This window comes from Archangium sp., assembly GCF_057119385.1.
The window spans coordinates 1-56419 of record NZ_DBNGVP010000151.1 but is presented as its reverse complement, the minus strand read 5'-3'; the positions used below and the strand labels follow the sequence as shown (position 1 = coordinate 56419).

51 protein-coding genes and 1 pseudogene (1 of these 52 cut by a window edge) are annotated in these 56419 nt (G+C 68.9%); 25 read left to right on the top strand and 27 right to left on the bottom strand.

Annotated features, from left to right (window positions below; translation table 11 throughout):
- The 7 genes from AC16DP_RS35595 to AC16DP_RS35565 all read right to left on the bottom strand — a co-directional run.
- Positions 1-185: the 5' portion of an AMP-binding protein gene (locus tag AC16DP_RS35595; protein WP_329734858.1), read on the bottom strand. The gene continues 4219 nt to the left of window position 1, outside the view; 185 of the gene's 4404 nt are visible here — the first part of the coding sequence; the start codon lies at positions 183-185; its stop codon lies off the left edge, out of view.
- 18 nt (positions 186-203) lie between these two features.
- Positions 204-1817 carry an NPN-dependent hydroxyacid isomerase, LarAH14/15/16 family gene (larAH, locus tag AC16DP_RS35590; protein ID WP_329734857.1) on the bottom strand — a complete coding sequence of 538 codons (1614 nt, stop codon included), beginning with the start codon at positions 1815-1817 and terminating at the stop codon, positions 204-206.
- Positions 1818-1835: 18 nt separating this feature from the next.
- On the bottom strand, positions 1836-2501 hold the full coding sequence (locus AC16DP_RS35585; RefSeq protein WP_043394327.1) for an HAD family hydrolase: 666 nt from the start codon (positions 2499-2501) through the stop codon (positions 1836-1838).
- Between the two features lie 419 nt (positions 2502-2920).
- Positions 2921-3391 carry an NUDIX hydrolase gene (locus AC16DP_RS35580; RefSeq protein WP_329734856.1) on the bottom strand — a complete coding sequence of 157 codons (471 nt, stop codon included), beginning with the start codon at positions 3389-3391 and terminating at the stop codon, positions 2921-2923.
- A gap of 2 nt (positions 3392-3393) precedes the next feature.
- Positions 3394-4857 (bottom strand): DUF2380 domain-containing protein, encoded by a 1464-nt coding sequence (locus AC16DP_RS35575; protein WP_329734855.1) that lies wholly within the window; start codon positions 4855-4857, stop codon positions 3394-3396.
- A gap of 122 nt (positions 4858-4979) precedes the next feature.
- Positions 4980-5861, bottom strand: a complete 882-nt coding sequence (locus AC16DP_RS35570) for a PIG-L family deacetylase (protein WP_329734854.1) — start codon at positions 5859-5861, stop codon at positions 4980-4982.
- A gap of 38 nt (positions 5862-5899) precedes the next feature.
- A complete protein-coding gene (locus AC16DP_RS35565) occupies positions 5900-6877 on the bottom strand; it encodes an NAD-dependent epimerase/dehydratase family protein (RefSeq protein ID WP_329734882.1) in 978 nt (325 codons plus the stop codon).
- Between the two features lie 199 nt (positions 6878-7076).
- Between AC16DP_RS35565 and AC16DP_RS35560 the strand changes: the two genes are divergently transcribed.
- The 6 genes from AC16DP_RS35560 to hemH all read left to right on the top strand — a co-directional run bounded on the left by AC16DP_RS35560 (position 7077) and on the right by hemH (position 15399).
- The gene (locus AC16DP_RS35560; protein WP_047856007.1) at positions 7077-7406 is read left to right on the top strand and encodes an SWIB/MDM2 domain-containing protein; all 330 of its coding nucleotides are present in this window, start codon (positions 7077-7079) and stop codon (positions 7404-7406) included.
- Positions 7407-7580: 174 nt separating this feature from the next.
- Positions 7581-10664, top strand: coding sequence for a malto-oligosyltrehalose synthase (gene treY, locus AC16DP_RS35555; RefSeq protein WP_329734853.1), 3084 nt, complete (start codon positions 7581-7583; stop codon positions 10662-10664).
- Complete coding sequence (gene glgX, locus AC16DP_RS35550) at positions 10661-12817, top strand: glycogen debranching protein GlgX (RefSeq protein WP_329734852.1); 2157 nt, start codon at positions 10661-10663, stop codon at positions 12815-12817. The genes treY and glgX overlap by 4 nt, the downstream gene beginning before the upstream one ends.
- Before the next feature lie 59 nt (positions 12818-12876).
- On the top strand, positions 12877-13866 hold the full coding sequence (locus AC16DP_RS35545; protein WP_329734851.1) for a TerC family protein: 990 nt from the start codon (positions 12877-12879) through the stop codon (positions 13864-13866).
- A gap of 61 nt (positions 13867-13927) precedes the next feature.
- A complete protein-coding gene (gene apaG / locus AC16DP_RS35540; RefSeq protein WP_329734850.1) occupies positions 13928-14311 on the top strand; it encodes a Co2+/Mg2+ efflux protein ApaG in 384 nt (127 codons plus the stop codon).
- Between the two features lie 5 nt (positions 14312-14316).
- Positions 14317-15399, top strand: coding sequence for a ferrochelatase (gene hemH, locus AC16DP_RS35535; protein WP_329734849.1), 1083 nt, complete (start codon positions 14317-14319; stop codon positions 15397-15399).
- On the opposite strand, the gene AC16DP_RS35530 is transcribed toward hemH, so the two are convergent.
- Positions 15344-16336 (bottom strand): hypothetical protein, encoded by a 993-nt coding sequence (locus tag AC16DP_RS35530; RefSeq protein WP_329734848.1) that lies wholly within the window; start codon positions 16334-16336, stop codon positions 15344-15346. The two genes, hemH and AC16DP_RS35530, sit on opposite strands and share 56 nt — an antisense overlap.
- A gap of 202 nt (positions 16337-16538) precedes the next feature.
- Here AC16DP_RS35530 and AC16DP_RS35525 point away from each other — a divergent pair.
- The 3 genes and pseudogenes from AC16DP_RS35525 to AC16DP_RS35515 all read left to right on the top strand — a co-directional run.
- Positions 16539-16601, top strand: a pseudogene (locus tag AC16DP_RS35525) (SEC-C metal-binding domain-containing protein); the annotation flags it as partial.
- A gap of 66 nt (positions 16602-16667) precedes the next feature.
- Complete coding sequence (locus AC16DP_RS35520; protein ID WP_329734883.1) at positions 16668-17825, top strand: hypothetical protein; 1158 nt, start codon at positions 16668-16670, stop codon at positions 17823-17825.
- Positions 17826-17929: 104 nt separating this feature from the next.
- Positions 17930-18655, top strand: a complete 726-nt coding sequence (locus AC16DP_RS35515; RefSeq protein WP_329734847.1) for an immunity 52 family protein — start codon at positions 17930-17932, stop codon at positions 18653-18655.
- A gap of 164 nt (positions 18656-18819) precedes the next feature.
- Here AC16DP_RS35515 and AC16DP_RS35510 read toward each other — a convergent pair whose 3' ends face one another.
- A complete protein-coding gene (locus tag AC16DP_RS35510) occupies positions 18820-19791 on the bottom strand; it encodes an L-threonylcarbamoyladenylate synthase (protein WP_329734846.1) in 972 nt (323 codons plus the stop codon).
- A gap of 35 nt (positions 19792-19826) precedes the next feature.
- On the opposite strand from AC16DP_RS35510, the gene AC16DP_RS35505 reads away from it, so the two are divergent.
- From AC16DP_RS35505 to AC16DP_RS35480, 6 genes are read left to right on the top strand one after another with little or no spacing between them, the layout of a single operon-like run.
- Positions 19827-21236 (top strand): TIGR01777 family oxidoreductase, encoded by a 1410-nt coding sequence (locus AC16DP_RS35505; protein WP_329734845.1) that lies wholly within the window; start codon positions 19827-19829, stop codon positions 21234-21236.
- 14 nt (positions 21237-21250) lie between these two features.
- Positions 21251-22186, top strand: coding sequence for an ABC transporter ATP-binding protein (locus AC16DP_RS35500; RefSeq protein ID WP_329734844.1), 936 nt, complete (start codon positions 21251-21253; stop codon positions 22184-22186).
- The gene (locus AC16DP_RS35495) at positions 22183-22908 is read left to right on the top strand and encodes an ABC transporter permease (RefSeq protein WP_329734843.1); all 726 of its coding nucleotides are present in this window, start codon (positions 22183-22185) and stop codon (positions 22906-22908) included. Before AC16DP_RS35500 ends, AC16DP_RS35495 begins: the two co-directional genes overlap by 4 nt.
- The gene (locus AC16DP_RS35490; RefSeq protein WP_329734842.1) at positions 22905-24707 is read left to right on the top strand and encodes a Gldg family protein; all 1803 of its coding nucleotides are present in this window, start codon (positions 22905-22907) and stop codon (positions 24705-24707) included. The genes AC16DP_RS35495 and AC16DP_RS35490 overlap by 4 nt, the downstream gene beginning before the upstream one ends.
- Positions 24704-25642 (top strand): hypothetical protein, encoded by a 939-nt coding sequence (locus tag AC16DP_RS35485; protein WP_329734841.1) that lies wholly within the window; start codon positions 24704-24706, stop codon positions 25640-25642. Before AC16DP_RS35490 ends, AC16DP_RS35485 begins: the two co-directional genes overlap by 4 nt.
- A gap of 53 nt (positions 25643-25695) precedes the next feature.
- Positions 25696-26076: a hypothetical protein gene (locus AC16DP_RS35480; protein ID WP_329734840.1), complete on the top strand. Its 381-nt coding sequence runs from the start codon at positions 25696-25698 to the stop codon at positions 26074-26076.
- A 10-nt stretch (positions 26077-26086) separates the two neighbouring features.
- On the opposite strand, the gene AC16DP_RS35475 is transcribed toward AC16DP_RS35480, so the two are convergent.
- Entirely contained in the window at positions 26087-26491 is a 405-nt protein-coding gene (locus AC16DP_RS35475; protein WP_329734839.1) for a response regulator, read from the bottom strand.
- The gene (locus AC16DP_RS35470) at positions 26488-27807 is read right to left on the bottom strand and encodes a sensor histidine kinase (RefSeq protein WP_329734838.1); all 1320 of its coding nucleotides are present in this window, start codon (positions 27805-27807) and stop codon (positions 26488-26490) included. The genes AC16DP_RS35475 and AC16DP_RS35470 overlap by 4 nt, the downstream gene beginning before the upstream one ends.
- 225 nt (positions 27808-28032) lie before the next feature.
- On the opposite strand from AC16DP_RS35470, the gene AC16DP_RS35465 reads away from it, so the two are divergent.
- The 6 genes from AC16DP_RS35465 (at position 28033) to AC16DP_RS35440 (ending at position 35896) form a co-directional block, all read left to right on the top strand.
- Entirely contained in the window at positions 28033-29541 is a 1509-nt protein-coding gene (locus AC16DP_RS35465) for an FAD-dependent oxidoreductase (RefSeq protein WP_329734837.1), read from the top strand.
- Positions 29542-29571: 30 nt separating this feature from the next.
- Positions 29572-30288, top strand: a complete 717-nt coding sequence (gene sitA6 / locus AC16DP_RS35460; RefSeq protein WP_329734836.1) for a SitA6 family polymorphic toxin lipoprotein — start codon at positions 29572-29574, stop codon at positions 30286-30288.
- A 16-nt stretch (positions 30289-30304) separates the two neighbouring features.
- Positions 30305-31015: a SitI6 family double-CXXCG motif immunity protein gene (gene sitI6 / locus AC16DP_RS35455; protein ID WP_483956940.1), complete on the top strand. Its 711-nt coding sequence runs from the start codon at positions 30305-30307 to the stop codon at positions 31013-31015.
- A gap of 39 nt (positions 31016-31054) precedes the next feature.
- Positions 31055-31771, top strand: a complete 717-nt coding sequence (locus tag AC16DP_RS35450; protein WP_329734834.1) for a DNA-3-methyladenine glycosylase family protein — start codon at positions 31055-31057, stop codon at positions 31769-31771.
- A gap of 288 nt (positions 31772-32059) precedes the next feature.
- Complete coding sequence (locus AC16DP_RS35445) at positions 32060-34477, top strand: DEAD/DEAH box helicase (RefSeq protein WP_329734833.1); 2418 nt, start codon at positions 32060-32062, stop codon at positions 34475-34477.
- A gap of 12 nt (positions 34478-34489) precedes the next feature.
- A complete protein-coding gene (locus AC16DP_RS35440; protein WP_483956938.1) occupies positions 34490-35896 on the top strand; it encodes a ribonuclease H-like domain-containing protein in 1407 nt (468 codons plus the stop codon).
- 12 nt (positions 35897-35908) lie between these two features.
- Here the strand turns inward: AC16DP_RS35440 and AC16DP_RS35435 are convergent, their stop codons facing one another.
- The 6 genes from AC16DP_RS35435 to AC16DP_RS35410 form a co-directional block, all read right to left on the bottom strand.
- A complete protein-coding gene (locus AC16DP_RS35435; RefSeq protein ID WP_329734831.1) occupies positions 35909-38041 on the bottom strand; it encodes an FUSC family protein in 2133 nt (710 codons plus the stop codon).
- A 92-nt stretch (positions 38042-38133) separates the two neighbouring features.
- Positions 38134-39384 (bottom strand): glutamyl-tRNA reductase, encoded by a 1251-nt coding sequence (gene hemA / locus AC16DP_RS35430; protein WP_329734881.1) that lies wholly within the window; start codon positions 39382-39384, stop codon positions 38134-38136.
- Positions 39385-39497: 113 nt separating this feature from the next.
- Complete coding sequence (locus AC16DP_RS35425) at positions 39498-41003, bottom strand: peroxidase family protein (protein ID WP_329734830.1); 1506 nt, start codon at positions 41001-41003, stop codon at positions 39498-39500.
- Between the two features lie 250 nt (positions 41004-41253).
- A complete protein-coding gene (arsS, locus tag AC16DP_RS35420) occupies positions 41254-42303 on the bottom strand; it encodes an arsenosugar biosynthesis radical SAM (seleno)protein ArsS (RefSeq protein ID WP_329734829.1) in 1050 nt (349 codons plus the stop codon).
- A 10-nt stretch (positions 42304-42313) separates the two neighbouring features.
- Entirely contained in the window at positions 42314-42652 is a 339-nt protein-coding gene (locus AC16DP_RS35415) for an arsenosugar biosynthesis-associated peroxidase-like protein (RefSeq protein ID WP_329734828.1), read from the bottom strand.
- A gap of 23 nt (positions 42653-42675) precedes the next feature.
- On the bottom strand, positions 42676-43941 hold the full coding sequence (locus tag AC16DP_RS35410; protein ID WP_329734827.1) for a pyridoxal phosphate-dependent aminotransferase: 1266 nt from the start codon (positions 43939-43941) through the stop codon (positions 42676-42678).
- Between the two features lie 75 nt (positions 43942-44016).
- Here AC16DP_RS35410 and AC16DP_RS35405 point away from each other — a divergent pair, with 75 nt between their 5' ends.
- Together AC16DP_RS35405 and AC16DP_RS35400 are read left to right on the top strand one after the other, a co-directional pair.
- On the top strand, positions 44017-44736 hold the full coding sequence (locus tag AC16DP_RS35405; RefSeq protein ID WP_329734826.1) for a hypothetical protein: 720 nt from the start codon (positions 44017-44019) through the stop codon (positions 44734-44736).
- On the top strand, positions 44733-45161 hold the full coding sequence (locus AC16DP_RS35400; RefSeq protein ID WP_329734825.1) for a hypothetical protein: 429 nt from the start codon (positions 44733-44735) through the stop codon (positions 45159-45161). The genes AC16DP_RS35405 and AC16DP_RS35400 overlap by 4 nt, the downstream gene beginning before the upstream one ends.
- 35 nt (positions 45162-45196) lie before the next feature.
- Here AC16DP_RS35400 and AC16DP_RS35395 read toward each other — a convergent pair whose 3' ends face one another.
- The 4 genes from AC16DP_RS35395 to AC16DP_RS35380 are packed head-to-tail and all read right to left on the bottom strand — an operon-like array spanning position 45197 to position 48582.
- The gene (locus tag AC16DP_RS35395; protein ID WP_329734824.1) at positions 45197-46096 is read right to left on the bottom strand and encodes an alpha/beta fold hydrolase; all 900 of its coding nucleotides are present in this window, start codon (positions 46094-46096) and stop codon (positions 45197-45199) included.
- On the bottom strand, positions 46093-47232 hold the full coding sequence (locus AC16DP_RS35390) for an alpha/beta fold hydrolase (protein WP_329734823.1): 1140 nt from the start codon (positions 47230-47232) through the stop codon (positions 46093-46095). Before AC16DP_RS35390 ends, AC16DP_RS35395 begins: the two co-directional genes overlap by 4 nt.
- A gap of 46 nt (positions 47233-47278) precedes the next feature.
- On the bottom strand, positions 47279-47749 hold the full coding sequence (locus tag AC16DP_RS35385; RefSeq protein ID WP_329734822.1) for a hypothetical protein: 471 nt from the start codon (positions 47747-47749) through the stop codon (positions 47279-47281).
- Positions 47750-47775: 26 nt separating this feature from the next.
- Entirely contained in the window at positions 47776-48582 is an 807-nt protein-coding gene (locus AC16DP_RS35380; protein WP_329734821.1) for a hypothetical protein, read from the bottom strand.
- A gap of 82 nt (positions 48583-48664) precedes the next feature.
- On the opposite strand from AC16DP_RS35380, the gene AC16DP_RS35375 reads away from it, so the two are divergent.
- Complete coding sequence (locus AC16DP_RS35375; RefSeq protein ID WP_329734820.1) at positions 48665-49477, top strand: glutathione S-transferase family protein; 813 nt, start codon at positions 48665-48667, stop codon at positions 49475-49477.
- Positions 49478-49564: 87 nt separating this feature from the next.
- Positions 49565-50866, top strand: a complete 1302-nt coding sequence (locus AC16DP_RS35370; protein WP_329734819.1) for a hypothetical protein — start codon at positions 49565-49567, stop codon at positions 50864-50866.
- A gap of 336 nt (positions 50867-51202) precedes the next feature.
- Here the strand turns inward: AC16DP_RS35370 and AC16DP_RS35365 are convergent, their stop codons facing one another.
- The 6 genes from AC16DP_RS35365 to AC16DP_RS35340 all read right to left on the bottom strand — a co-directional run bounded on the left by AC16DP_RS35365 (position 51203) and on the right by AC16DP_RS35340 (position 56309).
- Positions 51203-52024, bottom strand: coding sequence for a hypothetical protein (locus tag AC16DP_RS35365; RefSeq protein WP_329734818.1), 822 nt, complete (start codon positions 52022-52024; stop codon positions 51203-51205).
- Positions 52025-52050: 26 nt separating this feature from the next.
- Entirely contained in the window at positions 52051-52926 is an 876-nt protein-coding gene (locus tag AC16DP_RS35360; RefSeq protein ID WP_329734817.1) for a hypothetical protein, read from the bottom strand.
- Positions 52927-53095: 169 nt separating this feature from the next.
- The gene (locus tag AC16DP_RS35355) at positions 53096-53971 is read right to left on the bottom strand and encodes a hypothetical protein (RefSeq protein WP_329734816.1); all 876 of its coding nucleotides are present in this window, start codon (positions 53969-53971) and stop codon (positions 53096-53098) included.
- A 147-nt stretch (positions 53972-54118) separates the two neighbouring features.
- Positions 54119-54679, bottom strand: a complete 561-nt coding sequence (locus tag AC16DP_RS35350; RefSeq protein WP_329734815.1) for a class I SAM-dependent methyltransferase — start codon at positions 54677-54679, stop codon at positions 54119-54121.
- A 26-nt stretch (positions 54680-54705) separates the two neighbouring features.
- Entirely contained in the window at positions 54706-55914 is a 1209-nt protein-coding gene (locus AC16DP_RS35345; protein WP_329734814.1) for a DUF3322 domain-containing protein, read from the bottom strand.
- Positions 55911-56309: an SbcC/MukB-like Walker B domain-containing protein gene (locus AC16DP_RS35340; protein ID WP_329734880.1), complete on the bottom strand. Its 399-nt coding sequence runs from the start codon at positions 56307-56309 to the stop codon at positions 55911-55913. Before AC16DP_RS35340 ends, AC16DP_RS35345 begins: the two co-directional genes overlap by 4 nt.
- Between the last annotated feature and the right edge of the window lie 110 nt (positions 56310-56419).

The following is a 56419-nucleotide window of genomic DNA, read 5'->3' as shown; positions in this document are numbered from 1 at the left end:
TAGAAGCGCCGCTCGGCGGAGGGGGCACTGCCCTTGCGCACCAGCACATAGAGCTTGTCCAGCGTCTCGCCGTAGCGCGACAGGAGCATGGACAGGGTGACCTTGCCCACGAAGCCGGTAGAGCCCGCGAACAGCAGGCGCTTGCCGGTGAAGACCTCGGTGACGTTCAGCTCGGAAACACTCATCGTGGGGAGCCCAGGGGGTTACTTCACGTCGACCATGACGGTGGGGGCGATGCGCAGCAGGCTGATGCTGGCCGAGCGGCCCATGAAGCCGCGCGCCTCCTCGATGGCCTCGGTGAGGGTGTCGGTACGGTCCCAGCCGAGCAGGGCCGGGACGTGGTTGTTCTCCCCGCCCGCGAGGATGACCTTGCCCACGTGCTGGCGGCCGTTCTCGCCCCAGTACCACATGTAGAGCGGGTGCACGCCGTGGTAGGCGTTGCCCTTGCGGTACAGGTGCACGTAGCTGGGGTTCTCCGCGAACTCGCGCTCGTACTTCTGCTCGATCTGCACGGCGTCGCGCGTTTCAGGCAGCACGCGGTTGAAGAACTCGATGTAGCTGGGGTGCTGGACGGGGTCGAACTCGTCGAAGGCCGGGTGGGTGAGGATGAGCACGCCGCCCTTCTTCACCAGCGGCACGCCGCGGTTGAGGTTGAAGAAGTAGCCCAGCCCCATCACCTGCACCAGCAGCGGGTTGAGCATGGAGTTGACGCTGTAGGGCGAGACGAACGGGATGGGGAAGATGACGATGTCGCTCTGCCCCTGCACCGGCACCACGTACTGCTGCCAGCTCTTCTCCAGCGTCTTGGCGTGGGTGGGCTCGGTGGCTCCGGCGAACACGCCCGTCACGTCATAGGGCGCGGGGATGGAGTTGAGCACCTTGCGCGCCGCCGCCCGCGGCATCTTGGACAGCGCGTAGCGCATGGCCTGGAACTTCAGCCGGTCCCCCTCGGTGTAGTCCTCCTCCTTCTTGTGGAGGAAGTCCACGCCGGGGCCGAACATGCGGTTGTTCAGCGACGTCTCGATGTGGAACACCTTGAGGTGCTTGTCGATGGCCCGGCCGATCCGCTCGTTGCGCCGGTACAGCTCGCTGTGTCCCGGCTCCATGTAGCTCTTGGACTCGCGGATCGTCTTCGGGTTGTGGTGCGCCCGGAGGCTGGCGTAGTTGGCCACACCGGTGCCCATGGACTTGTGCCCGCCGTTCATGGGCACGAAGTTCACGTTCACGTAGACGATGAGATCGCTCTCGGCCACGCGCCGGTTGACGGCCACCACGTGCGAGCCGCACGGCGTGCGCTCCAGCTCCACGATGCCGTCGGGATCCTCGGCGTCATGGTTGTAGTAGCGGTCCGGGTAGAAGGCGTCGTGGATCTTCTGTCCCACCATGCGCCGCATCTCGCCTTCCGTCATGCGGCGGTGCAGGGCGTTGGCGATGACGAGGTGGACGTCATCCACGCCCGAGTCGGCGCACAGCTCCAGCACCACCTCGAGGATGGACTGGCGCACGTCCGGCGTGGCCATGGGCGGCAGCGGGACGGAGATGTCGTCGATGACGCAGGTGAGCTTCATCCCGGGGCGGAGCAGGGCGTGCAGCGGCTCCATGCCCTCGGGGTGGTTGATGGCCCAGCGGATGGCGGCCTTCACGTTGGGCACACCGGCCAGGGGCGGCCGGGGGAAGATGACCCGGGTGCCCACGGGCAGGTCCTCGAGGAGGAAGTTCTCCCCGTAGAAGAGCGCCCGCGGGGGGCTGCCCTTCTCGGTGATGACCACCTGGCTTTCCTCGTCGTAGAGCTTCTGGAGCGTCTTGAGCGGGCGCATGTCGTACGGAACTTTCGGTTACTTGAGGTCGAGGATGGGCCAGTTGTAGGCCCGGGCGATGGAACGCAGGCGCATGTCCGGATTGACGGCCGTGGGGCGGCCCACCACGGACAGCATGGCGTAGTCGGAGGCGCTGTCGGAGTAGCCATGGCACTGGTCCAGCGCCAGGCCCTCCCGGACACAGTAGGAGCGGATGGCGTTGGCCTTGTTCGCTCCCTCGATGATGGGGGGAATGACCTTGCCGGTGGCCTTGCCGCCCACGAACTGCATCTTGTTGGCGATCATGTCGTCGGCGCCCAGGTAGCGGGCCAGCGGGCGCATGCTGAAGTCCAGCGCTCCGGTGACGAGCACGATGCGGCAGCCGACGCGGCGCGCCTGGTCGATGAGGTCGCGCGTCTGCTCGTAGATGGCCGGCTTGAGGACGTCCTCGAACATGTCCTCGGCCACGGAGATGAGGCGGTCCTCGGACAGGCCGGCGTAGTAGCGGTAGAAGAACTCGTTGAACGTCTTCCGGTCCAACGCATCCATGGCCGCGAAGAGGGGCACACTGGCGGCGGTGGCCAGGGTCCTCCCCGCGATGCCCAGGAGGGAGCCCCGGTTCATGGCGTAGTAGGCGTAGACGTGGACGACGTTGGTCTTAATCAGCGTCCCGTCGACATCGTAGAAGGCGGCTTTCGCGGGCATGGGCAAGGCGGGCTTCCTGACACCGGAGTCCGGCGTGTGTCAACCGCGCGATAACGCCCGGAATTCGCTGAAGGAGCGAGGGGCTGGTGCGAAGGCCGCTATGCGGTGCGGGCGAGCAATCCCCGTGTCATGCGGGCTTCTGAGGGGCATGAGCCCGGCGCGCCCGCGCATGCGGACGTGGGGCGAGCAGGCGCGTGGGGGTGGATGGGAGCCCATGCGCGTGGAGGGCCCCTGCGCGCCCATGGCGCCGGCCTGAGGACTGGTGCTCTGGGTCACTCGTCGTCGACTACGAGTGAAGCCTGTCTAATATGTAGGATTGATGTTGATTCACTCGTAGTCGGCTACGAGTAAGGGGGTGGGGAGGCGTCCAAGCCTTCCGGGTCATCGGCGGCCCGCCAGGCGGGGTCCGCGATGGAGGTTCAGACTTCCTCGTCGGGCAGGAGCGTCCGGAGGAACTCGTCGTCGGGGCCGAGCGGGCGCCAACCGGGTGGTGGCGGCGAGGCGAGGAGCGTATCGCCGGCCTGGTCGACGCGCTTCTCATGGGATGCTGGGGTGAAGCTGGCCCACATGGCGAGTACCTGGGCAACCGTGAAACGGGATGGGTCATCCAACACGGCGGGCCAACCATCCGGGAGATGTTGAGACAAGAGGCGCACAAGAACATCGCGCACGAAACGTGTGACCTGCTTGCGCCGCTCCGCTTCGGTCAGCAACCCGCGCAACACCTGCACTCCGGCGACGTCGTCCTCTCCCAGCTCGTCGGCGAGCGCATGCAACGAGACGGCGGGGCGAGCCTCGGCGAAGGCGGTGAGGGAGTCGAAACCACGCTCGCGGACCCGCTCATACAACCGGGTCATCCAGTTGCCCTGCCAGGCTCCCCCTTCCGACATGGTCATCTCCCGGGAACGAAGTTCATCGGGATTTTATACAGCCTCATGTACTCCGCGACGAGCTTCAGGATCTCGCTCTGCGTCAACGTATGGCCCGCCCTGGTTTCGGCTCGTTGCAGTGCCTTCATGATCATCTGGTTCCATTCGCCGGGCCACATGCGTCCCAGGCGCCAGTCACCACCTCCATGAATGGCCTGGTGGCTCGCCAGTTCCATCTCGACGCAGAACTGGTCGATGCTCATGTCGCCGGTGAAGCCGCGTTTCTCGAACCACTCGCGGAACTCTTGTGGCAGCACGTGGTGCCGTGGCGGATCGGCCATGCCGGCCCCCGCTCTGCCCGTCACCCTCATGGCCCGCACCTCGGGCCCATCGCCCAGCGCTTCGCGCACGCCCCTGGGCAGCTCGTCGTACGCCTCGGCCATCATCACCTGGCCGGCGTGAATCCGCACCGCGGCGCTGACGGCGGGCAGCGAGATGACACCCGCCCGCACCAGCTGGCGCATCATCTCCACCCACTCGGCGGAGACGACCATCCGCGTGCCCATCATCACGCCGTTGGAGCCCATCACGAGCCCCACACCCAGCGTGGCGGAAGTGGCGGGTCCCAACATCCGGGGCAGTACCATCTTCATCGCCGAGCCCAGGGCCACCGATTCGAGGAGATCCTTCACCAGCAATATCTTCTGGAGGTTTTCCCCCGACTCGAGCACGCGCTTACGGGTCGCGGCGAACTCGCCGGTGAGGTGGCCGATGAGCGCGGGAAGGTCGGCCGCCGCGGCCTCGGCCTGTCCTGGCTCCCCGGAGGCGAGGGCCGTCATGGCGGGACCGAGCATCGTGCGCAAGCGCTCCAGCTGCACGAGCAGCCGCTCCACGCTGTAGGACGGGTGCTGCGCGAGCACCACGTCGGCGAGGGTGAGGAAGTCGAGCCAGACGGCGAGCAGCATGGCGCCCATCATGGCGGACTGGAGGCGGGGGCCGCCGAGGCGCAAGAGCGCCCGCTGCATGTCCGGGTCCTCCATCTCCGAGGCCAGGGCGGACAGCCGGGTGGCGGCGGCGAGCTCGGCGTCCATCCATCGCAGTTGCTGGGTGCCGTATTGCACGAAGGGAACGAACAGCTCGGGGTAGTGGCCAGCAATGCCCCGCTTGCTGGCCTCGAGTCTGGACAGCTCACCGGACATGAGGCGGGTGGAGGTGGTCACGTCGCCCAAGGCCCGGACGAACGCCAGGTGGGCCGCCAGGGCCTCCTGCCGCGCGGGCTCCACCGCCGTCACCGCTTCACGGGCGCCCTGGCGGCGGTGTTGCCGTTGCGACGTCCCGGCCTCCAGCACCAGGGAGGGCGTCTCCTCCTCGCGAGGTGAGTAACGCAGGTTCTTCCCCCGGCCAGGAGGGGGCGTCCAGGACGCGCAGCTGGTGGACAGCAGGGCCAGGGCAAGCAGAAGGACCGCCCACCGGGGACGTGGCCGCATCGGGGTCATCAGTGCCTCCGAGAGAGGACTCCGACTCTAGCGGGCGCTCCGACCTCCGGGCGGCTGGACGGCACGGCGTTGGTGCTCCAGCCACCGCTGCTCCGCGTCACGAGGCCACCCGCTCAGCCGGGAGGCGCTTGCTCCAGGCGCTCGAAGAGGGCGCGGGCCCGTGCGACTCCTTCCTCCGGATTGAGCGCGAGGTACCAGTAGCGCTCCAGCTCGATGGCACCCTGGCGCAATTGCATGAGGCCCTGGGTCTTGTGCTCGGCGATGGCCCAGTCCACCACGATGTTGTAGTCGAGCCTGTCCCTGAAGCCGAACCGGCGCGTGCGGTCGAACTCGAACACGGCGCCCGGGCGCACGTCCGCGAGCGGATGGCCCGGCACGCCGGAGTAGGTGAAGCCCTCGGCCTCCGGGATGGGGAAGCCCTGACGGTTCTGCTCGGCCACCTCGCGGTTGCGCGTGTGGCCGGTGGCTCCGAGCACCAGCGGCCGCTCGTGCGGCGCCAGTCCGGCCACCACCTCCAGCGCGAGCAGCGCCGCGTCCCGGTGGTGGGCATGCGTGTGGGGCAGCGGCAGCATCACGAAGGCGAAGTCGTAGCGGCCCTGGAGCAACCGCTCGCGCAGCCCGCGGCGGATGAAGTCCGTGTCCCAGCCCTCGCCCACGGGCGCGTCCGCGGCCAGCGTGTAGCCGGGATCCGGCTGGTCCAGGAAGGTGCACTCGCGCAGCCCGAGGATGCGGGCCGCGGCGCGGAGCTCCTGCTCGCGGATGCGCGGCAGGTGGACGCGCGCGACGGCCGGGTCCGTGAGCTTCAATCCATACAGGGGCTCGGCCAGCGTGGCGGTCCGGTAGCCTCCCTCGCCCCGCGTGAAGACCACCAGGTCCACCTGCGCTCCGAGCGAGCGGGAGAGCTTGTACACCGCGCCGCCGAAGAGCGTCTCGTCGTCCGGGTGGGCCGTGACGAGCAACAGCCGCGGAGGGCCTGAAGGGGGAGGGGGGTGCACGGCGCGAGCAGACCGGAGCCCCCGGGCCCGGTCAAGCCTCACAGCCAGCCGCGTTCCTTGTACCAGTGCGCGCTGCGGCGGATGGAGTCGGCCACGTCGCGCGTGGCGCGGAAGCCCAGCACCCGCTCGGCCTTGGCGCTCGAGCACGTCCAGGCGGGGACGAGCAGCTGCCGCGCGAACTTCCGGTTGAGGGGCAGGCGGCGGCCCGTCACCCGCGACACTCCATCCGCCACCGTGGCCAGCGCCGTCAGCACGGCCGGCGACACCCGAAGTGTTCGCGGTTGGACGCCCAGTGCCTCGGCCACCAGTCCCTGCAATTCTTCCAGGGTGAGGGGCTGGGGGTGACCTATGAAGAAGGCTTCCCCGAGGGCCTCGTCCCGCTCGGCCAGCAGCAGCAGCAGGTCCGCCACGTCCTGCACGTCCACCAGCGTCAGTGGACGGGGGCCCCCGCCCAGTTGCAGCCGCAGGCCCCGCGCCACCAGCTTGAAGAGGACGAGGTTCTCCTGGTCCCCCGGCCCCACGATGCGGGGCGGGCGCAGCACCGTCACCGGCAGCCGGTCCGCGTACGAGAAGGCGATGCGCTCGGACTCGGCCTTGCTCTCGCCGTACCACTCGGCGGGTTGAAGCGGATCCTCTTCGATTCTCGGCCTTTGCGGCGTGGAGGGCCCCGAGGCGCCCAGCGAGCTGACCAGCACCAGGCGGGGCCGGGTGCCGGTGGCCACCATGGCCTCGCAGACGTTGCGCGTCCCCTCGGCGTTGACGCGCATGAAGTCCTCCCGCGTCGCGGCGCGGCGGAGGCCCGCCAGGTGGAAGACCACGTCCCGGCCCCGCACGGCGCGGACGAGGCTGGATGCGTCCGTCACATCTCCGTCCAGCCTCTCGTAGCCCGACCCGATCAGACCCGAGACGTCACTTCCGGGACGCACGAGACATGTTGCTACATGTCCCCGCGCGAGCAGTGCGCGCACCAACCAGGAGCCCAGGAAACCGTTCGCGCCAGTGACGAGTGTGTTCAACATGGTGTGCCTTCCCCGAGAAAACACTCTTCCCTTCCGAGGGAGAAACACTATTTTCCCCTGGGCCCTCAGAGGGAAAAATGCAGCGGAGGGCTGATTTTCGGCCTCGGGCGTGTTACGACGCGCCCGACGGCTCAGGGTGTGAACCAGCCGTGCAACGCCCCCGGACACTCGAACAGGGGGAGGAGATCCGAACGAAATGGCCGCCAAGAAGACCACCGCCGCGAAGAAGGCTCCTGCCGCCAAGAAGGCTCCCGCCGCCAAGAAGGCCGCTGGCCGTAAGCCCAACGCGGCCTTCATGAAGGAGATGACGCCGTCCCCCGCCCTGGCGGAGATCGTCGGCAACAAGCCGATTCCCCGCACCCAGGTCGTCAGCAAGATCTGGGACTACATCAAGAAGAACAACCTCCAGGACGCGAAGAACAAGCGGCAGATCAACGCCGACGACAAGCTCAAGCCCATCTTCGGTGGCAAGAAGTCCGTCACCATGTTCGAGATGACGGCGCTGGTGAACAAGAACCTCACCTGATCCGCTTCGACGGCCGCCGCCGTCCCGGAGGGCTCGCCACTCGAGTGGCGGGCCCTCTGCGCTTTCAGGAGGACAACCTCCAGGAGAGCAAGCGCCCGGAGAGCGTTGGATAGCGTGCGGATGGGCGTCTGGGTGGTGGTCAGATGGCCGCGTCGGTCCTACGACTGAGCCCATATGCGACTCGAAGGTTCGGCTGTGTCGGGTGGAGACGCGGGGCAGGTGGGGGGAGAGGCGCTGGCCGGGAAGCTGTATGGACGCGTGCGCGAGGAGTTGCTGGCGCGGGCCACCCCGCTGTCCACCTACCGGTTGCAGCTGCATAAGGGCTTTCCCTTCCGCGTGGCCCGCGAGGTGGTGCCCTACCTGGCCCGGCTGGGGGTGACGGACGTCTACTGCTCGCCCTACCTAAAGGCCAGTCCGGGCAGCACCCACGGCTATGACTGCGTGGACCACAAGCAGCTCAACCCGGAGGTGGGCTCGCCCGAGGAGCACGCGGCCTTCTGCTCCACCGTGCGCGAGCACGGGCTGGGCCAGGTGCTGGACGTTGTGCCCAACCACATGGGCATCGAGACGTTCAACCCGCTCTGGTTCGACGTGCTGGAGAACGGCCCGTCCTCCGTGTACGCGCGCTTCTTCGACATCGACTGGACCCCGGTGAAGGACGAGCTGGAGGGCAAGGTCCTCCTGCCCGTGCTGGGAGACCAGTACGGCGTGGTGCTCGAGCGTGGGGAGCTGAAGCTGGGCTACCGCGATGGGGCCTTCTCCATCCACTACTACGACCGGCTGCTCCCGTTGGCTCCCCGACAGTATGGGCGGGTGCTGGGCCGCGACCTGGAGGCGCTGGAGGCCCGGCTCGGGTCCGAGCACGGGCATCTCATCGAGCTGCACTCCATCCTCACCGCCATCAGCCACCTGCCTCCGCGCACGGAGACCGAGCGTCCCCGCATCATCGAGCGCAACCGGGAGAAGGAGGTCATCAAGCGCCGGCTGGCGGCGCTCGCCGGAGCCAGCCGCGAGGTGGCCGCCCACATCGAGGCCAACGTGAAGTCCTTCAACGGCACTCCGGGCGACCCGCGCTCCTTCGATGCGCTGGACGAGCTGCTCTCGGGGTGCAGCTACCGGCTGGCCCACTGGCGCGTGGCGGGGGAGGAGATCAACTACCGCCGGTTCTTCGACATCAACGGGCTGGCGGCCATCCGCGTGGAGGATCCGGACGTCTTCACCGAGGCCCACCAGCGCATCTTCGAGTGGCTGCGCCAGGGCTGCATCACCGGGCTGCGAATCGACCACCCGGACGGGCTCTACGACCCGACGGCCTACTTCCTCAACCTGCAGGAGCAGTTCTTCGTGGAGCGGGCGCGGGCCCTGTTCGACGCCGAGCACGCGAACCGGGCGGAGCTGTGGCCGGAGGTGGAGCGGCGGCTGCGCGAGCGCTGGCAGGCGGAGGCGGGGGCCCACGTGGACTCGCCGCTGCGCAAGGCGCTCTACGTGGTGGTGGAGAAGATTCAAGGCGGCCGCGAGCGCATTCCCGAGGCCTGGGCGGTGCACGGCACCACGGGCTACCGCTTCGCCAACGCGGTGGGCGGCGTCTTCGTGAACCCGGACTCCGAGGGGCCCCTGACGGAGGCCTACCAGCGCTTCATCGGCGAGGCGCCCCACTTCGAGGAGCTGGTCTACGAGAAGAAGCGCCTCATCCTGCGCGACTTCATGTCGAGCGAGCTGAACATGCTCGCGCACCGGCTCAACCGCATCTCGGAGATGAACCGGCGCTCGCGGGACTTCACGCTCAACAGCCTGCGGCGGGCGCTCTCGGAGTTCATCGCGCTCTTCCCCGTGTACCGCACCTACGTGGATGACTGGCGCCCGGAGCTGGACGAGCGCGACGTGCGCTACATCCGGGACACGCTGCGTCATGCCAAGGCGCGCAACGCCACCCTCAACGCCTCCATCTTCGACTTCCTGGGGGACGTGCTGCTGCGCCGCTACCCGGAGCACCTGGGGCCGCACGAGCGCGCGGAGATGCTCGCCTTCACCATGAAGGTGCAGCAGCTCACGGGCCCGGTCATGGCCAAGGGGCTGGAGGACACCGTCTTCTACGTCTACCACCGGCTCGACTCGCTCAACGAGGTGGGTGGGGAGCCGGAGAACTTCGGCACCACGGTGGACATCTTCCACGCCCGCAACCAGGAGCGCGCCGCGCACTGGCCGGCGAGCATGCTCACCACCAGCACCCACGACACCAAGCGCAGCGAGGACGTGCGCGCGCGCATCAACGTCCTCGCCGAGCTGCCCGGCGAGTGGCGCCAGCGGGTGGAGCGCTGGTCCCGGCTCACGCGCACCCACCGCCTGGAGCGGCCCGAGGGCCCCTCGCCCTCGCTCAACGACGAGTACCTCTTCTACCAGACGGTGGTGGGCGCCTGGCCCATGGGTCCGTCCCTCTACCCCGAGGGGCTCGCGGAGTTCCGCGGCCGCATCCGCGACTACATGCTCAAGGCCATCAAGGAGGCCAAGGTCCGCACCTCGTGGACCAACCCGGATCCGGCCTACGAGGAGGGCATGTCGAACTTCGTGGAGGCCTGCCTGGACGAGGGCAGGAGCCGCGCCTTCCTCGAGGACCTCCAGGCCTTCAAGCGCCGCATCGAGCGGGCCGGCCAGCACAACGCGCTCGGGCAGCTGCTGCTGAAGCTGGGCTCGCCCGGGGTGGTGGACACCTACCAGGGCTGCGAGCTGTGGGACCTGTCCCTGGTGGACCCGGACAACCGCCGGCCGGTGGACTACGGCGTCCGGGCCCGGCTGCTGGAGGCGCTGGACCGGGAGGCCGCGGCGGACCGGCTGGCCCTGTGCTCCCGGCTGATGGCGGACATGGACGATGGCCGTATCAAGCTCTTCGTCCTGGCCGAGGGCCTGCGCCTGCGTCAGCGCCAGAAGGCCCTCTTCTGCCGGGGTGGGTACCGGGCGCTCCACGCGGTGGGCCCCCGCGCGGACGCGGTGGTGGCCTTCGCCCGCGAGCACGAGCAGTCCGCCGTCATTTGCGCCGCACCGCGCTATACCCTCTCCGCCCTGGAGTCCCCCGGGGGCTTCGCGGGGGCCCATGAAGAAACGTCCCTGGATCTGCCCGAGTCCTATGCGAGCATGACGTTCCGGGACGTTTTCACCGGCCGGGAAGTGCGGCCGGGGCGACGGGAGGGTGGCGCGGTGCTGCCCCTCGCGCCGCTACTGGCGGGCTTCCCGCTGGTGCTGTTGGAGAGGAGCGATGGATGAAGCGGACGGAGGTGCTACCAGGCAAGCCGTATCCCCTGGGCGCCACGTACCTTGGTAACGGAGTCAACTTCGCCGTCTTCAGCGAGCATGCGCGGAAGATAGAAGTGTGTCTCTTCGATGCGGACAACCCCGCGCGCGAGCTGCGCCGCTACGTGCTGCCCGAGCACACCGAGCACGTGTGGCACGGCTTCATCCCGGGGGTGCAGACCGGCACGCTCTACGGCTTCCGCGCCCATGGGGCCTACGAGCCCCGGCGCGGCATGCGCTTCAACCCGCACAAGCTGCTGGTGGACCCGTACGCGCGCGCCCTGCACGGGCAGGTGGACTTCTCCGCCCCCGTCTACGCCTACGAGCTCGGCGCGGAGGAGCAGGATCTCGCCTTCGACATCCGCGACAGCGCCGCCGGGGTCCCCAAGGCGGTGGTGCTCACCGATGACTTCGACTGGGACGGCGACAGCTCTCCCGCCGTGCCCCTGCACCGCACGCTCCTCTACGAGGCCCACGTGAAGGGCCTCACCAAGCTGCACCCCGACATCCCCGAGCACCAGCGCGGCACCTACGCCGCCCTGGGCCACCCCGCCCTCATCGAGCACCTGCGCAGGCTGGGCGTCACCGCCCTGGAGCTGCTCCCCATCCACACCCACGTGGACGAGCCCTTCCTCGTCAACAAGGGCTTCACCAACTACTGGGGCTACAGCACCCTGGGCTACTTCTCCCCGGACGCGCGCTTCAGCTCCTCCGGCTCGCGCGGCGGCCAGGTCGCCGAGTTCAAGTCCATGGTGAAGGCGCTCCACCGCGCCGGCATCGAGGTCATCCTCGACGTCGTCTACAACCACACCTGCGAGGGCAACCACCTCGGGCCCACCCTGTCCTTCAAGGGCCTGGACAACACCGCCTACTACCGGTTGCTGGAGAAGGATCCGCGCTACTACCAGGACTTCACCGGCACGGGGAACTCGTGGAACGCCACCCACCCCTACGCGCTCAAGCTCGTCATGGACAGCCTGCGCTATTGGGTGGAGGTGATGCACGTGGACGGGTTCCGCTTCGACCTGGCCACCACCCTGGGCCGCGACCGGCACGGCTACGACACCCGCGCCGCCTTCTTCCAGATGGTGCACCAGGACCCCGTCCTCAGCCGGGTGAAGCTCATCGCCGAGCCCTGGGACGTGGGCGACTTCGGCTACCAGGTGGGCAACTTCCCCGTCCTCTGGAGCGAGTGGAACGGCAAGTACCGCGACACCATCCGCCGCTACTGGAAGGGCGATGACCGCCAGGCCGCGGAGATCGGCTACCGGCTCACCGGCTCCTCGGACCTGTACGCCCTGGGCGGCCGCAAGCCCACCGCCAGCGTCAACTTCATCACCGCCCACGACGGCTTCACCCTGCACGACCTCGTCACCTACAGCCAGAAGCACAACGAGGCCAACCTCGAGGAGAACCGGGACGGCGCCAACGACAACCACTCGTGGAACTGCGGCGTCGAGGGCGAGACCAGGGACCCCGAAATCAACGCCCTGCGCGAGCAGCAGAAGCGCAACTTCCTGGCCACGCTCTTCCTGTCCCAGGGCGTGCCCATGCTCCTGGCCGGCGACGAGATGGGCCGCACCCAGAAGGGCAACAACAACGCCTACTGCCAGGACAACGCCCTGTCCTGGGTGGACTGGAACCTCACCGAGTCCCAGCGCAAGCTGCTCGACTTCACCCGCCGCCTCAGCCGCCTGCGCCGCGAGCAGCCCGTGCTCACCAAGCGCAAGTTCTTCCGCGGCTCGCGCCTGTGGGACAGCGAGCTCAAGGACCTGGCCTGGTTCCGCCCCGACGGCCAGGAGATGAAGAAGGAGGACTGGGAGAAGCCCTATGTGCGCTCCGTCTCCTTCCTGCTCGGCGGCGATGCCATCGTCACCCCGGACGACGAGGGCCACCGCATCGTCGGAGACACACTCCTGGTGCTGATGAACGCCCACCACGAGCCCATCACCTTCCAGCTCCCGGCCATCGAGTGGGGCGCGGACTGGGAGGAGGTGGTGGACACCGGCGAGTCCCGCGTGACGCTGCACACCCATACCCCCGCGGGCGGCTCGGTGATGGTGGCGGGACGCGCCCTGGTGGTGCTGCGCCGCCCGGCCACGGACGAGGCGCTCCGGCGGGAGTAGAACCCCAGGAGTATCAAGGGTGTCGACGGCGGCCCCCCCTGCCCGTTATAGGGGGGTCCGTGAATACTCAAAGCGCGCTCTGGTTGGGCTTCAACCTCTTCGTCGTCGCCATGCTGGCGCTCGACCTGGGGGTCTTCCACCGCAAGGAGCATGCGGTGTCGCCCAAGGAGGCCGGGGCCTGGACGGGCGTGTGGATCACCATCAGCCTGCTCTTCTGCGGTGGCCTGTTCTTCTTCGGCTACTGGAACCGCGAGCAGGCCCTGCAGTGGGTGACGGCCTACGTCGTCGAGTATTCGCTCTCCGTCGACAACCTCTTCGTCTTCCTGATGGTGTTCTCCTACTTCCGGGTCGTCCCGGAGGTGCAACACCGGGTGCTCTTCTGGGGCATCGTCGGCGCCTTCATCATGCGCGCGGTGCTCATCATCACCGGCACCGCGCTCGTGCAGCGCTTCCACTGGCTGCTCTACATCTTCGGCGCCTTCCTCGTCTTCACCGCGTTGAAGATGGCCTTCTCCAAGGACGATGACGCCGCCGACCCCGAGCAGACGCTCATCGTCCGGCTGGCCCGGCGCATGCTCCCGGTGGCCCGCCAGGGCGAGGGCAGCAGCTTCTTCACGGTGGAGGACGGCCGCACCAAGGTGACGCCGCTCTTCCTGGTGCTGCTGGTGGTGGAGGCCACGGATCTGCTCTTCGCCCTGGACTCCATCCCCGCCGTGCTCGGCATCAGCCAGGACGCCTTCATCGTCTACACGTCCAACGTGTGCGCCATCCTCGGCCTGCGCTCGCTCTTCTTCGTGGTGTCGAGCCTCATGGACAAGTTCCACCTGCTGAAGATGGGCCTGGCCGTCATCCTCGGCTTCGTGGGCACGAAGATGCTCATCACCTTCTTCGACATCCACGTCTCCATCGGCGTGTCGCTGGGTGTCATCGGCGGGGTGCTGCTGGCCTCCATCATCGCCTCGCTCATCTGGCCCAAGGCCGCCGAGGAGCCCGGAGTGCCCACCGGCGCGGCCCAGCCGGAGCGGGACCGGGAAGGGGCGAAGCCCTGAGTGTTTGATGGGCCGGTTCGTTTGGCTTGCTTCCGGGCGGGGAGGCGGCCAATTGTGGGGCATGTCCTCCGTCATCACCGAAGGCATCCGCGTCACCGTGAAGCCCACGTTCTGGCCGGAGCGCAGCGCCCCTGATTCCCACCAGTACGCCTTCATGTACACGGTGGAGATCGTCAACACGGGCGGCGAGCCCGCCCAGCTGCGCAGCCGCCATTGGATCATCACCGACGCCACGGGAAAGGTGGAGGAGGTGAGGGGAGACGGCGTCGTCGGCAAGCAGCCGCGTCTGGCCCCCGGCGAGCGCTTCGAGTACACGAGCTGGGCCCAGCTCCGCACCCCGTTCGGCTCCATGCGGGGCTCCTACACGATGGAGCGCCCCGACGGCCGCCAGTTCGAGGCACGGATAGGCGAGTTCGCCCTCACACAGCCCCACTCCCTGCACTGACTGTCATGGCACGCAAGGGACTCCTCCTGGTCAACCTGGGCACTCCGGATGCCCCCCACACCGGCCCCGTCCGCCGCTACCTGCGCGAGTTCCTCAGTGATCCGCGCGTGGTGGACATCCACCCCGTGGGCCGCTGGTTCCTGCTCAACCTCATCATCCTCCCGTTCCGCTCGCCCAAGAGCGCGCACGCCTACCGCACCATCTGGACGGAGCAGGGCTCGCCGCTGATGGTGCACTCCAAGGCCCTGACGGCGGCGGTGACGGAGCGGCTCTCCGGCGAGTACGAGGTGGAGCTGGCCATGCGCTACGGCAACCCGTCCCTGCCGGACGCGGTGGCGCGGCTGCGGGCCAGGGGCGTCACGGAGTTCACCGTGCTGCCCCTCTATCCGCAGGAGGCCGCGTCCTCCTCGGGCTCGTCCCTGGCGCGCACCTACGAGGTGCTCTCCGAGCCCTGGGACGTGCCCAACGTGCGCGCGGTGCCGGCCTTCCACTCGCACCCGGCCTTCCTGGACGCCTACACCGAGGTGGCGCGCCCCGTCATCTCCGGCCTGCGGGCGGATCACGTCCTCTTCAGCTTCCACGGCGTGCCCGAGCGCCACATCCGCAAGAGCGATCCCTCGGGGAAGCACTGCCTGGCCTTTCAGGGGTGCTGTGACGTGCTCACCGACGCCAACCGCCACTGCTACCGGGCCCAGTGTTTCGCCACGGCGCGAGGCCTGGCCAGCCGGTTGGGGCTGGGCCCCGAGGGCTGGAGCGTGTCCTTCCAGTCCCGCCTGGGGCGCACGCCGTGGGTGCAGCCGTACACGGACGTGGTGCTGCCGGAGCTGGCCGCGCGCGGGGTGAAGCGTCTGGCGGTGATGTGCCCGGCCTTCGTCGCCGACTGCCTGGAGACGCTGGAGGAGGTGGCCATGCGCGGGCGCGAGCAGTTCCTCGCGAGCGGGGGAGAGGACTTCCAGCTCGTCCCCTCGCTCAACGCGCACCCCGCCTGGGTGGACACCGTGGTGCGGCTGGTGCGCGAGTCGGAGGCGGCGGCTACTTCTTCGCCTGCGGCTGCAGCAGCTCGGGAGGCACCGGGTCGAGTGGGGTGAGGCGCAGCGTGCGCTCGCCCTCGGGTGAACCGGGCAGGGTGGTGCCCTCGGTGCGCGTGGTGAGCGTGGCCTCCCAGGAGCGCCAGCGGCCCGCCTTCACGAGGAACTCGCCCCGGCCCTTCACCCGCATCTCGGCGAGGACGGACGGCTCGCCCTGGGCGGACTCGTCCTCGTCCCCGTCCTCGGGGCCCTCGGGCTTCGCCGCCGCGGCCTTCGCCGCCGCCGCCTTGAGGCTGGCCCGGGTGGCGCGCACCTCCCCGGAGAGGCTCTCGGACAGGTCGTACTCGAGCGTCGCCACCTGCTCCCCGTTCTCGCCGGGAGTGAGCGCGGTGAGCTTCACCTGGTTGCGCCGCTCGGCCTTCTTCTCCACGAAGCCCTGCACGGCGCCCATGTCCACCAGGTCCGTTCCCAGCGCCCAGGTGGCCTCCGGGCCCACCGGGTCCCTCGGCAGCTCCAGCACCAGCGCCGCCAGGTTGCGCAGCGGCCCGGCCAGTCCGTCCATCACGAAGCCGCGCTCGCTCATGGTGCCCTGGTCCGCCTCGCCCGCTCCCTGCGGGACGATGCGGAAGGCGTAGTCCCCCGCCTCGGTCTTCTGCAGCACGAAGATGGCGTCCGCCGCGCTCGGGCTGGCCTCGTCGGCCTGGGGCTCCTTGTCCTTCTTGCCCTTCTTGCTCTTGGGGGCCGGATCCGGGGCGGCGGAGGACGAGGTGGTGGTGAGGCGGAAGGCGGTGGGCGCGTCGAGCTTCCAGCGCAGCACCACCTTGGACGGGTCGGGCGGTGGCTCGGCGGCGACGGGCTTGGGGGCCTCGGCCTTCTTCGCCGGGGTGGCGGGCATGTCCGCCGGACGGGGGATGGGGGTCATCGCGCCGACGGGCTCCTCCTTGCAGGCGGAGGTCAGGCTGAGGGCGGCGAGCAGGCCGAGGGTGCGCCGGTTCAAGAAACGACTCCTGGTCATGGAAGCGGGGACTCCGGTCTTCAGTGTTCAGGAGTGTACGGCAGTGGGGCGGGAGGTTGAAGCGAGGGCTTGAGGGGGAGGGGGCGAGCAGCCGGGGGTACCGCCTGCATGGCCGTGGGAGGGGGTGGGAGAAGTAGGGGCGGAGGGGGAGACTCCGGGAGTCCGGTATGCTACTTCCCAGGTCATGCCCTCCCGAAACGAGCCCTGCCCTTGCGGTAGTGGACAGAAGTACAAGCGATGTTGTCTGGGGGAGTTCCGGCGCGCCGCCGCCCTGCTCCCCCCTTCACCCCCGCGCCGGGGACGGCCCGCCGGGGTGGATGAGGTCACCGCCGAGGCTGCCGTGCTGGCCGAGGACGTGCTGTGTTCCCCCGATCGCCTGGAGCGGATGTCCGACGGGATGGGGCTGCTGCGGGAGATGTTCCAACCGGACGGGCCGCTGGCGTCCCTGCGCTGGTCCTGGGACGAGCTCGTCCCGGTCATCGAGCGGCACATCCACCGGGTGACGGAGGAGGTGGAGGACATGGAGGAGCGCAGGGCGCTGCTGTTCGCCCGCTGTGCTCCGGAGCTGCTGGAGCCCGAGCGCGTGGAGCGCTTCGACCAGGGGTTTCGCCGGGCGTTGATGGCGCCGGGGCGGACGCTGGAGGAGCGGCGCGCCCTGGCCATGGCGGTGTTGGAGATGCACGGGGTTCCCCGCCATCCGCCGTATACCTATAAGCGGCACCACTCGATCGCGTGGTTGATGATGGACCAGGTCACCGAGTGGGCGCAGCGCCGCACGCGCGTGAACGCGGCCGTGGCCCAGGCCCACGGGGTGCGGCCCGGCGAACGGAAGGGGCCCTGGATGAGCCCGGCGTTCCTGCGGCATGCCCTGGAGCCCTCCGAGGAGCTGATGGCCACCTTGCAGGAGGTGGCGGACGCCGATCCGGAGTTCATGGAGCTGATGGAGAAGTACGAGGCGTCGCTGCTGCTGTCCATCCTCGACGGCCGGACGCCGGAGGTGCTGCATGGCGAGGAGTGGGTGTGGGTGACGGTGGTGTTGCGCGAGCCGCTGCGGGTGGGGCCGGAGGGGACGGCGCCCCCGGTGGATGTGGAGGCCCTGCTGGGCAGGCTCGACGAGGAGGTGAGGCAGTCGGTGCTGGCGCGGGTGGACGCGGCCAGCCGGGATCGCTCGTCGCCGCCGGAGGCGCAGCAGTGGTTCGAGTGGGCGTACAAGGTGCTGCTGATGCGTCCGCTGGCCTTCTTCGGGGCGTTCGCGAAGGCACGGGTGGCGCCCTTGCGCGAGCGCTTCGAGGGAGAGGCGGCGCTGGTGGATGACCTGCTGCGGCGTGAGCGGTGGCGCGCGGAGGACCTGGAGCCGTACCGGCTGAACCTGGCGGCGCGCGGAGCACACGGGGCCGAGCAGCGCGTGCGGCGGCTCCAGGGCCTGTTGCGCGGGGAGGCGCCCGCGCCGGGCTCGCGCATGCGGGTGTGAGCCACGGAGGGGGCGAGGGCCCTCCGCCGTCCGGGGCCGCGCGCCCGTGTCATGATGACGGAGGGGTGGTGGTATTCACTCCACCGCCCTGAGGCGAAGCACGCATGAGAGAGACCTACTACGCGGGCATCTATTGGGGGGGCCGCAAGGATTCCGCCGAGGAGTGTGCCCGGCGTGCGGAGGCGTTCTTCCGCCTGCTGTCCCAATGCGACCCCATCTACACCCGTTGGTTCGAGAAGGCCGACTCGCGCAAGAAGGCGCTCCAACTCCAGTTCGAGCCCACCGCGGACACCTTCCTGCGCTTCCTCAAGAGGAGGACGTACCAGGAGGGACGGGATGGCTTCATGCTCGGGTTCTGGACGGGGCACGAGCAGGGACACGGCGGCCAAGTCACCATGTGCTGTGGCTCCGCGGCCGAATTCGTTCCAAACAACTGCCTCCTCTACCTGCCGAAGGAAGAGCCGGAGAAGGAGCGCGTCCTCCAGGCGGACGTGCTCGCCGGGGTGCTGCGCGCCATGGTGCTGGCGTGGGACCCGGACTGGGGAGTCATCACCTCCGGTGCTTTCCGGGACAGCCTGTCGCCGAAAGGCAATGAAGAAACCTTCGTGGGCTGGTTGACCTACGTGTCCCGCCGCCGGGGGGAGCTACCGCCCCTGCCGGAGCCGGTGCGGGTGCAACCCGTGGAGGACCAGGGCACGCTCGTCCTGCTCACTCCCGAGCGCCTCACCGCCTCCAATCCCGAGCACCTCGCCCTGGGCCAGCGCGTCCAGGAGGTGCTGCGCGCGAAGGGCCTGCTGGAGCCGGTCGTTTCCAGACGGCCGGCCACCTGAGACGGCCTGTTGTCACCGCTCGAGGGCCGAGACGGGCGGGCATAGGCACTCAGGGGAAGGTCACGCCGCGCACGGTGAGGAGGCGCGCTCCGCCCGCCTCGCCCAGCTTCAAGAGGAAGTGTCCGGAGCCCCTGCTCGCTGACACTGGGCTCAATCGCTGCCCGTCAGCCCCCCGCGGGCCGGGGCGCGGCGGCTCGGGACAGGCGGTCCCTCACGGCGATGCCCAGGCCCTCGGCGCGCGGGAGGCACGCCACCAGCACGTCATGGCCCTGCTCGTCCGCCTCGCGCAGCCGCGTGTAGAGGGCGCGCGCCGCTCCGGCCGGGTCCTCCGGCACGTCGTAGCGGGGCACGCCCGGCGGCAGCGTGAGGCCCGGAGGCCCCAGCACCCCCACGTTGTGTCCCCGGGCGCGCAAGGACGTCACCCGGGCGCCCACGTCCGCGGGCTCGGAGAGCACCACCCCCGCCCGGGGCGCGTAGTGCGAGGCGAGGCTTCCCGAGACGCGCACCGTGGCCGACGTCCTCACCGGCACCTTGCGCCCCAGGACGCGCTCGAGCTCCTCCACCGCCAGGCCTCCGGGGCGCAGCACCGCCGGCTCCTTGCCGCTCAAATCAACGATGGTGGACTCCACCCCCACCGTGCACGGCCCCCCGTCGAGGATGAGGTCCACCTCGTCCCCCAGGTCCGCCCGCACGTGCTCCGCCGAGGTGGGGCTCACCCGGCCGAAGCGGTTGGCGCTCGGCGCGGCCACCCCTCCGCCCAGGGCGTCCAGCACGGCCAGGGCCACGGGGTGGTTGGGCACGCGCAGGGCCACCGTGTCCTGCCCTCCCGTCACCGCGTCCGTGGCTCGCGCGGTGCGCGGCAGCACGAGCGTCAGCGGCCCCGGCCAGAAGGACTCCGCGAGACGCCAGGCCTCCTCGGGGACGTGGCGGGCCCACGAGGGCAGCTCCGAGGCGCGGGCCACGTGGACGATGAGGGGATGGGTGGCGGGACGCCCCTTGATGGCGAAGACGCGGCGCACGGCCAGCTCGTCCTCGCAATTGGCCGCCAGTCCATACACCGTCTCCGTGGGGAGGGCGATGACGCCGCCGCGCCGGAGGGTTTCCACTGCCCGATTGAGGAGGTCCGAGGTAATCATGCCTGTCGGGCGCAATCTGGCGCCCGGAGGGGACCATGGGCAAGTCACAGGTGTTCGAGGCGCGCAGTCAGATGCCCGTTGGTGCCGCGGAGGTATTCGCCTGGCATGCCCGCGAGGGGGCATTCCAGCGCCTGACGCCCCCCTGGGAGCCGGTCGAGGTGGTGGAGCGCCAGGGAGACGGCATCCGCGAGGGCACGCGGGTGGTGCTGCGCATGAAGATGGGGCCGGTGTCCCTGCCGTGGGTGGCGAGGCACACCCGCTACATCCCCGGCTCGCTCTTCCAGGACGAGCAGGTGTCGGGGCCCTTCGCGAAATGGGTGCACACCCACCGCATGTGGGACGAGCCCGCGGGCAGCGGCGTGCTGGAGGACGACGTGGAGTACGCGCTGCCGGTGGGCGCGCTCGGGCGCATGGTGGGGGGCGGCTACACGCGGGGGCGGCTGGAGCGGATGTTCGCCTACCGCCACGCGGTGACGCGGGAGGACCTGCGGCGCCATGCGGCCTTCTCCGGACAGCCGCCGCTGACGGTGGCGGTGAGCGGCGGCTCGGGACTGGTGGGCAGCGCGCTGGTGCCCTTCCTCACGACGGGAGGCCACCGGGTGCGGCGGCTGGTGCGGGGCCGGCCCGAGGCGGGGGACATCGCCTGGGCGCCGGGCCAGGGCGAGATGGACATGGTGGCGCTGGAGGGGGTGGACGCGGTGGTGCACCTGGCCGGAGCGCCCATCGCCGAGGGGCGCTGGACGGAGGAGCGCAAGGCCCTCATCCGCCGCAGCCGCGTGGAGGGCACCCGGGTGCTGTGCGAGTCGCTCGCGCGGCTGGCGCGCCCGCCGAAGGTGCTGGTGAGCGCATCCGCCATGGGCTTCTACGGCGGCCGGGGCGAGGAGGTGCTCACCGAGTCCAGCCCGCCCGGGGAGGGGTTCCTCGCGGACGTGACGCGCGAGTGGGAGGCGGCCACGGCTCCGGCGGAGCAGGCCGGCATCCGCGTGGTGCACGTGCGCCTGGGCGTGGTGCTGAGCTCCCAGGGGGGCGCGCTGGCGAAGATGCTGCCCGCCTTCCAGGCCGGAGCCGGTGGCCGCATCGGCGATGGGCAGCAGTGGATGAGCTGGGTGTCGCTGGAGGACGTGCTGGGCCTCATCCACTTCGCCCTGTTCACCCCGGGCCTGCGCGGGCCCGTCAACGCGGTGGCGCCCCAGGCCGTGCGCCAGGAGGAGTTCGCCCGGACACTCGGGCACGTGCTCTCCCGGCCGGCGGTGATGCCGCTGCCCGCCGCCGCGGTGCGGGCCGCCTTCGGAGAGATGGGCGAGGAGACGCTCCTGCTCAGCTCCCACGTCCGCCCGGAGGTGGCCGAGCGCCAGGGCTTCACCTTCCTCCACCCCTCGCTGGAGCAGACCCTGCGCTTCACGCTCGGCAGGACGCGCGAGGGACCGCGCTTCCGCCACGGCTGACGGAGAACGCCGCGATGATCCACGTCGAGGGGCTGACCCGGTACTACGGCGGCCACGCGGCCATCCGCGGCCTCTCCTTCCACATCCAGCGGGGCGAGGTCATCGGTTTCCTGGGCCTCAACGGCGCGGGGAAGACGACCACCCTGAAGATTCTCGGGTGCGTGCTGCTGCCCACCTCGGGGCGGGCCGTCATCGAGGGGTACGACGTGGTGGACCACCCGCACGAGGTGCGCCAGCGCATCGGCTTCCTCCCGGACACGCCCCCGCTCTACGACGAGATGGGCGTGGGGGAGTTCCTCGCCTTCGTGGCGAGGCTGCGCGGCGTGCCCTCGCGCGAGGTGTCCGCCCGCGTCACCGAGGCCGAGGAGAAGACGGGCCTGCGCGACGTGGACGACGCGCCCATCTCCTCGTTGAGCCATGGCTACCGGCAGCGCGTGGGTGTGGCGCAGGCGCTCGTCCACCGGCCGGCGCTGCTGCTGCTCGACGAGCCGGGCAGCGGATTGGATCCCCGGCAGCTGGTGGAGATGCGCTCGCTCATCCAGGGGCTGCGCGGGGCGGAGCACACGGTGCTCGTCTCCAGCCACCTGCTGCCGGAGATCAGCCAGACGTGTGATCGGCTCCTGGTCATCAAGGACGGAGAGCTCGTGGCCCAGGGCACCGAGGAGGAACTGGGCCAGCGGCTGGGCAGTGGAGGCTTCATCGAGGTGGAGGTGCGGGGCGAGCGGGAGCGGGTGCTGGCGGCGCTCGCGGGCGTGGGGCCGGTGCGCGTGACGGGCGAGGCGGAGGGGGTGGTGACGCTCCGGGTGGAAGCCTCGGCGGACCTGCGGCCGGGCGTGGCGCGGGCGGTGGTGGGCGCGGGCCTGGAGTTGCTCCGGCTGGATCGGGGAACGGAGAAGCTCGAGTCGCTCTTCCTGCGGCTCACCCGCGGTGGGGACGAGGCCGCGCCATGATGAGGACACTGCTGATCGCGCGCCGGGAGCTCGCGGCCTGGCTGCGCACCTTCCAGGGCTACATCATCATCGCCATGGTGCTGGCGGTGGATGGCCTGCTCTTCAATGCCTTCGCGCTGGGCGGGGTGAGCAAGCGCTCCTCGGAGGTGCTCTCGCTCTTCTTCCTGTTCTCCAGCGGCACCACGATGGTGGCCTCGGTCTTCATCTCCATGCGGCTGCTGGCCGAGGAGCGGCAGGCGGGCACCCTGCTGCTGCTGTACTCCTCGCCGGTGAAGGACCAGGAGATCGTCCTGGGCAAGTTCCTCTCGGCCCTGGCCTTCCTGGCGCTGATGACGCTGGCCACGGTGTTCATGCCGCTGCTGGTGATGGTGCACGGCAAGCTGTCCCTGGGCCACATCGCCGCCGGCTACCTCGGGCTGTTGCTGCTGGGCAGTGCGTCCCTGGCCATCGGCACGTTCGGCTCGGCGCTGGCGCGCAACCAGGTGCTGGCCGCCGTGCTCTCCGGGTGCATGCTGGTGGCGCTGCTGACGTGCTGGCTGCTGGCGCGCATCACCGAGCAGCCGCTCTCGGACGTCTTCAGCGCGCTGGCGCTGTGGAATCAGCACTTCCAGCCCTTCCAGGCCGGTGTGGTGCACGTGCGCGACATCGTCTACTACCTGGCCGTCACCTACGTGGCCCTCTTCGCCGCCACGCGCGTCCTCGAGGCGCGGAGGTGGCGATGACTCTCCGGCCCAACCCCTGGGTGTCCGTCCTGTACGGCGTGGGCCTGCTGGCCGTGTTCCTCGGCGAGCGCGTGGTGGGCGCGGGCCCGGAGCGGCTCGTGTCGAGCGGGCTCGGCTCGGCGCTGGTGGGGCTCGCGGGGGTGTGGCGTGGGGTGAGAGTGGCGAGGGCCTCGGGCGAGTGGCGGGTGCTGGAGCGCTGGTTGCTCGGCCTCTTCTTGCTGGGTGGGCTCGGCCTGACGCTCTACTTCCTCCGGCCGGCGGAGAAGGGGGCCGTGGCGGTGGTGCTGGGGGCGCTCTTCCCGGCGCTGCTGACCACCACGCTGCTGCCGCTCGTGCTGGTGGAACTGGCGGCGGCGGCCATGGCGCGAGCACCGGTGCTGCAACTGGGACGGGTGCGTGCCGCGCTCTACTCGGGGCTGGGGCTGGCCTTCGCGCTCGTCTTCGCCTTCTCGGCCACCTACGTGGCCACTCGGGCGGATGTCTCGTGGGACCTGGCGTACTTCCGCACCGCCCGGCCGGGCGCCGCCACGCGCCTGCTGACGCGCCAACTCCCCGAGCCGGTGCGGGTGACGCTCTTCTTCCCACCGGCCAACGACGTGCGGCAGGCCCTGGAGCAGTACTTCCGGGAGCTGGCGCGGGAGTCCGGGTACCTCGAGGTGGAGGTGCTGGACCAGGCGGTGGCGCGGGCCCGGGCGAAGGAGCTGGGCGTGGGGGAGAACGGCACGGTGGTGTTCAGCCGGGGCGCTCGTCACGAGCGGCTGAAGGTGCCGCTGGAGCTGGAGCGGGCCCGGACGCAGCTGCAGCGCCTGGACGAGGACGTGTACCGGCGGCTGCGCGTGGTGTCGCGTCCCCGGCGGGTGCTGTACCTCACGGCGGGGCAGGGCGAGCGGGGCCTGCAACCACAGGCGGCCACGGCGCTGGAGAAGGCACGGCCCGGCCTGTCGCAGCTGGAGGAGTGGCTGCGCGTGCTGAACGTGGAGGTGCGCACGCTGGGCATGGCCGAGGGGCTGGGGACGGAGGTGCCTCGCGACGCATCGGTGGTGGCGGTGGTGGGGCCCGAGCGCGACTTCTCCCCGGAGGCGTTCGCCGCGCTGCGCCGGTACGTGGATCGTGGAGGCAGGTTGTGGCTCGCGCTGGAGCCGGACGGGCCCGGCCTCGAGCCGTTGCTGGAGCCGCTGGGCTTGAAGCTGCTGCGTGTGCCGCTCGCCAACGAGTCGCGCCACCTGCGCATGAGCCACCAGCTCAGCGACCGGGGCAACCTGGTGACGGCGAGCTTCTCCTCGCACGCCTCCGTCGCCACCCTGGCCTCGTTGGGCAGTGACGCGGCCATCGTCTTCGCTGGCGCGGCGGCGCTGGAGCCGGTGCCGCCCCTGCCCAAGGGGGTGACGCTCGATGTCTCGGTGCGGGCGCCCGCGGAGACGTTCCAGGACACGAATCACGACTTCACCCCGAACGAGGGAGAGCCACGAGGCGCCTGGCCCCTGGTGGTGGCGGTGCGGAAGGCGGGCGTCTCGGGCACCTCGCCCGCGCGCGTGGTGGTCATGGGGGACTCGGACGTGATGACCGATACGGGCCCCCGCTCCTACGGCAACCCCTACCTGTTGATGGACACGGTGCTCTGGCTGCTCGGCGAGGAGGAGCTGGCGGGCGTGCTGTCCAACGAGGAGGACGTGCCCCTGCAGCACACGCGCAAGCAGGACGTCGTGTGGTTCTACTCGGCCGTCTTCCTCGCGCCCGCGCTGGTGCTCGGGGCGGGCTTCCTCGTGACGCGGCGCCGGAGACGGAGGGGGGCGCGATGAAGGCGCGGGGCGTGGTGCTCCAGGGCGTGCTGGCGGCGGCGGGACTGGCCACGGCCTTCTTCGTCTGGCAGCGCGAGCCGGTGGGCGCTCCCGGTGAAGTAGTGGTGCTGGACGCGCCGAAGCGGGCGCTGGAGCGCGTGCGCTACGAGGACGCATCCGTCCAGGTGGAGCTGTTCCGTGAAGGCCCGGAGGATGGCTCGCTGTGGCTGCGGCTGGGGACGAAGCGGGAGCTGCGTGCCAACGAGACGGCGGAGCAGCTCTTCGCACGCTTCGCGCCACTGCGGGCCACACGGAGCCTGGGCGTGCTGGACGCGGAGAAGCTGGCCGAGGTGGGGTTGAAGGACAGCCCTCGGAAGCTGGCGGTGAAGCTGACCAGCGGGGAGCACCGCTTCACCCTGGCGGCCCCGTCGATCGGCTGGGGAAGCCCGTACTTGCGGCGCGAGACGGATGGGCACGTCTTCCTCCTCCCGCCCTCGTTGCTGCCCGACCTGGAGAACGCCGCCCACCGGCTGGTGGATCGGACGCTGCACACCTTCGGGGCCAGCGACTACGACACCCTCACCGTCACCGCTGGGAGCACCTCGCGCACCTTCCTCGTTCGCGCCCGGGCACAGCGGCCAGCGGAGCTCCTGCCCCGGGGAGCGCCGGACACGCCGGACGAGACGGCCCGCAAGTGGCACGAGCGCGTGTGGCTGCTCGCGCCAGCGCAGGCGGACTTCCTCGGGCGCGGAGAGGTGCCTCCCGGGGGCGAGCCTCGGGAGGCCTTCCGCGTGGAGTACCTGCGAGGAGAGCAGCGCATCGGCCAGCTCACCGTGGGACGCGGTGCGGGCGGTGAATTCTACGCCCGCACCGAGTACACCGCCGGCTGGGCGAAGCTGCCCCCGTGGGCGGACTCCCTCGTCCTGGACGCGGAGAAGGTGGCCGCGGGGCGCTGACCCCTCTACCGCCCCGGGCGCGTAGACTGGCCCGCATGAGAGCTCTCGCGGGCATGTTCCTTCTCCTGGGGCTGACAGGCTGTGGATGGATCCGGACTCCCCGGGCCGAGGCCGAGGCCCTGCTCCACTTCACGCTGCCTCTGGGCGCCTCGGACATCCAGGTGGAGGACCAGGCGGCGGACATCCTGATGACGCACAAGCTCGTGAGCTTCACCCTCCCGGCTTCCGAACTGGCGGCGGTGGTGTCCCGGTTGCCGTGCGCGCCCTCGGCCACGGGGTGGCTGGGACACCTCTCGACCCTCGACCCGGTCGGCCCGGGCGAGCAGGTGTGCCAGATGGGCAGGTTCAACGATTTCGAGGCGGTGAAGCTCTCTCCGCGCAACGGGGCTCGCGTCCAGGTCGTCTTCGAGAAGTACGTGGACGTCGACTTCTGAGCGAGGCCGGCTACGCGGCGGGAGCCACGGCGGCCAGCACGCGCTGCACCTCGCGCACCAGCGCGTCCGGCAGGCAGGGCTTGGTGACGTAGGCATCGCAGCCCGCGTCCTGGGCCTCGCGCGAGTGCCCGTCCAACGCATGGCCGGTGAGGGCCACCACGGGGATGGAGCGCGTGCGGGCGTCGGCCTTGAGGCGGCGCGTGGCCTCCCACCCATCCAGCACCGGCAGGGACAGGTCCATGAGGATGACGTCCGGGTGCATCGCGAAGGCCTTCTCCACGGCCTCCAGCCCATTGCGCGCCTCGGCCACGCGGTAGCCGGAGTACTCGAGGTACTCCGCGTACATCTCACGGGCATCCTGGTAGTCATCGACGATCAGGACGAGGGGCGCGGTGTCGTTGCGAGGGCTGTTCATGTCCGCCTCGTGCGTCGGGGAAGGTGCAGCGTGAACGTCGAGCCCTGGGCCACGGCGCTCTTGAGCGAGATGCGTCCGTCGAGCATGGCCGCCAGCCGGCGGCAGATGGAGAGTCCCAGGCCCGTGCCGCCATAGGCCCGCGTGGGCGAGCTGTCCACCTGCTGGAAGTCCTCCCAGATCTTCTCCTGGTGGATGGGATCGATCCCGATGCCCGTGTCCTCCACGGCGATGTGCAGCGTGGCGGTGGCCACCTCGTACGAGGCCAGCACCTTCACCGAGCCCTCGTGGGTGAACTTCAGGGCGTTGGACAGGAGGTTGACGACGATCTGCTTCACCTTCTGACGATCGCTGTACACCGGGGGCAGGTGGGGATCCAACGCCGCGCTCACCGCCAGCTTGGAGCGCACGATGATCGGATCCAACTCGGCCATGACCTCCTGGATGAGCTCGGGCAGGCGGAACTCGGACAGGTGCAGCGGCATCCGGCCGGCCTCGATGCGGGTGATGTCGAGGATCTCGTTGATGATCTCCAACAGGTGGCGGCCGTTGGAGTCGATGCGGGTGAGGCTGCGGCGCTGGGGCGGGGCGAGCTCGCCGTTGACGCCCTGCAGCAGCATGTTGGTGTAGCCGAGGATGGCGTTGAGCGGCGTGCGCAGCTCATGGGACATGTTGGCGAGGAACTGCGACTTGGCGGCACTCGCCTGCTCGAGCTGGATGGCCTGGCGGCGCAGCAGCTCGTTCTGCGTGGCCAGCTCCTCGGTGGCGGCGTTCACCCGGGCGGCGAGCTCGGAGGAGGCCTCCTCGAGCCGCGCGAGCTGGCGGCCCTTGTACAGGCGCGTGAGGTGGACGCCCAGGTGGCCGGCGAGCCACGGCGCGTGGGGGGAGAGCACGGGCTCGGGCGCGGCCACCAGCAGCAGCCCGGGCGCGGGCGTGCCCGCGATGGAACGGCCGAGCGACAGGGTGAAGAGGCCCTGGCTCGACAGCGGCAGCTCCGGCGGCAGCTGGCCGGGATGGAACCAGCGGGGCTCGCTCCACTGGAGCGCTTCCACCAGCGGGTGCTTCGCGTCATGCAGGGCGAGCGAGAAGCCCTCGGGCGCGGGCAGGCCGTGCCAGGCGATGGGCACCAGACAGTGCGAGTCCGACTCGTCGGGCGCGAGGCACAGCACCTGGTTCAGCCGCGCGTGGTGGACGAGCCACGCGACCGCGGCCTCGGCGCAGATCCTGGCATCCTCGCAGCTGAGCAGCAGCTCGGCGAAGGCGAGTCGCGCCTCGGGGCCGGGCGCGGACGGCGACGGCAGGGCGGCGGTAGAGGGCAAGACGCGGCGCTCCGGTGTCCTCGGGAAACGGGTCGAAGAAGTTTCTAGTCAGTAGAGCAGAGGATCCCCACAGGTGTGAGTCTGCTGCCCCCAATGGCCAACACCCTCCGGACCCGGGTGTTGGTTCTTGCACATCCCGAGGCTCCAGTGGAGGACAGGCAGGCAGGCGGGGACGCCCGGCTGCTCGCCCTACCGGCCCCCGGGCTCATCCCTAGCCTTGGAAGCATGGTGGAAGAGCGCACGCACAAGTCATTGTGGACGGTGTCGGCCCCGGCGCGGCGCTACCCGTCGCTGCAGGGAGACCTCGAGGTGGACGTGGTGGTGATTGGCGGAGGCATCGCCGGGCTCACCACGGCGTACCTGCTCAAGCAGGAGGGCAAGAAGGTGGCGGTGGTGGAGATGCACCGGCTGCTGACGGGGCAGACGGGGCAGACGACGGCCCACCTCACCGAGCTGCTGGACACGCCCTACGCCACGCTGGCCTCGGACTTCGGGGAGAAGGGCGCGCGGATGGCGGCGGCGTCCACCCGGGCGGCCATCGAGCAGATCGCCGGGCTGGTGGAGCGGCTGCGCATCTCCTGTGGCTTCCAGCGGCTGCCCGGCTACCGCTACGCGGAGACGGAGCGGGAGGCGCGCGAGCTGGAGCGCGAGGCGGCGGCGGCGCGGCAGGCGGGGTTGATGTGCGCGCTGACGGAGGAGGTGCCGCTGCCGTTCCCGGTGAAGCTGGCGCTGCGCGTGGAGGACCAGGCGCAGTTCCACCCGCGCGAGTACCTGCTGGCGCTCGCCGAGGGGATCCAGGGGGACGGCAGCTACGTCTTCGAGGAGACGCGGGTGACGGAGCTGTACGAGGGCGTGCCGTGCCGGGTGCACACCCCGCGAGGCGTCCTCACCTGCCGGGACGTGGTGGAGGCGACGACGACGCCGCTCAACCGCGTCTTCCTGCACACGAAGCTGTACGCGTACCGGACGTACGCGGTGGCGGGGCGGCTCGAGGGTCCGCTGGAGACGGGGCTCTATTACGACAGCCGGGATCCGTATCACTACATCCGGACCCACCGGGTGGAGGGCGTGGACTACGTCATCGTCGGAGGCGAGGACCACAAGGTGGGCTCGGAGGAGGACACGGACCGCCACTACGAGGCGCTGGAGGACTACACGCGGCGGCACTTCCCGGTGACACGGCTCGAGTACCGCTGGTCGGGCCAGGTCATCGAGCCGGCGGACGGGCTGGCGTACATCGGGCGCAACAGCAACTCGAGGCACGTCTGGGTGGCCACGGGCTTCTCGGGCACGGGCATGACGTTCGGGACGCTGTCGGGGATGATTTTGACGGACCTGATTCTGGGGAGGCAGAACCCGTACGCGGCGCTGTACGACGCCACGCGGGTGAAGCCGAAGGCGGGGGCGAAGGACTTCATCCAGGAGAACGCGGAGGTGGCCTTCCGCTTCGTGGCGGACCGGTTGGCGAAGCCGGAAGCGCACGACCTGTCCGAGGTGCCGCCGGGAGAGGGCCGCATCATGGAGGTGGACGGGAAGAAGGTGGCCGTGTTCCGCGAGGAGAGCGGGGCGGTGCACGCGGTGAGCCCGGTGTGCACGCACGTGGGGTGCTACGTGCACTGGAACAAGGGCGAGCGCTCGTGGGATTGCCCCTGCCATGGGTCCCGCTTCAGCCCGACGGGCGAGGTGCTCAACGGCCCGGCGGTGAAGCCGCTGCCGTCGAAGAAGATCCGCTGAGCAGGGGCCGCGGCCCGTAACCTGGGCCGCATGAACTCCTTGGTTTTCAGGACGGGCCTCGCGCTCCTTGGGCTGCTGCTGAGCGCCTGTGTCAGTTCGGCGCCCGCCGTGCGCGAGGACGTCGAGGCGCCCGAGGTCGTCTCCTCTTCATGGGATGAGGCCCGCGCGGACCCGACGTGCGTGGTGCCGCTGTGCGGTGAGGCACGCTGTGCCATCTGGCGCTGCCAGGACGTAGCGGAGGGGGAGGACTCCCCCGTGCTCCTGGCGCAGGTGGTGGGGCCGCAGACCGGGACGGGGCTTCCCATGCCCCTGGGGCCGGGTCCCAGCGCGAGCCGCTGGTGGGGACACCCGCTGGCCGAGCCCCACTCCGCTGCTCCTGTCTTCGAAATCCCGTGGCACAACTGGAAGACCCGGGAGTTGAGCAAGCGCAGGCTCTACTTGAGCCAGTGCTTCATCGCACGGGAGCCCTTCGAGAAGCACCACATCTTTCCTCAGCAGCCAATACTGGCCAGGTGGTTCAAGCGCGAGGGCATCGACATCCATGCCTTCACCATCCGCCTGCCCAAAAGCTTTCATAGATGGCTGCACAGTGGTGGGACCCAGGGCGGGCAATGGAATGAAGCGTGGCGGCAGTTCATGCGCGAGAACCGTACGATCGCCAAAGCTGAGGACATGTGGCGTTTCGCGGGTGAACTCATGATGCGGTTTGGCGTGAATGGGCCATTCGTGCCCTACTATTGCGGTTGATATGGCGAGCACACGCATGCAGTACTTCGTCATCGAGGAAGACAGGTCCGCGGGTTACACGGGCTTTGTTGATGCCACGAACAAGTGGGGGCTACCGGGGGTCCACTGCCCAGCCTGTGACGCCACCTGGGGGGGAGGGTTCTCGTATCCTTGCGTGGACCTTACTCCGGTGGCCGCCCTGGCTGATTTCGAGGAGCCCCGGCCCGAGCCCATCGAGGAGTATGAACGGTTGTGTGAGCTGGTGCGTCCCCTGCTGCCTCCTGGTGCGCTTTTGCAACCCGGGACGGACTTTGGCCCATCCATCGGTAAGGCGCAGGGCCGCTTCGGGCAGTTCGTCATGAACTACTCCTGGATACTGATGGTGCAGCGCGAGGCGCTGGAGAAACTCCAGGCCGAGGAACTCCGAGGGCTCAAGGGCTGCCGTGCCGAGCTGCGCTTCCGCCAGCGCAACTCACCCGAGTTGTTCGAGCTGGAAATCCTCCCCAAGGGCCGCCTGCACCGGGATTGTCTGCCTCCCGAGTACCAACCGCCCTGTTCGCGCTGTGGCCGGGGTTCCGTTCCGCTGCCCGATGACCTCCTGCTGGACGCCAAGACCCTGCCGAATGACACGGATCTGTTCCGGCTGGAGGATTTCCCCCAGGTGATCGTCTGCACGAAACGGTTCGTCGATGCCAGCAAGCGCCTGCGCTTGGACGGAGTGGTCTTCCAGCGGCTGCCAATGAAGTAGGGGGTGCGGCAGGGCTCACGCCGGTGGCACGATGGGTCCATGCCCGCCGCGACCGCTCGTGCCGTTCCCGCCACTGACGCCCTTCCATCCGCCGACAGCCTCCTGCCCGAGGGCTTCACGCCCGCCGCGCGAAGGATGCTGGTGAAGGCGGACCCGACGCTCGGCGCGCTGATGAAGCAGGTGGGGCCCTTCCGCATGAAGGTGAATTCGATTCAAAGCCCCTTCCTGGCGCTGGCGGAGTCCATCGTCTACCAGCAGCTCACGGGGAAGGCGGCGGCCACCATCTTCGGGCGCGTCTGCGAGCGCGTGGGCAAGGGGCGGCGCTTCACGCCGGACGCGGTGCTCGCCCATCCCGTGGAGGGCCTGCGCGAGGCGGGGCTGTCCGGAGCCAAGACGGCGGCACTCCGCGACCTGGCGGCGAAGACGCTGGAGGGCGAAGTCCCCACGCTGGCCCGGGCGAAGAGCATGAGTGACGCCGAACTGGTGGAGCACCTCACGAAGGTGCGTGGCATCGGGCAGTGGACGGTGGAGATGCTGCTCATGTTCCGGCTGGGCCGGCCGGACGTGCTGCCGGTGGACGACTACGGCGTCCGCAAGGGCTTCATGCGCACCTACGGTCTCGAGGAGCTGCCGCGCCCGAAGGAGTTGCTGGCCTACGGGGAGCGCTGGCGTCCGTGGCGCTCGGTGGCGAGCTGGTACATGTGGCGCGCGTTGGAGCTGGACAAGCCGGTGGGCTCAGGAGGAGGGAGGGGCTGAGGGCCCCAGGCCCGTGCCAGCAACGCACGCACCTCCGCGTCCGGCGAGCACGGTGACGTCCTCGCGTCCGGCGAGGTGCGGAAGCAACCGGGCCAGCCTCTCCCCGGCCTCGGTCCGGTGGCGGAAGGGGGCGTTCATCTGCGCACAACGTGCGGTGCGCTCCCAGGTGCCGCAACGTGGAGCTACAGCGCGCGAGTCCGTGTCACGACGCTCGCCGGGACGCTCTCCAGGAGGGAATGCGCGCGCGCGTTGCCTCGCCGGGTGCACGTCTGTACAGTGCCCGGCCCCATGAAGCGAGAGAAGGATGAAGGCGCTTTCACCGGTTCCCGGCGCAAGCCCTGGACGGGTCCCCGCGGTCTGGACGCCGTGCTCAACGGCTGGCGCGACGACAGACAGCTCTCGCCCAACTTCGTCCTCGACGAAGTGACGCCGGCCCGGGTGGGCTCCTACGCGCCCATCCCCGCCGAGGTGGCGCCCCAGGTGCGCGAGGCCCTCCAGCGCCGAGGCATCGAGCAGCTCTTCTCCCACCAGGCCGAGGCCTACCAACTGGCGCGCTCCGGGCGCAGCCTGGTGATCGCCACGCCCACGGCCTCGGGCAAGAGCCTCTGCTACAACCTGCCGCTGCTGGACCGTTTCGCGCGGGAGCCGGGGGCGCGCGCCCTCTACCTCTTCCCCACCAAGGCGCTCTCCCGGGACCAGGAGGAGTCGCTGCGCGTGTTCATGCGCGAGGCGGGCCTGGAGCACGGCGCCATCACCTTCGACGGGGACACGCCGGGGGACGCGCGCCGGGCGGCCCGTGAGCGCAGCGGCGTGGTGCTCACCAACCCGGACATGCTGCACACCGGCATCCTCCCGCACCACGCCAACTGGGCGCGGCTCTTCTCCAACCTGCGCTACGTCGTCATCGACGAGCTGCACACGTACCGGGGCGTCTTCGGCTCGCACCTGGCCAACGTGCTGCGCCGGCTGCAGCGCGTGGCGGCCTTCCACGGCTCGTCGCCGGTGTTCGTGCTGGCCTCGGCCACCATCGGCAACCCGAAGGCCCACGCCGAGCGGATGCTGGGCCGCGAGGTGGCGCTCGTCTCCGAGAGTGGCGCGCCCGCTGGCGAGCGCCGCGTCATGGTCTACAACCCGCCGGTGGTGAACGCGGAGCTCGGCATCCGCGCCAGCTACCTCAAGAGCGCGGTGCGGCTGGTGTCGGACCTGGTGCGCGCCGAGGTGTCCACGCTGCTCTTCGGCCAGTCGCGCAACAACATCGAGGTGATGCTCAAGTACCTCCGCGACCAGTTCATCGCGGACAAGATGGACCCCAACCTCATCCAGGGCTACCGCGGTGGCTACCTGCCGGGCACGCGCCGGGCCACCGAGGCCGCCATGCGCGCCGGGGAGGTGCGCTGCGTGGTGGCCACCAACGCGCTGGAGCTGGGCATCGACATCGGCTCGCTGGACGCGGTGGTGTGCGCGGGCTACCCGGGCTCGGTGGCGGCGCTGATGCAGCGCTTCGGCCGCGCGGGCCGCCGGGGCGCGGGCAGCCTCGCGCTCCTCGTCACCTCCAGCGCGCCGTTGGATCAATACCTCGCGGGGGATCCCCGCTCGCTCACCGGTGCTCCGGTGGAGCACGCGCGCATCGATCCGGACAACGTGGAGATCCTCGTCCAGCACCTCAAGTGCGCCGCCTTCGAGCTGCCCTTCGAGGAGGGAGACACCTTCGGGGACGTGCCGGCCGAGTCCACGGCGGACGCGCTGGGGTACCTCGCGCAGCACGAGGTGGTGCACCCCACGCCGGGCGCCGAGGGCAAGCGGATGTTCCACTGGTCCGCGGATGCGTACCCGGCCAACCACGTGTCGTTGCGCAGCGTGGGCTGGGACAACGTGGTCATCATCGAGCTGGGCACGGATCGGACGCTGGCGGAGATGGACTTCCGCTCGGCGCACACGATGCTGCACGAGCAGGCCATCTACCAGCACGAGGCCGAGCAGTACCAGGTCGAGCGCTTCGACTACGAGAACCACAAGGCCTACGTGCGCAAGGTGGCGCCGGACTACTTCACGGACGCGATGACGTACGTGCGCGTCAACGTCATCCAGGAGGACCAGGGCGCGGCGATGGGCCCCTCGCTCCAGGCGGGCATGGGCGAGGTGAGCGTCATCGAGAAGGTGGTGGGGTACAAGAAGATCAAGTACCACACGCACGAGAACGTCGGTTACGGCGACGTGAACCTGCCCGAGATGCAGATGCACACCACGTCGCTCTGGCTCACCGTGCCGGAGACCGTGGTGCGCTCGCTGGGCGCGCCGAGGCCCGCCGTCATCGACGCGCTCCGGGGCATCGCCAGCGCGCTGCGGACGGTGGCCTGCGTGGGGTTGATGATCGACCCGAGGGATCTGGGCAAGACGCTCGGGAGCAAGGACGACGCGGACGGTCCGCCGCGCAAGGACGGCGGCGTGGGTTTCGACCCGACCATCTTCCTCTACGACAACATCCCCGGCGGAGTGGGGCTGGCCGCGCGCCTGTTCGACCAGCGCGACGAGCTGTTGCGGCGCGCCCGGCGGTTGCTCGAGTCGTGCGGCTGCGAGGACGGGTGCCCCGCGTGCATCGGTCCGGCCGCGGGCGCCATGCCCGGGAGCGCGCCGGTGGATGCCCACCCGCGCAAGCGGCTCGGTCTGGACATCCTCTCGGCCCTTGGCGTCGTGGCCCTGCAGTAGGCGAGGTGCGCCGTGGACTTGAAACGCAAGCTGGCCCGGCTTGGCGGTATCGGTCCCGGTGGGAAGCCGGGGGCGAAACCGTCTCCCGCTCCGGAGGCCCCGGTGGCGGAGTCGTCCGCCGCTCCCCCGGTGGAGGCGCCTCCCGCTCCCGTGGAGCCGCCTGCCCCGGTGGAGCCCCGGCAGGAGCCGGATCCGCGCGTGGTGGCGCTGAAGCGGATGCTCGGCGACTGGTCCGAGCGTCAGGGCGTGGCGGTGGCGCGCAGGGGCCCCTCGGTGGCTCCGCGTCCGGGTCCACTGCCCGCCGAGCCCCGGACGACTCCACACGGCGTCATCCACGTCGCCGAGCGTCTGCTCCCTCCGGAGCACCACCACGGCAACGCGCCGCTCGCGCAGGCCCTGGACGTGGAGTCTCCGCTGGTGGCGAGTCTTGCCTTGCAGCCGGGACTGGCGGGCGTGGACTTCCAGCGGATGCTCTTCCTGGACACGGAGACGACGGGGCTCGCGGGAGGAACGGGCACGGTGCCCTTCCTGGTGGGCCTGGCGTGGTTCGAGGGCCGCTCGCTCCGGGTGCACCAACTCTTCCTGAAGCGGCTGGGCGAGGAGGCGCCGATGCTGCGGGCGCTGGCCGAGCGCATGGCCGGGTCCTCCTGCCTGGTGACGTTCAACGGCAAGAGCTTCGACTGGCCGCTGCTGCGCACGCGCTTCGTGCTCAACCGCGTGAAGCCGCCCGCCGAACTGCCGCACCTGGACCTGCTGCACTGCGCGCGCCGCGTCTTCAAGTACCGGGGCTCGGGGACGCGGCTGGTGCACCTGGAGGAGCAGGTGCTCGACTACCACCGCGTGGGGGACGTGGACGGGGCGCTGATTCCGGACCTCTACTTCCGCTTCCTGCGAGGCGCGGACGGCTCGGCGCTGACACCGGTGCTGGAGCACAACGCGAACGACCTGCTGCTGCTGGCGGCGCTGCTGGGCGTGCTGGGGCGGCGCTTCCGGGCGAGCGGTGCCGAGGGCCAGGACCCGAGAGATCTGCTGGGCTTCGCGGGAGTGGCGCTCCGGGCGCGGGACTACGAGCGGGCCCACGCCTTCGCCCGGGCCGCGGCGGCGGGAGACACGGGCGCGGTGGGCGCCGAGGCGCTCGCGATGGCTTCCCGCCTGTCGCGCCGGGTGGGGGATGACCGGACGGCGGTGGCGAACCTGCAGCGGGCGCTCGCGTCGGCGCGGGCGGAGCAGGTGGCGCCGCTGCACCTCTCGCTGGCCAAGCTGTACGAGCACGGCCTCAAGGACCTTCCACGCGCCCTGCATCACGCACGGCTCGCCGCGCCCGCCGAGGGCTCCGACGCCCTGCGCCGCCGCATCGAGCGCCTGGAGCGCAAGCTCTCCCGCGTGTCACGGGAGTACGCGTTGGACTTCGGCAAGTGAGGTCCAAGAGGCTCAGATCCGCTGTGGCAGCGGTCTCCCACGGAACGCGCCCGCCGTCCTGGCGATCAACTGGAGCGTGTCGTCCACGCGCGCGAGCCAGTGCAGCAGGATGGGCGGGCTCGCCGGACCCCGCCGGATGGTCTCCGCTCCAGCGAGTGACTTCCGTGCCTTCTCGAGCAGCGGAGACGCGGGCTCGAGGCTGGGGGCCTCCTTCCGCTCCAGGGCCCGCTCGATCGCGCGTGCATTGTTCGCGAGCCTGGCCCCGGCCTCGCGGATCAACTCGCCGGTCTCCCCGTTCACCTGCAGCACACCCTTGCCCAATGCGAGGTGCCGGACGAACAGGACGAGCTCGGACACCGAGTGCACCGTGCGCGCCGTGCGCGGCGCGAACCGCACGAGCCGTCCGTTGAGAGGCCGGGCCGCCGTTCTCAGGTCGCGCAGGCGCGCATCCAGGGTACGCGCCGCGTCGATCAGCCGATCCGGGTCCGAGTCCTTCGAGCGGTTCACGACCGCCTCCTCCAGGTAGTCGTACACCGCGGCCAGGACCTGCCGGGCGGTCGCGTGGATGTGCACCGTCGTCCGCTCTGGCAGGAGGAGGACGGCGATGACCACGCCGAGCCCCGCGCCAATCAGGGTCTCCTCGATGCGCAGGTAGAGGAGCCCGGGAGAGAAGAGGCCGAGCAGGCTGTAGAGGATGCAGATCAGCGTGGTGAACCAGAAGACCATCCACGCATACGAAATCTGTATCAGGTAGAAGCCGAAGAAGACGCACACGAAGACGCCCGCGAGCTCGAGGGTGCGGTGGCCGCTGACGAGTCCCGCGAGCAGCAGCCCGGCAATCACACCCAGCACGGTTCCGAGCACCCGCGACCAGGCGCGCTGCAGCGTGTCGCCCAGGGTCCTCGTCCGCGTGAAGATGACGAACGTGGTGATGACGGCCCAGTACCAGCGATCGGCGGAGACGGCATGGCCCACCACCATCGCCAGCACGCTCGCCACGGTGACCTGGATGGCCTGGCGCGTCGCGGGATGAAGACCGTTCTCCACGGGCTTCTCGGGTGGACGCGTGCCCGCGGGGGCGGAAGCCGCCTGTCCTGGGACGAGCCTTGGAACCTCGCGGGGGAGCTGGGCGGCGGCCTCCACCAGGTCCGTGATGGAGTTGCTCAACCGCCGCGCATCCGCACGGCCCGGCGCGTCCTCGGGCATGTCCGACACCGAGCCCCGCACGTGCTCGATGTGCTCCTGCATCAGCCGCCGGGCGGCCGGATCCCCATTGCGGACGAAGGTGCGCGCGGCGGCCAGGGCCTGCCGGATCTCCCGGCGTGCATCCGGCGCCAGCGCACCGGACTCCACCACCTGCTGGACGGCGCCAATCACCCGGCTGACCGCGAGCTCCAGGTCGAAGAGCCTCAGCCGCAGGGCCGGCTGGCACCGGGTGAGCAGCTCCTCCACCGCGAGCGCGGAGTCATTCAAGCGATCCTGCTCCCGGCCGAGCCGGCGCAGGACGGAGCGGGTCAACCGTGGACGCTCGGGGATGTCCCGCAGCTCCCACAGCATGATGGCGACCGTCTTCCGGAAGGTGCGGAGGAAGCGGTGGAGCTCCCGGCTGGGGCGGTCGCGGACGAGCACGAAGCGCACCGCGTAGGCGATACCGAGCGCCACGAGGGCCGCGCCGACGAGGGCGGGCAGTTGCGCCACCTGCGCGTGGAAGAAGAGCGCGTTGAAGAAGGCGAAGAAGCCAATCATCCCGAGCGCGAGCCCTCGGGGGCCGAACCGCCGCGCCCAGGCGGCGAGGAAGATCGTCACCGCGAAGGCCGCCGCCCCGAGCACGGGGATGCGCGAGGTGAGGGTCCCCAGCACGAGCGAGGCCGTGGCCGGCAGTGCCATGAGGAGCGTCGTGCGCCGCTGCTCCCGGGGAGCCGGGTCGGTCGCGAGCTGCGAGCCCATCATCCCCATCATGGTCCCCACCAGGGTGACGGTGGGCGGCTCGCCCAGCCAGCGGGCCAGCTGGGAGATGATCAACGCGGCCAGGCCGGCGCCCAGGATGGCGCGGGCCCCCTGCCGCAACCGCCCGAGCGCCGGGTCGGACGTCACGAAGAGGTCCCACAGGTGGGGGGGATGAAGAAGGCGCTTCAGGTCTCGCAAGCCAGTCCTCTCTTCTGGATGAGCTTGCGGATGGAGGCGCGAACCTGCTCGCCCGGATGCCCGGACGGCTGGAGAGCGGACGGACAGCCGCGTCAGCCGTGGAGGCCGAACAGCTCCGCGGTGACCTGGGCCAGCAGGACATCCTCCTGCGCGGTGCCCACCGCCCGCAGACGTGCCGTGGGCTCGTGCAGCAGCTTGTTGATGATGGCCCGGGCCATGGCCTCGACGCTCTTGCGCTGCTTGTCGGACAGCGACTCGCCGAGCGAGGACAGGGTTCGCTCCACCTCGGCGCGGGCGATGGTGTCGGCGTGCTGCCGCAGCCGCGAGAGGACGGGCACACCCTCACGCACGGACCGCTCGCGCATGAAGCGGGCCACTTCCTCGGCCACCAGCGCCTCTGCCTTCCGGGCCTCCTCGGCGCGGGCCGCTGCGTTCTCCAGGACGAAGCGCTGGATGTCGTCCACGTCCAGCATCCGCACCTGCTTCATCGAGCCCACCTCGGGCGCGATGTCGCGCGGCACGGCCAGGTCCACCATGACGAGGGGCCGCTGCCGCGTCTCGAGCACCGGCGCCACGTTCTCCCGGGTGAAGAGCGGCACCGGCGAGGACGTCCCGCTCACCACCACGTCCGCGGAGGCGAGCAGGGTGAACAGCTCCTCGAGGGGCCGCGCGGTGCCGCCCACCTCGGCGGCCAGGGCCTCGGCGCGCGCGAGCGTGCGGTTGACCACCACCAGGCGCCCCACTCCCGCCCGCCGCAGGTGCCGCGCGGCCAGCGCCGACATCTCGCCCGCGCCCACCACCAGCACCGTCCGCTCCTCGAGCCCGTCCCACGCCCTGCTGGCGAGCGCCACGGCCGCGCTGGCCATGGACGTGGCCGCCATGCCGATGGCCGTCTCCGTGCGCACCCGCTTGGCGCACCGGAACGCCGCCGCGAACATGCGCGACAGCTCGCCGTGCACCGTGCCCGCGGCCTGGCTGTGCTCCAGGGCGTCCTTCACCTGGCCCAGCACCTGCGCCTCGCCCAGCACCATGGAGTCCAGGCTGGAGGCCACCCGGAAGAGGTGCGTGAGCGCGGCCTCTCCCTGGTGCTCGTAGAGCTGCTCGAGCACCTCCGGGCCTCCCATCCTGCCCAGCTCCTCCCGAGCCTGCTGGCGGGCCCGGGCCACGTCCGGCGAGGCCAGGTACAGCTCCACCCGGTTGCAGGTGGAGATGAGCAGGGCCTCGGCCGGGGCCTGTCCCAGCCGCCGCAGCAGCTCCACCTGCTGGTCCCCGGGCAGCGCCAGCCGCTCGCGGACCGTCAGCGGCGCCGTCCGGTAGGACAGCCCGATGCACAACAACTCCACCGTCCTCGACGGGGAATGGCCTGGCTCGCGTACGTTCATGGTCCGTCCTGCTCCGGGTGGAAGCTGAAGAAAAAGAGGGGGCCCTCGTAGAAGGAGGGCCCCCGTTCAGGGTGTTACGTCGTCGGAGGCGCCGGAGGCGGCGGGGGCACCAACGGGACACCGGCGAACCTCAACAGGTCCGCCATGAGGAACTTGCCCTGCGCGTTGGCGAGCTCCGGCTTCCAGTTCGGGTTGGCGTTGAGGAACGAGAAGCGGTCGCCCCGGAGCACGCCGATGAAGACCTCGGCCACGATGCGCGCGCCCACCGGCCCGAGGTGCCTGCCCTCGTTGCCCTTCTCCATCTCCGACTCCCGGAGGATGTAGTACCAGGGCGGGCTGGAGGTCTCGAACCCGACTCCGAACTGCTTCAGCTCGTCGAGCACCAGGGGCTTGATGCCCAGGCGCCTCGCCATGGCCTGGCCCGAGGGGAGCCGCAGGGCCAGACTCCGCAGCAGGTTGCGCTGCGCGAGCGACTGGGGATTGGTGATCGTCCCCACGCCATTTCCACCCACCTGGCCAGGCGCCCCGGGGATCAGCGCGAGGAGCGCGGTCGACAGCCGGGCATCGATGCGCTTGCTGAGGTTCATCGGGGGGGGATTGCTGTCCGCCAGTCCCTCGAAGAACCGCGCCCACTCCACGAACCGCCGGGCGGCGCGCTTGCCCCCGCGCAGATCGTTCGGATCGTTCGGGTTCGGTTGCACGGCATTGCTGAAGATGGCCGCGCCGAAGCCGGCGTTGAGTCCGTAGCCGGGACGCACCTGGCTGTGTCCGAAGCGGTAGGCGGCGACCGAGAACTCCACCGGGATGAAGGGCTCGTTCCTCCAGCCGAAGATCCGCTCCCGCGGGCGGTCGTCCAGCACGTCATCCACCACCTGCTGCCCGGCGATCTTCGGGAGGAACTCGTGGAGGATGATCCACTGGTAGTGCCAGCGCACCATCCGCTGGGCCTTCTCGAAGACCTGCGGGTCGTTGGGGTTCTTCTTGCGCAGATGATCCACGATGGCGTTGTGGAACTTCAGGAAGGCCACGTGGAGCTGCGAGACGATGGTGTTCTCGTCGTTGCGCGGATCCGCGATCAGCGCGGTGTTCTGGCTGTTGCGCGGCATGTCGTCGTTGGAGTCGGGACCGCCGAGCTTCTCGAGGAGGAACTTCGCCTGGTCATTGACGTCATAGAGGTGGCGCGAGACCCGGGGACCGGAGCCGTACACGTTGTCCAACTCGAAGGCCGGCGTGCGGAAGTTCTCGATGGCCTCCGGATCGTTCTGCCGCTCCAGGATGGAAGTCGGATCGAACGTCAGATCGTGATCGACGAACTGCCCGAAGAACGTGAAGCCGGCGGGAATGGTCTCGTTGTCGATGTTGCTGGGCTGCCTGGGCGCATCCGGCGGCGGCGGCGGCGGGAGGTCCAGGGCGTCCATCAATCCCCCCAGCTTGCCGATCTCGAAGAGCGCCTCGCGGATCTTGTCGTTGTCGGGGGCGAAGACAGGCAGGCCCGGGAAGAGCCGGCCGAAGCGGCCTCGGTCGTGAAACTGCGACTCGGGGGGGTTGTGGCCTCGAATCTGGGTGTCGCCATGCAACATGGGTGGTTGCTCCTGACTCGCGGACGCCGGGTACTGCTCAGGAGGCAACGTGAAGGGCGTCCCGGTCATTGAGGTTCCGCCTCCTGCTGCCGGGATAGAGAAATGGGCGCCGTGATGTGACGGGCCCCGTGAAATGCCGGAGTCCGGGCGCACCGAGGCGCCTGCCTGCCTGCTCGGCGTGGCAGGCAGGCTCCGTGACGGCGGCGGCCCCCCATGTCCAAGGGAGTAGGCGGTGTTGGATTCGTGACGTTCAGGTGGTGGCGCCGCCGCAGCTCGAGCCGGCACCCGCCGTACAGCCGAAGCAGTGGCGATCCGTGACGAGGGCGCGGGCTTCCAGCGCGGCCAGGTCGAAGTCCCGGATGTGGCGCGGGGCCCCGGCTTCCACCGGGAGCTCCAACATCTGGTTGAAGTCGCAGTCGTAGAGCTGGCCGTCCCAGCCCACCGAGAGGGTGTTGCGGCACATCACCCCGCGGGCCGCGGCGGGGTTGAAGGCGCTCACCAGCCGCTGCAGGTACGCATCGAGGTTGCCGGATTCCCGCAGCCACTCGAGGAAACGGCTGATGGGCATGTTGGTGAGGGCATACAGGCTGTCGAAGCGGATGCCGTGGTGGCGCAGCAGCTCCCGCTTCCACTCCGCCTCCAGCGAGGCCTGTCCGGCCGGCAGGAAGGCACCCACGGGATTCGCCACCAGCACCAGCCGCGGGCCGCTCTGGCCATCTCCATACCCGAGCGCGTTGAGCCGCTTCAGCGCGCGGATGGACTGCTCGTAGACGCCCTCGCCGCGCTGCTTGTCCGTGTTGAGCGCCCGGTAGTGGGGCAGCGAGCACACCACCTCCACCCGGTGCTCGGCGAGGAAGCCGGGCAGATCGTAATGGGGCTTCGTCTCCAGGATGGTGAGGTTGCAGCGGTCCATCACATGGCGGCCGAGCTTGCGCACCTCCTCCACCAGCCAGCGGAAGTGCGGGTTCATCTCCGGCGCGCCGCCCGTGAGGTCCACGGTGGGAATGGACGTCTTCGCCAGCGCCGCGAGGCACAGCTCCATGGTCTCGCGGCTCATCACCTCGCGCCGGTCCGGCCCCGCGTCCACGTGGCAGTGGCGGCACGTCTGGTTGCACATCTTCCCGAGGTTCATCTGGAAGATGTCGAGCCGCGAGGGCCGCAGCGGGTGGAGCCCGGACTGCCGCAGCGCCTCGTCGAACTCGCGGGGGAGCGGCACCTGGTGGAGGGCCTCCCGCTGGGTGGCGGGAGCGGCGAGGGGACTGCTCCGGGCCTGGAGGGAGGGCGGGGTGCTCCTGGACATGACGGGTCTCCTACATGCCCACCTTGTCCACGTGGTTGCGCATCTGCACGCCGTGCACGAGCGAGGCGCCGCCACGGATGGCCGCCGCCACGTGGATGGCCTCGGTCATCTGATCCAGGTCCGAGCCCTTCTCCAGCGCGTCCTTGCTGTAGGCCTCGATGCAGTAGGGGCACTGGACGGCGTGCGCCACGGCCAGGGCGATGAGCGACTTCTCGCGCGCGGACAGGGCGCCCTCGGCGAAGACGGCGCCGTACCAGTCGAAGAACTTCTGGGCCAGCTCGGGCCGGTTCTTCCCGATGTCCGGGAAGCGGGCCAGGTCGTGCGAGTGGTAGTAGTGCGGATGGTCCATGGTGGGGGTCTCCAGGAAAGGGACTAGCGGCCGGTGTGGCGGAGCACCAGGGCCTCCAGGCGGCCCAGGGCCTTCTCCAGCACCTCCATGGAGGGGCCGAAGGACAGGCGCACGTAGCTGCGGAAGCGCGAGGGGCGGGCGCGCCGCTTGCCGGGGTTCACGTCGAAGAACTCGCCGGGCACGGTGATGATCTTCTCGTCCAACGCGGCGCGGAAGAAGCCCATGCCGTCGTTGAGGGGGGCGGGCAGTCCGGACACGTTGCCCCAGACGTAGAAGGTGCCATCGGGCGGCCGGTCCGTGCGGATGCCCAGCCGCTCCAGGCGCGAGTGGAAGCGGTCGCGCTTCTCGCGGAAGTGGTGGTGGATGGCGAGCGTCTCCTTCACCACCAGCTGCTCGTCCAGCAGGGGAATCGCGGCGCGCTGGAGGGGCCGGCTGCCACCGCCATCGAGGAAGCTGCCCGCGCTGGACACCGCGTCGATGACCTGGCGCGGGCCGAGGGTCCACGTCATGCGCCAGCCCGGGTAGCGCCAGTTCTTGGTGAAGCCGTCGAAGAGGACGATGGGGTCCTTGTTGACGTCCTCCACGTAGCGGGCGGCGCTCTCCAGGGGCAGGTGCCCGGGGCGGCCCGTCCAGAGGTAGTGCGAGTAGAACTCGTCGATGAGCAGGGTGCACTCCTGCTCGCGGGCGACGCCCACCCAGCGCGCCAGTTCCTCGCCCTGCACCAGCTTGCCGGTGGGGTTGCAGGGGTTGGAGAAGAGCAGGGCGGAGAGGCCGCGGCCCTGGATCTCCCGGCGCAGGTCCTCGTGGGTGAAGGCATAGCCGCGCTCGCCCTCGAGGAGGATGGGGATGGAGGTGAAGGCCTTGAAGACGTCCAGCAGCTCCTCGTAGGCGGTGTAGTCCGGGAGGAAGTGGCCGAGGTTGACGGTGCCGAGGCTGGCCGCGGCGCGGGTGAGGGCGGCCCGGCCACCGCCGGAGAGCGACACGTTCTCGGCGGAGTACTGGCTGGGGAGGCCGCGCCGGTAGAGCCGGTTGTAGAGGGAGGCGATGGCCTCGCGCACTTCCCAGAGGCCGGCCACGGGGGCGTACTCCAGGTCGTTCACGTCCACGGTGACGCTGCCGATGCGGGGCGGGGCGCCGGGCAGCTCCCCCGTCTCGGGCTGGCCCTGGCCGAGGTTGCACCACTCGGGGTCTCCGGCGCGGTAGCCGCGGCGCGTGGCCTCGGCGGTGACGTAGATGACGCCCGTGCGCGGCACGGTGCGGAACGCTGGCAGGGAGGTGTCGTCGCTCACACCGGGGACGCTAGCGGAGAACGCGTGGGGCCTTCAGCTGGTGAAATCGTTTGCGCGTCGAATCCAGGTCGTTCCATGATAATCTTGGAACTCTTTCTTGACGGTTCGTTCAAAGAGGGCTTTCGGGGAGAAGACATGTCCAGGCGCTGCTGCTGGATGCTGCTGTGGCTGGTGGGAAGCGCTTGGGGATGCTCGGCTCCCAACCCCCATGTTCGAGTGCGCCGTATGGAAGATGGGCGGCTCCAGGTTGACGGGCCGCTGGCGGGGCCGTTCAAGACGTCGGAGGAACTGGCCACGAACGCATGTGAGATCATGACCCGCCAGCCCGGAGCATCGAACGGTGCCTACGGCTTCGAGTACTGCGCGCTGCACTATTACTCGGGCGTGGAGAACGCGTTCTTCCTCAGCTATCTCTCCGACATCGGAGGCACCAAGGCCGGTGGGCGGAAGTTCTGTGAGCTACCCAGTGTGGTGGATGACCCGGAGCACAGGGAGTCCATCATCCTGGGAGGGGCTCATTCCCATCCCAACAATCGGCAGTTCTCGAGAGGAGACTTGAGCGGCGAGAGTCTGTGGCGCCCGACGCGTCTGGTTGACAAGCGTACCGGACGGGTTTTCGACCGTCAGTTGCTGCTTCTCTATCGAGAGAAGAATGGGGAATGCAGAGCGTATGGGTACAACAATACGACGCGCGTGGTCTCGGCCTTGCGCGGCGGTGAATGGGTTGCCATTGGCCAGGTTGGTAATGACGCTGGGGACATCCGGATGTTCGAGGGGCAGGACTGGTTGCCATGAAATCGCTCGTGCCCGTTGTGCTCTGCTGCTCCTGCCTCCTGACGGGTTGCTCCCTGCTCTCCCACTTTGGCTATCACAAGCACCAGAAGGCGGAGTGGGCCCCTCCTGAGGAGGCGGAGCGGGTGACGTTTCCCAACTCCCTCGAGCAAGGTGTCCGCTTGAATGGGCCCACCCTGGCGGCACTCCGGGTTGCGATGGACGACTTCATTCCGCACGGTTCGAAGGTGACGGCGGACAACCCACGGCTCGCGGAGTGCCTCTCGCGTTGGGAGACGTACGACACGTCGGTCTTGCAGGTCAGTGAAGAACTCTACTTCGTGAGCTTCCTGCCCCGGCTGTCCCGGTGTGGCATCGATGCGATCGTTCTCGATGCCGGGGCAACCTACGCCATCGACGGGAAGGGCCGCATCCTCGACGTGCGATAGCGCAGGTCCCGCTCATTCCCGGGACCCTGGGTCCGTCAGCCACGTACCAGCGGGGTGAGGATGTCCTTCCAGTTCGAATAGAGGGAGAAGTGTCCTCCGCCCGGCAGGAAGTGGGGCACGGTGTTCGGGATGCGCGCGTGCAGGTAGCGCCCCATCTGCAGCGGCACGATGGAGTCTCCCTCCCAGTACCAGAGGTGCACCGGGATGCGGATGTCCTCCAGCGGGAAGCCCCACGGCGAGGTGAGCAGCCGGGCCTCCTGAATCATCCCCTGCACCCCCTGGCGCGAGGCCTCGAGGCGGAAGCCCTTCACCTGCTTGGAGATGGCCGGGTCCGACAGCACGGCGCGGTCATCCGCCGAGCACTCCTTCATCAGCGCCACGAGGGCGGAGTCGGGCTTGCGGCGGACGGTGCGGTCGTGCAGGCGCATCACCGGCTCCAGCAGCCAGCCCGGCCACATGGCCATGCTGTAGGCCGCGCGGTAGTCCCGGTTGACGCCCGCCATGGCGTCGCTGCGGTTGAAGGGCGCCGAGCCGGAGACGATGGCCGCGCCCGTCAGCCGCTCGCCCAGGCGGTACGCGCAGGCCGCCACGTAGGGGCCTCCCGCGGACACGCCCATCACCGCGAAGCGCCCCAGCCCCAGCTCGTTGGCCAGTTGCTCGATGTCCGCCGGCATGTCCAGCAGGGTGCGGCCCCGCTTGAAGTCCGAGTGCCCGTAGCCCGGACGATCCGGCGTGATGAGCCGCACGCCCATGCTGGCGGTGAGCGCGTCATCCGGGTGCCGCATGTAGCGCGAGCCCGGGTTGCCGTGCAGGAAGATGACCGGCATGCCCTGAAGGTTCCCGGCCTCCACGTAGGCCAGTTTGCGACCGTCGCGCAGCCGCACCGCGCCCTCTCGCGACAGCACCCGGACTTCCCGTCCCCGCGCCTCGTTCATTCCCCTCCCTCCATGGGCCGCGAACGCTGACTCATCCAGCCGTCGATGCGCGGCCATACCTTCACCGGCGACTTGCTGGAGGCCGACAGGCCGATGTGGCCCACCGGGAAATGCATCGTCTGACAGTCCTTCGTGCCCACCAGCAGGCCCTGCAGCGGCTCGCTCATGGCCGGCGGGGCGATGTTGTCCTGCTCCGCGATGATGTTGAGCACGGCGCAGTGGATGCGGCTCAGGTCCACCCGCTCGCCGCCCACCTCCATGCGGTTCTGGCAGAAGAGGTTCTGCTGGTAGCAGTCGCGCATGTACTGCCGGTACACCTCGCCCGGGAAGGGCACGGCATCGGCGCCCCAGCGCTCCAGCGCGAGGAAGGTGGTGACGAAGGCCGGGTCGTCGATCTGCCGGCACAGGTCCAACCACTTGGTGATGCGCTGGACGGGGCCGGCCATGAAGAAGCCGCTCTCCAGCACGTAGGTGGGCACGTTGCCGTAGGCATCCACCAGCGAGTCCACGTCGAAGTGCTGGGGCTGCGTCCACAGCGAGTAGATGCCGCCCTTGCTGAAGTCCACCGGGGTGGCCTGCACCACCAGGTTGCGCACGCCCTCGGGGTGGAGCGAGGTGTAGGCGAGCGCCATGGTGCCGCCCATGCAGTAGCCGTAGAGCGTCACGTCGTCGCTGCCGCTCACCCGCTGCGTCCAGCGCACGGCGGTGCGGATGTGGCCGCCGAGCAGCCCGCTCCAGGTGAGGTTCTGCTCGTCCTGCCCGGCGATGCCCCAGTCGATGGCGTAGACGTCATGGCCCTGGCGGGTGAGGTACTCGATGAGGCTGCGGCCGGGCAGGAAGTCGAGGATGTACCAGCGGTTGATGAGCGAGTAGACGAAGAGGATGGGCGTGCGGTAGCGGCGCCGGGGCGAGGCGTAGCGCAACAGGCGCATGCTGCCGCGCGTGTACACCACCGAGTGCGGCGTGGGGCTGATGGGCGGCTCGCGCACCCCGGCGGCCTTCTCGAAGAGGGGCTTGAGGTACGGGTACGGATTGATGGAGCGGTCCTGCAGCGCCTGCGCGAGCGAGCGCGAGACGTCCACCTGCGACGACACGAACGAGCGGATCCGCTGGAAGGCTTGGGCGGGCCGATTCACGGGAGGGCTCCAGGGGGAAGAAGGCCGGAGGGCATGACCGGGGCTCCTACCGGGCCGAGCCATTGCGGCGGCGCCGGGGCACGGGCACGGGAGAGGCGGCGAGGGTGGGGGAGACGGAGCGGGTGGCGTCCGGGGCGGCCGGCGGCTGCTCCTGGCGCTCGAGCAGCTCCACGACGTGCTCGAGCTGCGAGCCGAGGGCCTCGACCTGGTCCCCCATGCGGCGCAGCTGGTCGCGCAGGGAGTCCACCTCGGAGGAGGTGGGCACACGCAGCGAGTGCAGCGTCTTCTCCATGAGTGAAGTGCGGCGGATCTGCAGGGTGAAGCCGCGGCGCATGAGCCCGCCGCTGACGCGCAGGAAGGTGGGGCTCTCGGCCAGGCGGGCGGCCACCTTCGTGAGACCCCGCTCGGCCTGGGTGAAGACCTTGCCCGAGCGGGTTTCCGGGCTGGTGAGCTCCCCGACCTTCTTGAGGGCGCGGGCGAGCAGGCCGGAGGCGGGGCGGGAATCGGGGGCGGTCATGCCGCCCAGTCTACCTCGGGCGCGGCTCAGCGGACGATGGGGACCGTCACCGGGGCCTTGTCGTCGATCTCCACCTCCACCTTGCCCACCCGCCACAGCACCTCGCTGAAGTCCACCCGCACCCGGTGTCCTCGGGCCGTCTCGATGAAGGCCTGGCCCTTCTTGGGCAGGAACTCGCCCACCTCGTACTCCAGGGCGGTGAAGGTGACGCGGTCCGTGCCCAGCGGCCCGGACACCTGGCCCGGTCCGTCGAACACGAGCGAGGTGCCCCCGAAGACGGGAGCGCCCTCGCGCACGCCCAACCGCCCGTCCACGCGGTAGGTGTGGCCGGGACGGCCCGGGATGGCGCCCGCGGCGGCGGTCCAGAAGCGCGTCTCGTCGCCGCAGGTGCCGTAGCCCACCGTGGCCTGGAGCACCTGGCCGTCCACCGTCAGCCCGTTGAGGTCGGCGGTGAGGTCCATCCGCTCCTCACCTCCCTGGTAGATGAAGTCGGTGTGTCCCGACACGGTGTGTCCGTTCACGGAGCACGGCGTGTCCGGGAAGGAGAAGACCACCGCGTCCGAGGACTCGCTCCGGGCCTCGGCGGTGGCGGTGACGCAGGCGGTCTTCACCTGGACACCCTCGGCGGCCCGGCCCACGAAGGTGCGCCGTGGCTCGTCACAGGTGTAGACGGGGAGGAGCCCGAGCAACTCGAGCGCGATACGGGCCTGATGGGCCGCGTGGATGGCGAGGTCCACCCGCGTCTTCGCGTCGTCGATCTCCTCCTGGGTGGGCGGCTCCCGGCCGCAGGCGGTGGCGAGGACGGCGAGGGCGAGGCAGGCGTGGATTCTCATGGGGGCATTCTCCTCTGTTCGGGGCTTCGCCGCGCAAGCCCCGCTGTACCCGGGGGCCTGGGAAGCGGCATGCTGCCGGCCCATGGCCCGACCCGAGATCACGCTGTACCAGTTCCCCATCTCGCACTACTGCGAGAAGACCCGCTGGAACCTCGACGCGAAGGGGCTTCCCTACGTCATCGAGAACCTGATTCCTGGCCCGCACCGCTTCGTGACGAAGCGCCTGACGAAGGGGGGCCGGGGCACGGTGCCCGTGCTGGTGGATCGGGGCACGGTGGTCACGGACTCCACGGACATCGCCCTGCACCTGGAGCGTGCCTACCCGGCGGCTCCGGCGCTGATTCCGGCTGGAGGACCCGAGCGCGAGCGGGTGCTCGAGCTGGAGACGTACTTCGACGAGATGGCCGGCAAGCACGTGCGCCGCTGGGTGTACGCGACGCTCTTCGCCAGTGGAGCGGACATCAAGCCGCTGATGTTCGGCGCGTTCCCGCTGCCGCTGCGCCTGGTGGGCATGGTGCTGTTGCCCGTCATCAAGACAGCCATCCGGCGCCAGTACGCGCTGACGCCCGACAAGGTGGAGGAGTCGCGGGTGAAGATGCTGGAGGGGCTGGACAGGCTGGAGCGGGAGATTCAAGGAGACCCGTCGCGCTACCTGGTGGGCGAGTCGCTGTCGATCGCGGACATCACCGCGGCGTCGCTCTACAGCCCGCTGGTGGCGGCCGAGGGCTCGCCGTACACGGTGCGGCCGGCGGAGGAGGTGCCGAAGGCGCTCGCCGAGCTGCGCGCGTCCGTGCGGGCGAGGCCCTCGGGCCAGTGGCTGTTGCGGCGCTACCAGGAGGACAGGACGCGCGTGGCACGGGGCTTCGGCGCGAGCCCCGCGGCGGCGAACGGCTGAGGCTGCTGATCGGGGTTGGACTGAAATATGATTGCGTTTGGGCGTATGAGGTCATTACACGCAGCGTGAATGGAAGGTTGGGCGGAAATGCAAAGCCTTTGGAACATACTTGGTTTTCGTGAGAACCCATATTTCGCAACGCCGCTGACTATTTCACGAGAGGGAGTGGATCTTTTTGTCGGTCGTGGTGCGGAAATTCGGCGTCTGTTGGGAAAGTGGGACTCCTCTACTGGGGCTACAACGGTTATTGGTGGAAATATTGGAACAGGGAAGACTAGCTTCCTGAATGTTTGTCAGTACCTTTGCTTGATGGGGAAGAGAGAATTTGACTTGGCATTTGATCCTCCTTTGATCATGCCTTGTGTCAAAACTGTGCAACTCGAAGAAAAAATCGAAGAGCACAACTTGTTGGGCAGATTTATCCGGTCTGCGATCAATTCTGTTAGGTGGAGCTGTAGCCTTCTCGGGGAGCCGGTTCCGCCTGTTGTGACTGAAACCGCAGATTGGATGGATTCGCTAAATCAGTCAGAAAGCACGTCAAAAGGAGGCGGTGGAACAGTTTTGGGGGTTGGCGGCAGTGCTACGTTTTCCGTTTCTGTGGCAAAGAGGAAGTTGGAGGACTTCTCTCCAGATTCCTTAGTGGATCGCTTGGCTGCCCTTGCGGATTCGGCAAGGTTGATACGCAATTATCGCGGTATTGTAATGGCTATTGATAATATCGAGATGGTTGATTCGGATGAAGTCATTAAGTTGCTGAATAAATACCGTGATACTCTATTTGCGATGAGGTCTGTTTGGTGGGTTTTGATTGGTCAGCGGGGGCTGTACGACTTGATTGATGCAGAAGCTCCGAGGGTTACGCAGCGAATCAAAGGCACTGAAACAACCTTGGAGGGGCTTTCTTGGGATGATTTCAATCTTGCAACGCAAGCCCGCTTGAATTTTTACCGTCTTAGAGATGATGCTGTTGCGCCTATCGGTGAGGAGTTGCTTAGGGTTCTTTTTGATGCGTCTTCTGGGGAGATTAGGTATGTCTTCAAGGTTGCCGATGAGATTATAACTGACGCGATTGCTGATGATCCTAAGTTGCGCACTATCCCGCCTTCGCAGGCCGAAAGAATTCTTCAAAACTCTACGAAACAACAGCTCGGTCGATTGAAACTTTCGGATAGGGAAAAACGAGTGTTGCGGTTGATTTGCGAGAAGGGCTCGGCGCGTCCTAAAGATTATAAAGATTACAGTATTCAAAATGCTCCTAATTTCATCCAGGGTTATCTGCAGCCTTTGCAAGAGAAGGGGCTTCTTGCCAGATCGACTCAGGGTAATGCAGCCACTTATGCGCCACGCCCATTGGCGATTCTTGGTTCGAGGTTCAAATTGCTTGGTTGACGCTCTTCCCGATGCAGGGCAAGAGAAGGCAGATGACGTGCTTTGCTCCTGTTTCTATTGGCGCTCCACGGTGCGGTGGCTGAAACGGAACAAGGCGAGGTGCATCGCAGCGCTTCGCTCTTCGCGCATCCAGTTAGGTGTCTAGTATTTGTCCGATGGACGATGTTGTACGGAGACTTGACTGGGGATACTCCTACGCCCGCCCGCCATACCTCGTGGTGAAGGCGCCCGCGTGCAACAGGCTGCGGCTGTGTTGTTGCGAGTTCTACGAGCAGACGCTCTGCGCAGCAAGAATGGTCGAGTGACCAGAGTCAATCCCTACGAGGTGTTTGACACCTATACTGGCTTTTGATGCGCCTCGAGCTTGTCGTCCCAGTCGAACAACAGCGCGAGCAGCTCTGCCGTGCATGCACCAGACACCCGCTCGAAAGAGGACGGATCGAGTGATGCGAGGCGCTCTCGTTGAAAGGTGGGATCAGACAGAACCTGCCGGTGCTTCAGGTCTCGCTCGGAAGAAAGCGCCCGGGGCAGCTGTCTGAGAATGGCCTCGATGCTGTCCTCCCGGTTCGCTCGGGCCATGTGCTCCGCCGCTTTCTCCAGGCGTACGCGCACCGATGCTTCTTTCTCGGGGTACCATGCCTCAAGGGCCCAGCCGCAAGCAGCCACCATCAGCTCCTCCAAGGTATGTGCCGCACCCAGTTTCTTGAAGAGATAGCGCGCCCCTTGGAGCGGTTCCCAGAAGCGCAACACCGCCTGGAGACGCTGCGCAGTACGCTCCGCGCTCATCGGGTGCAGGTATGTGGTCGCGAAGAACAGTGAGCCCCACGCCGTCTCGCGAAAGAACGTTTCGTAATTGTCCCTCACGGGAAATGGATTCCGCCTTTCTCCAGACGGGGTCTCGGACAAATGGCCCATGAGGTTCGACACCATGTACAGCCGCCAGGCTGGGCGCTCGCGCTGGAAGTCCACCACCTCGTGCGCCAGCACCACTTCGTCAGGGGGGACTTCCAACAGCTGCCGGGGCGCCGGGAAGGTGCCGTCCTTGTGGTACTGCTCGCCGCACCGCAATCCTTCCTTCCTTGCCTTCTGCTGGACTGAGCGGAAGGTGCCATGCAGGAAGGACGGCAGTCGCAGGGAGGACGTCTGTCCGGGCATCATGACGTGCGTCCTAGCAAACCAGGTTCTCAGTGAGGAAGGGGCATGCTCGCGGCGGCGGGTACCTGGCGCGGGGGCTCCATGGGTTGCGGCCTCGCTGGAAAGGGGATGACCTGTCCTCCTCCTTGAGCGGGGGGCTGCTGGGCTCCCGGACTCGAGTCCATCTGGCTCAGGAGTGCACCCCACAGCACCACCCTCGCGGCATTGCCCACGAGATCGATAACGAGGCCCATGGCTCCACTGAAGGTGGCGAGTTTCTCGCGTCGGCTGATCATGTCTTCCACGGCCTTCTCCACCCACCCGCCGTACTGTCGCAATTCCTCCGCCTCGAGCTCCTCCCACTGCCCAGCCTCGTACGCCGCTCTCTCGGACTCGAAGCGCTGCTGGCTACGGGTCCAGCGGTACAGCACTACTCCGGGTTCGTGGGTCCGCCACTCCAGTCGCCAGATGTATTGTCCTCGTGCGAAGCGAATCAGGACTTCGCCGTGGAAGTCCGAGCCACCCGTGAAGTGTTTGCCGGCCAGGATGGTCCGGTTCAACGCGGCCAGATAGGTTCTCGACCGCTCACGTCCTTCCTGGAGGCCTTGCTCGTGCCAGGGCTTGATCTCGAAGAGCGCACGGCGGGTAATGTCCGTGATGTCGGGGCTTATCTTGTGCTCGCCCGGGAGCAGGCGGGACACATCTCCAATCCTCGTTTCCTCGATGATGACCTTGATGTGCTTGTTGTTGTAATAGACTTGGCGATCCGGATGCCTCACCCCGTACATATAGGCAATCAGCCGGTGTGCGGCGCCGCCCAGGAAGAGTTCCCAGGGCATCCGCGAGTTCGGATTCCGCCCTGGGACGTTGTAGCCCTTGAGCGTCAGGCCAGTGGGTTCCCCCACCACCCCTGGGCTGTCGCTCATCGCCGCGAGGGTTCGCTGCCCCCTCGAATTCCAGGGGCGGGGCTGTACGCCGGGCGCTGTGGCGCAACCGGCGAGCACCGATACGAACAAAAGGGCCACCCCACACCACGCGACCCGGCACACGGACGAACACCTGACGATGGCCATGGCGTAAGGGGTGGCCCGTGGCTCAGTAGGCGCGGGCCTTCAGGAACATCATCATGTGCCAGGGGGTGAGCCCGAAGATGGGGAGCGTCCACCACTTGTAATAGAAGTTGCGGTTGTTGGCGGCGAGCTTCCCACCCCAGCCGTTGGTGTAGATCATTCCCACCACACCGCCGCTCAGCGCGATCCAATTCCTGATGTCATCGTTGAACGGACCGTGGTTGAGCTGGCAGCCGTCCTGCCACCGGTAGCGGGACTGGACGCTCCAGGACGAGCGGATCCTCCAGGGCAACGAGCCGCTGACGTAGCGCGGGTAGTAGTCCTCCGCGCAGTAGAACGCCTTCTCCGTCACCGGGGGCGTCAGCCCGTGGGACAGCACAATCTCCTCCCCGAACCCGGTGTTGTCCCGCAGGGTGGCCTGGTGGAAGGGGAGACCGTAGGCCTGCAGCGCGTACTTGTTCAGGTCCTGGACGGCGGCGGCGATCTTCGGCTCGTCCTCCATCTGCTGCGCCACGTCCTGTCCATTCGTCCTGGCGTACTCGATGTGGCGCGCGCGAACCTGCGCCAGCACGGCCTCCACGTCCGCGGCGTTGAGGGCGTAGTAGCGGAGGATGGCACTCTTGAACTCCTCCTCGGACAACCCCTCCGCGGTCAGTTGATCCGCCAGGAGCTTGAGCTGATCCGGGGGAAGGCTGTCGCTGCCGGGCTTCACCTCCAGCGCCGCTTTGTAGAGGTCATCGAAGGCCGTGTCCGAGGGTTCTTGTTCCACGGACATGCGGACGGTCTCGATGACCTGAGCCTGGGCCTGCGGAGGGGGGGCGTCCTCCTGCTGGCACGCGGCCAGGCTGAACATGAGACCCAGGGACAAGGTGGTACGCGGGAGGAGTTTCTTGAAGTTCATGGGTAGGCCGGGTCGGGCGCTCGTTCCATGAAGACGGCCTCATGCCGCACCCGGAGCGAGCGTCGGACGCACTCCGGGTATAGCATAAAATGGCGTTTTCATGGAAGAGCCGGGATTTCAGGTTATTGGGGCCGCAATGATTGACTCCTACGGCCGGGGCCCACTGCCCTGGAACTCGTAGCGCAGGTGCCGGACCAGGTTCCGGTAGAACGGCCGTCGGCCCAGGGCCCCGGCCATCGCCTTGGAGAACCAGCTCCTGGACAGCCGGCCGACCAGTTCGGGCATCGTCAGGAACGAGACGTCCTCGACGAGGTGAAGCCTCGGGACCTGCTTCTCGAGGTCGTGCGGATCGTTGATTCCCCAGACGAGCTCGACCTTCGCGCCACGCACCGTCGCGAGGCGGGAGACCAGGCGCACCATCGCCCCGCTGTAGCCGTCGAAGGCGAGCTGCCCGCTCGGGAACTGCTCGGTGAGCCGCCGGAACAACGCCGTCCCATCCTTTTCGTGCAGGTACATCACCAGTCCCTCGGCGATGACGAGCACCGGCGTGTCTCCAGGGATGGCATCGAGCCAGGAGAGGTCCGTCACCGAAGAGCCAATCCGGCGATAGCCTTCGCGCTCCGGGTAGAGCTGCTCGCGCAGCGCGATGACGTCGGGAAGGTCGACGTCGAACCAGCGGACCTTGGGCCCCGGATCGATTCGATACACCCGGGTGTCGAGGCCGCAGCCGAGGTTCAGGACCGTCCTTGGTCCAGCAGCCCGGCGAGCGCGTGCTCCAACCATCCGTAGCGGATGCGCTCCTGCTCGAGCCGGACTCGGGGTCCCAAGCGGTCCTGCTGAAGGTCCCGGAAGAGCGTGGACTCGGCCGCGGTCAGCCGGCCGAGGGTTCCGTGGTGGGGTTCACGCTCCTCGACCCACAAGGGCTCATGCGCCATCAGGGTCTCCCGGTCCATGAGGAGGGAGCGGGCCTGGGGAAACGCGGCCCGCAGGCGATCGAGCATGGCGAATCCGTGGGTATCGAGGTCGCCCCAGTAATAGAGGCGCTTGGACGCGAGCCAGGTGACCTCGCCCAGCCGCTCCAGCGCATAGCCCAGGCCGAAGATGACGAGGCTTCCCGGCACGTCTGGAAAGGCCAGGCCATTGATTTCATTCTCCGTCATGAACACCTGCTCCACCGGGAGCCGCAGTCCGGCGAACTCCGCCGCGGGGACGGACAGGTCGCGGAGACCCTGGATGGAGAGCCGCGGGTCCAGCAGCCGGAAGTGGACCCGTGCCGGCTTGCTCCGCAGTCCAAAGCGTCTCTCGAAATCGGAGCGTGGGGCGCTCACGTCCATCGCCTCGGGAGGGAGCAGCCGCTCGAGCCACTCCGAGAGGAGTCCCTCATGGCGCTCGATGAACTTCGTGTCCACACCGGGGATGTCGAGCTGGCGCAAGTACAGCCCCGAGCGGGGATGGGCGCGGAACCATGCCAGCACGGCGAGCACCCGCCTCCAGTCCTCCGCGTGCTCCAGGAGGCGCAAGGGGCGTTTCACCACCTGGCCGTGCAGCTCCGGAAAGGCTTGCAGCGTGGCCGCCGCCAGCTCTCCGAAGCGTTCCGCTTCACGTGACTTGCGCACCAGCCGCAGCGCATCCGCCTGCGTGGGGATGACGGCCGCGCAAGGGACGCGGTTGTGACCGAGCTGGCGGTGGCGCACCTGCGTCCACTCGAGGGTGTACCCGTAGCCCAGTGCTTCCCGGCTGCCTTCCTCCAATGCGCGAATCCACTGTCGTACCTCGTCGAAGTGATTCGAGAGGGCCGCGTTGTCTGGCCGGCGCAGCCGGAGCGGAAGCGGGAAGAGCGGCTCTCCGGAGAGGGACGCCGCGAGGATGCGCCCCGTGTCCCAGGCGCGTTGCACCTGTGCACGCAGGGCTTCGGGCGTGGTCCACTCCGAGGGCGCGCTCATGCGCTGTGCGCCTCGCGCTCGGCCCGGTACTCCTCGAGGGTGAGGTTGCGCACCTTGGAGCGCTGACCCTCGTCATTGTGCACGAAGCCCACGCTCGCCACGAAGGGCTCGATGACACGAATCTTCTGCAGGGGCGTCACGATGAGGAGCTGCAGGTTGAGCTGGCGGAAGAGCTCCAGCCCATAGGCCGCGGATTCGTCCGAGCCCCGGCCGAACGCCTCGTCGATGACGACGAAGCGGAACGAGCGCGAGCGCGTCTCTCCCCATTGCAGCCCGAACTGGTAGGCCAGGCTCGCCGCGAGCACCGTATAGGCGAGCTTCTCCTTCTGGCCACCGGACTTGCCACCCGAGTCCGTGTAGTGCTCGTGCTCGAGGTTGTCCTCACCCCGCCTTATTCACCAGAAGGGCTGGAGGGTGACCGGAAAAGAAGGGTGACGCGCCTGACCTCCCGAGTGGTAGAGGGGTGTTGTTCAGACAACCACCACCAAACGGCAGGAGGCGCGTC

Excerpts from the sequence above, each read along its gene's own strand:
- larAH (WP_329734857.1), bottom strand. The coding sequence starts at position 1,817 with ATGCGCCCGCTCAAGACGCTCCAGAAGCTCTACGACGAGGAAAGCCAG.
- AC16DP_RS35585 (WP_043394327.1), bottom strand. The coding sequence starts at position 2,501 with ATGCCCGCGAAAGCCGCCTTCTACGATGTCGACGGGACGCTGATTAAG.
- AC16DP_RS35580 (WP_329734856.1), bottom strand. The coding sequence starts at position 3,391 with ATGTCGGAAGGGGGAGCCTGGCAGGGCAACTGGATGACCCGGTTGTAT.
- AC16DP_RS35575 (WP_329734855.1), bottom strand. The coding sequence starts at position 4,857 with ATGCGGCCACGTCCCCGGTGGGCGGTCCTTCTGCTTGCCCTGGCCCTG.
- AC16DP_RS35560 (WP_047856007.1), top strand. The coding sequence starts at position 7,077 with ATGGCCGCCAAGAAGACCACCGCCGCGAAGAAGGCTCCTGCCGCCAAG.
- treY (WP_329734853.1), top strand. The coding sequence starts at position 7,581 with ATGCGACTCGAAGGTTCGGCTGTGTCGGGTGGAGACGCGGGGCAGGTG.
- glgX (WP_329734852.1), top strand. The coding sequence starts at position 10,661 with ATGAAGCGGACGGAGGTGCTACCAGGCAAGCCGTATCCCCTGGGCGCC.
- apaG (WP_329734850.1), top strand. The coding sequence starts at position 13,928 with ATGTCCTCCGTCATCACCGAAGGCATCCGCGTCACCGTGAAGCCCACG.
- hemH (WP_329734849.1), top strand. The coding sequence starts at position 14,317 with ATGGCACGCAAGGGACTCCTCCTGGTCAACCTGGGCACTCCGGATGCC.
- AC16DP_RS35515 (WP_329734847.1), top strand. The coding sequence starts at position 17,930 with ATGAGAGAGACCTACTACGCGGGCATCTATTGGGGGGGCCGCAAGGAT.
- AC16DP_RS35510 (WP_329734846.1), bottom strand. The coding sequence starts at position 19,791 with ATGATTACCTCGGACCTCCTCAATCGGGCAGTGGAAACCCTCCGGCGC.
- AC16DP_RS35505 (WP_329734845.1), top strand. The coding sequence starts at position 19,827 with ATGGGCAAGTCACAGGTGTTCGAGGCGCGCAGTCAGATGCCCGTTGGT.
- AC16DP_RS35500 (WP_329734844.1), top strand. The coding sequence starts at position 21,251 with ATGATCCACGTCGAGGGGCTGACCCGGTACTACGGCGGCCACGCGGCC.
- AC16DP_RS35495 (WP_329734843.1), top strand. The coding sequence starts at position 22,183 with ATGATGAGGACACTGCTGATCGCGCGCCGGGAGCTCGCGGCCTGGCTG.
- AC16DP_RS35490 (WP_329734842.1), top strand. The coding sequence starts at position 22,905 with ATGACTCTCCGGCCCAACCCCTGGGTGTCCGTCCTGTACGGCGTGGGC.
- AC16DP_RS35485 (WP_329734841.1), top strand. The coding sequence starts at position 24,704 with ATGAAGGCGCGGGGCGTGGTGCTCCAGGGCGTGCTGGCGGCGGCGGGA.
- AC16DP_RS35480 (WP_329734840.1), top strand. The coding sequence starts at position 25,696 with ATGTTCCTTCTCCTGGGGCTGACAGGCTGTGGATGGATCCGGACTCCC.
- AC16DP_RS35475 (WP_329734839.1), bottom strand. The coding sequence starts at position 26,491 with ATGAACAGCCCTCGCAACGACACCGCGCCCCTCGTCCTGATCGTCGAT.
- AC16DP_RS35465 (WP_329734837.1), top strand. The coding sequence starts at position 28,033 with ATGGTGGAAGAGCGCACGCACAAGTCATTGTGGACGGTGTCGGCCCCG.
- sitA6 (WP_329734836.1), top strand. The coding sequence starts at position 29,572 with ATGAACTCCTTGGTTTTCAGGACGGGCCTCGCGCTCCTTGGGCTGCTG.
- sitI6 (WP_483956940.1), top strand. The coding sequence starts at position 30,305 with ATGCAGTACTTCGTCATCGAGGAAGACAGGTCCGCGGGTTACACGGGC.
- AC16DP_RS35450 (WP_329734834.1), top strand. The coding sequence starts at position 31,055 with ATGCCCGCCGCGACCGCTCGTGCCGTTCCCGCCACTGACGCCCTTCCA.
- AC16DP_RS35445 (WP_329734833.1), top strand. The coding sequence starts at position 32,060 with ATGAAGCGAGAGAAGGATGAAGGCGCTTTCACCGGTTCCCGGCGCAAG.
- AC16DP_RS35425 (WP_329734830.1), bottom strand. The coding sequence starts at position 41,003 with ATGTTGCATGGCGACACCCAGATTCGAGGCCACAACCCCCCCGAGTCG.
- arsS (WP_329734829.1), bottom strand. The coding sequence starts at position 42,303 with ATGTCCAGGAGCACCCCGCCCTCCCTCCAGGCCCGGAGCAGTCCCCTC.
- AC16DP_RS35415 (WP_329734828.1), bottom strand. The coding sequence starts at position 42,652 with ATGGACCATCCGCACTACTACCACTCGCACGACCTGGCCCGCTTCCCG.
- AC16DP_RS35405 (WP_329734826.1), top strand. The coding sequence starts at position 44,017 with ATGATAATCTTGGAACTCTTTCTTGACGGTTCGTTCAAAGAGGGCTTT.
- AC16DP_RS35400 (WP_329734825.1), top strand. The coding sequence starts at position 44,733 with ATGAAATCGCTCGTGCCCGTTGTGCTCTGCTGCTCCTGCCTCCTGACG.
- AC16DP_RS35395 (WP_329734824.1), bottom strand. The coding sequence starts at position 46,096 with ATGAACGAGGCGCGGGGACGGGAAGTCCGGGTGCTGTCGCGAGAGGGC.
- AC16DP_RS35385 (WP_329734822.1), bottom strand. The coding sequence starts at position 47,749 with ATGACCGCCCCCGATTCCCGCCCCGCCTCCGGCCTGCTCGCCCGCGCC.
- AC16DP_RS35380 (WP_329734821.1), bottom strand. The coding sequence starts at position 48,582 with ATGAGAATCCACGCCTGCCTCGCCCTCGCCGTCCTCGCCACCGCCTGC.
- AC16DP_RS35375 (WP_329734820.1), top strand. The coding sequence starts at position 48,665 with ATGGCCCGACCCGAGATCACGCTGTACCAGTTCCCCATCTCGCACTAC.
- AC16DP_RS35370 (WP_329734819.1), top strand. The coding sequence starts at position 49,565 with ATGCAAAGCCTTTGGAACATACTTGGTTTTCGTGAGAACCCATATTTC.
- AC16DP_RS35365 (WP_329734818.1), bottom strand. The coding sequence starts at position 52,024 with ATGATGCCCGGACAGACGTCCTCCCTGCGACTGCCGTCCTTCCTGCAT.
- AC16DP_RS35360 (WP_329734817.1), bottom strand. The coding sequence starts at position 52,926 with ATGAGCGACAGCCCAGGGGTGGTGGGGGAACCCACTGGCCTGACGCTC.
- AC16DP_RS35355 (WP_329734816.1), bottom strand. The coding sequence starts at position 53,971 with ATGAACTTCAAGAAACTCCTCCCGCGTACCACCTTGTCCCTGGGTCTC.
- AC16DP_RS35345 (WP_329734814.1), bottom strand. The coding sequence starts at position 55,914 with ATGAGCGCGCCCTCGGAGTGGACCACGCCCGAAGCCCTGCGTGCACAG.